58 protein-coding genes, 6 tRNA genes, 1 other RNA gene and 1 riboswitch (2 of these 66 cut by a window edge) are annotated in these 57,671 nt (G+C 40.8%); of the genes, 29 read left to right on the plus strand and 36 right to left on the minus strand.

Annotated features, from left to right (window positions below; translation table 11 throughout):
- The 7 genes from lpdA to sdhC all read right to left on the minus strand — a co-directional run.
- A protein-coding gene (lpdA, locus tag DCO44_RS05385; protein ID WP_116759808.1) for a dihydrolipoyl dehydrogenase crosses the window boundary here: on the minus strand, positions 1-216 show its start. Its footprint begins 1,218 nt before the window's first position; the window shows 216 of its 1,434 coding nt (coding positions 1-216); its start codon is at positions 214-216; its stop codon lies beyond the left edge, outside the window.
- A 60-nt stretch (positions 217-276) separates the two neighbouring features.
- A complete protein-coding gene (gene odhB / locus DCO44_RS05390; RefSeq protein WP_116759810.1) occupies positions 277-1,494 on the minus strand; it encodes a 2-oxoglutarate dehydrogenase complex dihydrolipoyllysine-residue succinyltransferase in 1,218 nt (405 codons plus the stop codon).
- A gap of 16 nt (positions 1,495-1,510) precedes the next feature.
- Complete coding sequence (locus DCO44_RS05395; RefSeq protein WP_116759928.1) at positions 1,511-4,333, minus strand: 2-oxoglutarate dehydrogenase E1 component; 2,823 nt, start codon at positions 4,331-4,333, stop codon at positions 1,511-1,513.
- A 752-nt stretch (positions 4,334-5,085) separates the two neighbouring features.
- Complete coding sequence (locus DCO44_RS05400) at positions 5,086-5,796, minus strand: succinate dehydrogenase iron-sulfur subunit (protein WP_116759813.1); 711 nt, start codon at positions 5,794-5,796, stop codon at positions 5,086-5,088.
- A gap of 14 nt (positions 5,797-5,810) precedes the next feature.
- Complete coding sequence (locus DCO44_RS05405; RefSeq protein ID WP_116759815.1) at positions 5,811-7,709, minus strand: FAD-binding protein; 1,899 nt, start codon at positions 7,707-7,709, stop codon at positions 5,811-5,813.
- Between the two features lie 12 nt (positions 7,710-7,721).
- Positions 7,722-8,087 carry a succinate dehydrogenase, hydrophobic membrane anchor protein gene (gene sdhD / locus DCO44_RS05410; RefSeq protein WP_004695554.1) on the minus strand — a complete coding sequence of 122 codons (366 nt, stop codon included), beginning with the start codon at positions 8,085-8,087 and terminating at the stop codon, positions 7,722-7,724.
- Entirely contained in the window at positions 8,087-8,485 is a 399-nt protein-coding gene (sdhC, locus tag DCO44_RS05415) for a succinate dehydrogenase, cytochrome b556 subunit (protein WP_026441307.1), read from the minus strand. Before sdhC ends, sdhD begins: the two co-directional genes overlap by 1 nt.
- Before the next feature lie 995 nt (positions 8,486-9,480).
- On the opposite strand from sdhC, the gene gltA reads away from it, so the two are divergent.
- The gene (gene gltA / locus DCO44_RS05420; RefSeq protein ID WP_116759817.1) at positions 9,481-10,758 is read left to right on the plus strand and encodes a citrate synthase; all 1,278 of its coding nucleotides are present in this window, start codon (positions 9,481-9,483) and stop codon (positions 10,756-10,758) included.
- Between the two features lie 105 nt (positions 10,759-10,863).
- On the opposite strand, the gene DCO44_RS05425 is transcribed toward gltA, so the two are convergent.
- The 4 genes from DCO44_RS05425 to DCO44_RS05440 all read right to left on the minus strand — a co-directional run bounded on the left by DCO44_RS05425 (position 10,864) and on the right by DCO44_RS05440 (position 14,980).
- Positions 10,864-12,459 carry a flavin-containing monooxygenase gene (locus DCO44_RS05425; protein ID WP_116759819.1) on the minus strand — a complete coding sequence of 532 codons (1,596 nt, stop codon included), beginning with the start codon at positions 12,457-12,459 and terminating at the stop codon, positions 10,864-10,866.
- Between the two features lie 19 nt (positions 12,460-12,478).
- The gene (locus DCO44_RS05430; RefSeq protein WP_116759821.1) at positions 12,479-13,324 is read right to left on the minus strand and encodes an SDR family NAD(P)-dependent oxidoreductase; all 846 of its coding nucleotides are present in this window, start codon (positions 13,322-13,324) and stop codon (positions 12,479-12,481) included.
- Between the two features lie 18 nt (positions 13,325-13,342).
- Positions 13,343-14,299, minus strand: a complete 957-nt coding sequence (locus DCO44_RS05435) for a metal-dependent hydrolase (protein ID WP_116759823.1) — start codon at positions 14,297-14,299, stop codon at positions 13,343-13,345.
- Between the two features lie 195 nt (positions 14,300-14,494).
- Positions 14,495-14,980: a type IV secretion protein Rhs gene (locus DCO44_RS05440; RefSeq protein ID WP_116759825.1), complete on the minus strand. Its 486-nt coding sequence runs from the start codon at positions 14,978-14,980 to the stop codon at positions 14,495-14,497.
- 239 nt (positions 14,981-15,219) lie between these two features.
- Here DCO44_RS05440 and DCO44_RS05445 point away from each other — a divergent pair, with 239 nt between their 5' ends.
- Positions 15,220-16,845 carry an NAD+ synthase gene (locus DCO44_RS05445; protein ID WP_116759827.1) on the plus strand — a complete coding sequence of 542 codons (1,626 nt, stop codon included), beginning with the start codon at positions 15,220-15,222 and terminating at the stop codon, positions 16,843-16,845.
- A 116-nt stretch (positions 16,846-16,961) separates the two neighbouring features.
- Here the strand turns inward: DCO44_RS05445 and DCO44_RS05450 are convergent.
- From DCO44_RS05450 to coaD, 5 genes are all read right to left on the minus strand, one after another.
- Positions 16,962-17,038, minus strand: a tRNA-Met gene (locus DCO44_RS05450).
- 462 nt (positions 17,039-17,500) lie between these two features.
- Positions 17,501-17,577: transfer RNA gene (locus DCO44_RS05455), tRNA-Met, on the minus strand.
- A 73-nt stretch (positions 17,578-17,650) separates the two neighbouring features.
- Positions 17,651-18,027, minus strand: an RNA gene (gene rnpB / locus DCO44_RS05460) — RNase P RNA component class A.
- A 26-nt stretch (positions 18,028-18,053) separates the two neighbouring features.
- Positions 18,054-18,317 carry a YfhL family 4Fe-4S dicluster ferredoxin gene (locus DCO44_RS05465; RefSeq protein ID WP_116759829.1) on the minus strand — a complete coding sequence of 88 codons (264 nt, stop codon included), beginning with the start codon at positions 18,315-18,317 and terminating at the stop codon, positions 18,054-18,056.
- A gap of 1 nt (position 18,318) precedes the next feature.
- Complete coding sequence (gene coaD, locus DCO44_RS05470; protein ID WP_116759831.1) at positions 18,319-18,810, minus strand: pantetheine-phosphate adenylyltransferase; 492 nt, start codon at positions 18,808-18,810, stop codon at positions 18,319-18,321.
- 251 nt (positions 18,811-19,061) lie between these two features.
- Between coaD and smpB the strand changes: the two genes are divergently transcribed.
- Positions 19,062-19,538 (plus strand): SsrA-binding protein SmpB, encoded by a 477-nt coding sequence (gene smpB / locus DCO44_RS05475; protein ID WP_116759833.1) that lies wholly within the window; start codon positions 19,062-19,064, stop codon positions 19,536-19,538.
- Positions 19,539-19,579: 41 nt separating this feature from the next.
- On the opposite strand, the gene DCO44_RS05480 is transcribed toward smpB, so the two are convergent.
- The 3 genes from DCO44_RS05480 to rluD form a co-directional block, all read right to left on the minus strand.
- On the minus strand, positions 19,580-20,146 hold the full coding sequence (locus DCO44_RS05480) for a flavodoxin family protein (protein ID WP_116759835.1): 567 nt from the start codon (positions 20,144-20,146) through the stop codon (positions 19,580-19,582).
- A gap of 108 nt (positions 20,147-20,254) precedes the next feature.
- Positions 20,255-20,995: a peptidoglycan editing factor PgeF gene (gene pgeF / locus DCO44_RS05485; protein ID WP_116759837.1), complete on the minus strand. Its 741-nt coding sequence runs from the start codon at positions 20,993-20,995 to the stop codon at positions 20,255-20,257.
- An 86-nt stretch (positions 20,996-21,081) separates the two neighbouring features.
- Entirely contained in the window at positions 21,082-22,134 is a 1,053-nt protein-coding gene (gene rluD / locus DCO44_RS05490) for a 23S rRNA pseudouridine(1911/1915/1917) synthase RluD (protein WP_116759839.1), read from the minus strand.
- Positions 22,135-22,205: 71 nt separating this feature from the next.
- On the opposite strand from rluD, the gene DCO44_RS05495 reads away from it, so the two are divergent.
- Together DCO44_RS05495 and DCO44_RS05500 are read left to right on the plus strand one after the other, a co-directional pair.
- On the plus strand, positions 22,206-23,195 hold the full coding sequence (locus DCO44_RS05495) for an outer membrane protein assembly factor BamD (protein ID WP_116759841.1): 990 nt from the start codon (positions 22,206-22,208) through the stop codon (positions 23,193-23,195).
- A gap of 186 nt (positions 23,196-23,381) precedes the next feature.
- The gene (locus tag DCO44_RS05500; protein ID WP_116759843.1) at positions 23,382-25,262 is read left to right on the plus strand and encodes a DNA primase; all 1,881 of its coding nucleotides are present in this window, start codon (positions 23,382-23,384) and stop codon (positions 25,260-25,262) included.
- A gap of 16 nt (positions 25,263-25,278) precedes the next feature.
- On the opposite strand, the gene hemA is transcribed toward DCO44_RS05500, so the two are convergent.
- On the minus strand, positions 25,279-26,562 hold the full coding sequence (hemA, locus tag DCO44_RS05505) for a glutamyl-tRNA reductase (protein ID WP_116759845.1): 1,284 nt from the start codon (positions 26,560-26,562) through the stop codon (positions 25,279-25,281).
- A gap of 79 nt (positions 26,563-26,641) precedes the next feature.
- On the opposite strand from hemA, the gene DCO44_RS05510 reads away from it, so the two are divergent.
- The 12 genes from DCO44_RS05510 to ribB all read left to right on the plus strand — a co-directional run bounded on the left by DCO44_RS05510 (position 26,642) and on the right by ribB (position 33,830).
- Complete coding sequence (locus tag DCO44_RS05510; RefSeq protein WP_213066310.1) at positions 26,642-28,354, plus strand: tetratricopeptide repeat protein; 1,713 nt, start codon at positions 26,642-26,644, stop codon at positions 28,352-28,354.
- 9 nt (positions 28,355-28,363) lie between these two features.
- Positions 28,364-28,945, plus strand: coding sequence for a lipoprotein insertase outer membrane protein LolB (lolB, locus tag DCO44_RS05515; protein ID WP_116759849.1), 582 nt, complete (start codon positions 28,364-28,366; stop codon positions 28,943-28,945).
- A 12-nt stretch (positions 28,946-28,957) separates the two neighbouring features.
- A complete protein-coding gene (gene ispE, locus DCO44_RS05520; protein WP_116759851.1) occupies positions 28,958-29,788 on the plus strand; it encodes a 4-(cytidine 5'-diphospho)-2-C-methyl-D-erythritol kinase in 831 nt (276 codons plus the stop codon).
- Positions 29,787-29,861, plus strand: a tRNA-Gln gene (locus tag DCO44_RS05525). The genes ispE and DCO44_RS05525 overlap by 2 nt, the downstream gene beginning before the upstream one ends.
- A 24-nt stretch (positions 29,862-29,885) precedes the next feature.
- Positions 29,886-29,960 (plus strand) — tRNA-Gln (locus tag DCO44_RS05530).
- Between the two features lie 18 nt (positions 29,961-29,978).
- A tRNA-Gln gene (locus tag DCO44_RS05535) sits at positions 29,979-30,053 on the plus strand.
- Positions 30,054-30,145: 92 nt separating this feature from the next.
- Positions 30,146-30,220, plus strand: a tRNA-Gln gene (locus DCO44_RS05540).
- A 36-nt stretch (positions 30,221-30,256) separates the two neighbouring features.
- A complete protein-coding gene (locus DCO44_RS05545; RefSeq protein ID WP_116759853.1) occupies positions 30,257-31,210 on the plus strand; it encodes a ribose-phosphate pyrophosphokinase in 954 nt (317 codons plus the stop codon).
- A 103-nt stretch (positions 31,211-31,313) separates the two neighbouring features.
- On the plus strand, positions 31,314-31,610 hold the full coding sequence (rplY, locus tag DCO44_RS05550) for a 50S ribosomal protein L25 (RefSeq protein ID WP_116759855.1): 297 nt from the start codon (positions 31,314-31,316) through the stop codon (positions 31,608-31,610).
- A gap of 19 nt (positions 31,611-31,629) precedes the next feature.
- Entirely contained in the window at positions 31,630-32,211 is a 582-nt protein-coding gene (gene pth, locus DCO44_RS05555) for an aminoacyl-tRNA hydrolase (protein WP_116759857.1), read from the plus strand.
- A 144-nt stretch (positions 32,212-32,355) separates the two neighbouring features.
- A complete protein-coding gene (gene panD, locus DCO44_RS05560) occupies positions 32,356-32,736 on the plus strand; it encodes an aspartate 1-decarboxylase (RefSeq protein WP_016165796.1) in 381 nt (126 codons plus the stop codon).
- Between the two features lie 176 nt (positions 32,737-32,912).
- A riboswitch (FMN riboswitch) is annotated at positions 32,913-33,065 on the plus strand.
- A 105-nt stretch (positions 33,066-33,170) separates the two neighbouring features.
- Positions 33,171-33,830, plus strand: coding sequence for a 3,4-dihydroxy-2-butanone-4-phosphate synthase (gene ribB, locus DCO44_RS05565; RefSeq protein ID WP_116759859.1), 660 nt, complete (start codon positions 33,171-33,173; stop codon positions 33,828-33,830).
- A 56-nt stretch (positions 33,831-33,886) separates the two neighbouring features.
- Here the strand turns inward: ribB and DCO44_RS05570 are convergent, their stop codons facing one another.
- Both DCO44_RS05570 and DCO44_RS05575 read right to left on the minus strand, forming a co-directional pair.
- Complete coding sequence (locus DCO44_RS05570) at positions 33,887-34,498, minus strand: LysE family translocator (RefSeq protein ID WP_116759861.1); 612 nt, start codon at positions 34,496-34,498, stop codon at positions 33,887-33,889.
- Positions 34,499-34,542: 44 nt separating this feature from the next.
- Entirely contained in the window at positions 34,543-35,028 is a 486-nt protein-coding gene (locus DCO44_RS05575) for a DUF1289 domain-containing protein (protein WP_116759863.1), read from the minus strand.
- 204 nt (positions 35,029-35,232) lie between these two features.
- On the opposite strand from DCO44_RS05575, the gene DCO44_RS05580 reads away from it, so the two are divergent.
- From DCO44_RS05580 to DCO44_RS05590, 3 genes are all read left to right on the plus strand, one after another.
- Positions 35,233-36,165, plus strand: coding sequence for a rhodanese-related sulfurtransferase (locus tag DCO44_RS05580; protein ID WP_116759865.1), 933 nt, complete (start codon positions 35,233-35,235; stop codon positions 36,163-36,165).
- A gap of 138 nt (positions 36,166-36,303) precedes the next feature.
- On the plus strand, positions 36,304-36,927 hold the full coding sequence (locus DCO44_RS05585) for a DedA family protein (protein WP_116759867.1): 624 nt from the start codon (positions 36,304-36,306) through the stop codon (positions 36,925-36,927).
- A 23-nt stretch (positions 36,928-36,950) separates the two neighbouring features.
- The gene (locus DCO44_RS05590) at positions 36,951-37,370 is read left to right on the plus strand and encodes an ABZJ_00895 family protein (RefSeq protein WP_116759869.1); all 420 of its coding nucleotides are present in this window, start codon (positions 36,951-36,953) and stop codon (positions 37,368-37,370) included.
- Between the two features lie 154 nt (positions 37,371-37,524).
- Here DCO44_RS05590 and DCO44_RS05595 read toward each other — a convergent pair whose 3' ends face one another.
- Together DCO44_RS05595 and DCO44_RS05600 are read right to left on the minus strand one after the other, a co-directional pair.
- On the minus strand, positions 37,525-38,049 hold the full coding sequence (locus tag DCO44_RS05595; RefSeq protein WP_116759871.1) for a YecA family protein: 525 nt from the start codon (positions 38,047-38,049) through the stop codon (positions 37,525-37,527).
- A 68-nt stretch (positions 38,050-38,117) separates the two neighbouring features.
- Positions 38,118-38,327 (minus strand): PA3496 family putative envelope integrity protein, encoded by a 210-nt coding sequence (locus DCO44_RS05600; RefSeq protein ID WP_116759873.1) that lies wholly within the window; start codon positions 38,325-38,327, stop codon positions 38,118-38,120.
- A 425-nt stretch (positions 38,328-38,752) separates the two neighbouring features.
- Here DCO44_RS05600 and rpoD point away from each other — a divergent pair, with 425 nt between their 5' ends.
- The 6 genes from rpoD (at position 38,753) to DCO44_RS05630 (ending at position 45,292) form a co-directional block, all read left to right on the plus strand.
- Complete coding sequence (rpoD, locus tag DCO44_RS05605) at positions 38,753-40,642, plus strand: RNA polymerase sigma factor RpoD (protein WP_116759875.1); 1,890 nt, start codon at positions 38,753-38,755, stop codon at positions 40,640-40,642.
- A 122-nt stretch (positions 40,643-40,764) separates the two neighbouring features.
- A complete protein-coding gene (locus DCO44_RS05610; RefSeq protein ID WP_116759877.1) occupies positions 40,765-41,052 on the plus strand; it encodes a YbeD family protein in 288 nt (95 codons plus the stop codon).
- 135 nt (positions 41,053-41,187) lie between these two features.
- Positions 41,188-41,850, plus strand: coding sequence for a lipoyl(octanoyl) transferase LipB (gene lipB / locus DCO44_RS05615; RefSeq protein WP_116759879.1), 663 nt, complete (start codon positions 41,188-41,190; stop codon positions 41,848-41,850).
- Positions 41,851-41,931: 81 nt separating this feature from the next.
- A complete protein-coding gene (locus DCO44_RS05620; RefSeq protein WP_116759881.1) occupies positions 41,932-42,465 on the plus strand; it encodes a hypothetical protein in 534 nt (177 codons plus the stop codon).
- A 1-nt stretch (position 42,466) separates the two neighbouring features.
- The gene (locus tag DCO44_RS05625; RefSeq protein ID WP_116759883.1) at positions 42,467-43,651 is read left to right on the plus strand and encodes an iron-containing alcohol dehydrogenase; all 1,185 of its coding nucleotides are present in this window, start codon (positions 42,467-42,469) and stop codon (positions 43,649-43,651) included.
- Positions 43,652-43,894: 243 nt separating this feature from the next.
- Positions 43,895-45,292 (plus strand): APC family permease, encoded by a 1,398-nt coding sequence (locus DCO44_RS05630; protein ID WP_116759885.1) that lies wholly within the window; start codon positions 43,895-43,897, stop codon positions 45,290-45,292.
- A gap of 44 nt (positions 45,293-45,336) precedes the next feature.
- Here the strand turns inward: DCO44_RS05630 and DCO44_RS05635 are convergent, their stop codons facing one another.
- The 3 genes from DCO44_RS05635 to DCO44_RS16810 form a co-directional block, all read right to left on the minus strand.
- On the minus strand, positions 45,337-45,891 hold the full coding sequence (locus DCO44_RS05635) for a flavodoxin family protein (protein WP_116759887.1): 555 nt from the start codon (positions 45,889-45,891) through the stop codon (positions 45,337-45,339).
- Between the two features lie 20 nt (positions 45,892-45,911).
- Positions 45,912-46,169, minus strand: coding sequence for a hypothetical protein (locus tag DCO44_RS16805; RefSeq protein ID WP_228157512.1), 258 nt, complete (start codon positions 46,167-46,169; stop codon positions 45,912-45,914).
- Positions 46,170-46,506: 337 nt separating this feature from the next.
- Positions 46,507-46,719, minus strand: coding sequence for a hypothetical protein (locus DCO44_RS16810; RefSeq protein ID WP_228157513.1), 213 nt, complete (start codon positions 46,717-46,719; stop codon positions 46,507-46,509).
- Positions 46,720-46,847: 128 nt separating this feature from the next.
- On the opposite strand from DCO44_RS16810, the gene DCO44_RS05645 reads away from it, so the two are divergent.
- Positions 46,848-47,234, plus strand: a complete 387-nt coding sequence (locus DCO44_RS05645; protein ID WP_116759889.1) for a winged helix-turn-helix transcriptional regulator — start codon at positions 46,848-46,850, stop codon at positions 47,232-47,234.
- A 23-nt stretch (positions 47,235-47,257) separates the two neighbouring features.
- Here the strand turns inward: DCO44_RS05645 and DCO44_RS05650 are convergent, their stop codons facing one another.
- The 9 genes from DCO44_RS05650 to rplU form a co-directional block, all read right to left on the minus strand.
- Positions 47,258-47,743, minus strand: coding sequence for a tRNA (cytidine(34)-2'-O)-methyltransferase (locus tag DCO44_RS05650; protein WP_116759891.1), 486 nt, complete (start codon positions 47,741-47,743; stop codon positions 47,258-47,260).
- Positions 47,744-47,770: 27 nt separating this feature from the next.
- Positions 47,771-48,484: a hypothetical protein gene (locus DCO44_RS05655; protein WP_228157514.1), complete on the minus strand. Its 714-nt coding sequence runs from the start codon at positions 48,482-48,484 to the stop codon at positions 47,771-47,773.
- Entirely contained in the window at positions 48,472-49,848 is a 1,377-nt protein-coding gene (gene cysG, locus DCO44_RS05660) for a siroheme synthase CysG (protein ID WP_116759893.1), read from the minus strand. Before cysG ends, DCO44_RS05655 begins: the two co-directional genes overlap by 13 nt.
- A gap of 76 nt (positions 49,849-49,924) precedes the next feature.
- On the minus strand, positions 49,925-51,196 hold the full coding sequence (gene serS / locus DCO44_RS05665) for a serine--tRNA ligase (protein ID WP_116759895.1): 1,272 nt from the start codon (positions 51,194-51,196) through the stop codon (positions 49,925-49,927).
- 129 nt (positions 51,197-51,325) lie between these two features.
- Entirely contained in the window at positions 51,326-52,123 is a 798-nt protein-coding gene (locus DCO44_RS05670; RefSeq protein ID WP_116759897.1) for an RsiV family protein, read from the minus strand.
- Between the two features lie 210 nt (positions 52,124-52,333).
- The gene (gene lolA / locus DCO44_RS05675) at positions 52,334-53,032 is read right to left on the minus strand and encodes an outer membrane lipoprotein chaperone LolA (RefSeq protein ID WP_116759899.1); all 699 of its coding nucleotides are present in this window, start codon (positions 53,030-53,032) and stop codon (positions 52,334-52,336) included.
- 221 nt (positions 53,033-53,253) lie between these two features.
- Positions 53,254-55,068: a YadA-like family protein gene (locus DCO44_RS16815; RefSeq protein WP_165815687.1), complete on the minus strand. Its 1,815-nt coding sequence runs from the start codon at positions 55,066-55,068 to the stop codon at positions 53,254-53,256.
- A gap of 231 nt (positions 55,069-55,299) precedes the next feature.
- Positions 55,300-55,557 (minus strand): 50S ribosomal protein L27, encoded by a 258-nt coding sequence (gene rpmA / locus DCO44_RS05685; protein ID WP_016165771.1) that lies wholly within the window; start codon positions 55,555-55,557, stop codon positions 55,300-55,302.
- Positions 55,558-55,576: 19 nt separating this feature from the next.
- On the minus strand, positions 55,577-55,888 hold the full coding sequence (gene rplU / locus DCO44_RS05690; protein ID WP_010113102.1) for a 50S ribosomal protein L21: 312 nt from the start codon (positions 55,886-55,888) through the stop codon (positions 55,577-55,579).
- A 437-nt stretch (positions 55,889-56,325) separates the two neighbouring features.
- On the opposite strand from rplU, the gene sdsA reads away from it, so the two are divergent.
- On the plus strand, positions 56,326-57,303 hold the full coding sequence (gene sdsA / locus DCO44_RS05695; RefSeq protein WP_116759901.1) for an All-trans-nonaprenyl-diphosphate synthase: 978 nt from the start codon (positions 56,326-56,328) through the stop codon (positions 57,301-57,303).
- Between the two features lie 21 nt (positions 57,304-57,324).
- Positions 57,325-57,671: the start of a site-specific recombinase gene (locus tag DCO44_RS05700; protein ID WP_116759903.1), read on the plus strand. 1,705 nt of this gene lie beyond the right edge of the window; 347 of the gene's 2,052 nt are visible here — the first part of the coding sequence; its start codon is at positions 57,325-57,327; the stop codon falls past the right edge of the window.

The following is a 57,671-nucleotide window of genomic DNA, read 5'->3' on the forward strand; positions in this document are numbered from 1 at the left end:
GTGATGCACTGTATCTTCATAACGATGTGAAGAGTCAAGTAATGCTTTAGAAGGAATACAACCCACGTTTAAGCAAGTACCACCCAAAGATGGTTTGCCTTTGTGAATACGTTTTTCGATACACGCAACTTTAAAACCTAATTGTGCTGCACGAATCGCTGCTTCATAGCCACCTGGGCCACCGCCAATTACAACAAGATCAAATTGTTGAGACATGTTTATCTCCAAATACAGGCTTAAAGGATCGCTCTAAGCCTGTTATTTTTATTCTATCGATTAAAGGTCAAGGATCAATTTAGCTGGTTCTTCTAACAATTCTTTGATTGTTACCAAGAAACCTACAGCTTCTTTACCATCAATTAAACGATGGTCATAAGAAAGCGCTAAATACATCATTGGCAAGATTTCTACTTGACCATTTACAGCCATTGGACGCTCTTGGATTTTGTGCATACCCAAAATCGCAGTTTGTGGTGTATTCAAGATCGGAGTCGATAACAATGAACCGAAAGTACCACCGTTCGTGATTGTGAACGTACCGCCAGTCATGTCTTCGATGCCTAATTTGCCATCACGTGCTTTGTAAGCAAAATCACGAATACCATTTTCAACTTCAGCATAGTTCATACGATCTGTGTTACGAAGCACAGGCACAACTAGACCACGCTCAGAAGAGACCGCTACACCGATGTCGTAGTAACCGTGGTAAACAATGTCATCACCATCAATTGAAGCATTAACCGCTGGGTAGCGTTTAAGCGCTTCAGTTGCAGCTTTAACAAAGAAAGACATAAAGCCAAGACGCGCACCATGACGCTTCTCAAATGCGTCTTTATATTGTGCACGCATTTCCATGATCGGCTTCATGTTTACTTCGTTAAACGTCGTCAACATTGCTGTTTCTTGAGTTGCCGCAAGCAGACGTTCAGCTACACGCTTACGAAGACGTGTCATCGGAACACGTTTTTCAATACGCTCACCAACCGCTACGCTTAAAGGTGCAGCAGCAGGAATGGCTGGTTTAGTTTGGTGATTTGAAACATCTTCTTTAGTAATACGGCCACCACGACCTGTACCTGCAACGTCAGCCGCAGCAATACCAGTTTCTGTTAATGCTTTACGCACAGCAGGAGCTTGATCTTGAACTTGTTGAGCACGTTCAACTACTGGTGCAGCACCCGCTTGAGTATTTGCAGCAGCTTGTTCAACTTTCGCTTCACCTTGAACTGCTTCTGTTGCAGCAGCACCAGAAACTACACCTTCTTCAAACTGAGCAATTACTTCAGCAGAAAGAACTGTGTCGCCTTCACCTTTAATGATTGTAACGATTGTACCGTCAGCAGGAGCAACGACTTCTAAAACAACTTTGTCTGTTTCAATATCACAGATCACTTCATCACGTGATACTGCTTCACCTGGTTGTTTGTGCCAAGTTGCAATCGTACCGTCTGCAACTGACTCTGGGAATACCGGTGCTTTAATTTCGGTTGCCATTACTTAGAATCTCCTGTTATTCAGCTACGATCGCTAAAGCGTCATTTACGAGCTGAGCTTGTTGTTTTGCATGCAAATATGGTGAACCACAAGCCGGTGCAGCAGAAGCTTCACGACCTGCATAACTGATACGTACTGGTTTAGCCGACTTCATTACATCATCATATAAACGAGGAGCAATAAATAACCAAGCGCCTTGGTTCTTCGGCTCTTCTTGCGTCCAAACAATGTCTTTCACATTTGGATATTGAGCAAGAACTTCAGCAATACGTTGTTCAGGGTATGGATACAATTGTTCAATACGAACGATTGCAGTGTTATTCAACTCTTGCTCACGACGTTTCTCAAGCAAGTCGTAGTAAACCTTACCACCACAAAGCACTAAACGTGTTACGTCTGCTTTGTTGATGTTATCGATCTCATCAATCACTGTTTGGAATGTACCGTTTGCAAGTTCACTTAAAGTAGACGTTGCAAGTTTGTGGCGAAGTAAAGACTTCGGCGACATGATGATCATTGGCTTACGAATTGGGCGAATCGCTTGACGACGTAAAGCATGGAAAATCTGCGCTGGTGTAGTCGGTGTCATCACTTGCATGTTGTCTTCAGCACATAGCTGTAAGAAACGCTCTAAACGTGCAGATGAGTGCTCTGGACCTTGACCTTCAAAACCGTGCGGAAGAAGTAAGGTTAAACCACACACACGCTCCCACTTAGTTTCACCTGATGCGATGAACTGATCGATCACAACCTGTGCACAGTTTGCGAAGTCACCAAATTGTGCTTCCCAAATGACCAAGCTCTTAGGAAGTGTGGTTGCATAACCATACTCAAAACCTAACACCGCCATTTCCGACAATAATGAGTCGTAAATTGCAGTACGTGGTTGGTTTTCTTTGATATGGCACAGTGGAATATAAGTTGAACCATCCACTTGGTTATGCAGTTTTGCATGACGGTGCGAGAAAGTACCACGACCTACGTCTTCACCTGTTAAACGAACCAAATAACCATCATCTAAAATAGATGCATAAGCCAAAGTTTCAGCTGCACCCCAGTTTAATGGCATTTCACCAGTTTGCATTTTCAAGCGATCATCAATCACTTTTGCAACCTGACGCTGCATTACAAAGCCTTCTGGAAGCTCACGCATTTTGCGACCGAGTTCTTTTAAACGATCTTCAGAGAAGGTTGTATCCCAAATGTCTGTGTATTCATGACCTAAGTATGGCGTCCAATCTACAAACATTTTTGTATTTGGCTCTAATACCAAGGCATTTGCAACGTGCTTACCTGCTTCTAAATCAGAACGATAATCTTCTACCATTTGGTCGGCAGCAGCACGATCTAACACATTTTGCTGAACCAATTGGTCTGCATACAATGCACGAGTCGTGGTTTTTTTGTTGATGACTTGATACATCATTGGCTGTGTTGCAGCTGGCTCATCCGCTTCGTTATGACCACGACGACGGTAACAGAACATGTCAATTACAACATCTTTACGGAATGTATGACGGAAATCATGCGCCAATTGAGCAACAAACAATACTGACTCAGGATCATCACCGTTCACATGGAAAATCGGTGCTTGGATCATTTTCGCGATGTCCGTACAGTATTCTGTAGAACGCGCATCACGTGGATCAGAAGTTGTGAAACCTACTTGGTTATTCACAACAATGTGAACCGTACCACCAACTGTATAGCCACGAGTTTGTGACATTTGGAAGGTTTCTTGGTTAACACCTTGACCTGCAAATGCAGCATCACCATGCACAATCACTGGCAATACATCGTCACCGCCGATGTCTTTACGACGTACTTGACGTGCACGTACCGAACCTTCTACGACTGGTCCAACGATTTCTAAGTGCGATGGGTTAAATGCCAATGCCAAGTGAACTTCACCACCTTGAGTCATGACATTCGAAGAGAAACCTTGGTGGTATTTAACGTCACCAGAACCTTTTTTATGTAAGCTCTTACCTTCGAACTCACCAAATAGGTCTGCTGGGTTTTTACCCATGATGTTCACAAGAAGGTTCAAACGACCACGGTGTGGCATACCAATGACCACTTCTTTACAACCTACAGAACCTGCACGTTGAATCAAAGCATCAACCATTGGAATGAAAGATTCACCACCTTCAACACCAAAACGTTTTGCACCGACGTATTTATTACCTAAGAATTTTTCTAGGCCTTCAGCCGCAGTTAAACGCTCTAATACGTGTTTTTTCTGGTCTGCTGTGAAGTTAAATTGCCCACGTGCACCTTCAAGGCGTTGTTGAATCCAACGTTTTTCTTTGGTATCAACAATGTGCATGTATTCTGCACCAATCGAAGCACAGTAGGTTGCTTCCATGGCTTGAACCATTTCACCTAAAGTCGCTTCGTCTTTACCAATCAAAAGATTACCTGTATTGAATACAGTATCTAAATCCGATTGAGTTAAGCCATGTGCAGCAAGATCAAGATCTGGCACGATTTCACGTTTTGCCAAACCTAGTGGATCAAGCTTCGCTTTCTGATGACCTCGGTTACGATACGCTGCAATAAGTTGTAATACGCCAATTTGACGACGCTCATGTTCAGTACTAACTGTGCTTTGAACCACTGCCTGAACACGGCTTGAATTGCGGCCTAATAAGAGGAATTGCTCACGTACATTGCTGTGTGGTTGATCACCTTTCGGGAATTTATCGAAGTATACACGCCAATCAGCACCAACTGATTCAGGTGACGTCAAATACTGCTCATAAAGTTCTTCAATATACGCTGCACTATCAGCGGAAAGTTCAGTGTCAAGACGCAGAGCGTCAGCAACTTCTTGCATTTGTGGACCCATTTCCTATTGCAAAAATATTTCAGGTGCCTTTTAAGCAACCCCATGATTGATAATGTCAAATTGGTAACATGACATTAGTCCCTAGCAGACATCAGCCTTAGGGCGTTATCACCACATTAGGAGTAACCTGATGTGAAAAATGAACAACAACACCCTCAATGGCATCATCACTCATCCATATATACTCGACCGAAACCGAGCAATTTTTTGCAAAATCGTTTTAGAAAAGATAAATTCTTGATTTAGCTTTTCTAAAACCACTTAGAAAGTATGTAAGCACCCAATTTATATCAAAAAATGTGCATTAATTAACCACAGTTTTTTTCAATATAACGATGTATCAAATCGTAACATGTTCCTCTTTCACCAATTGATTTTTTTGACACATACCATTCATAAATCAGCGAAATACACATAATACTTTATGCTGTAAACTACGGTGATTTATCATCAATTGACAATAAATCTAGACCAAAGTCCTATTTAAATTTAGCAAATAATAAAAAAGAGCATCTTCTTACAAACTGCCCTTTTCTAACGTTATATAATAGCATTTATTCTACGCGACAAACGCTTTTTCAGCATAAATAATCCATCTGTTTTTACATGAATTGCACAAATTATATTTATGTTCTCATTCCTTTCCAGCAAAACAGTATTACGCACGATAATTTTCAGGTTTCATAAAAAAAGCACACTCTTAAGTGTGCTTTTTTTAATCATTTTTTAATCTCTAAAGATTAGCCTGCCATATCTAAAAGCATGTTGCGGATATGACCGATTGCTTTAGTTGGGTTCAAACCTTTAGGACATACTGATACACAGTTCATGATGCCTTTACAACGGAACAATGAGAATGGATCGTCAAGACGAGCCAAACGCTCTTGAGTTGCTGTATCACGTGAATCGATGATGAAACGGTACGCATTCAATAACGCTGAAGGACCCAAGAATTTATCAGGGTTCCACCAGAACGATGGGCATGAAGTTGAACAACATGCACAAAGAATACATTCGTATAAACCATCTAAGTGTTCACGCTCTTCAGGAGCCTGTAAACGCTCTTTTGGTGGCGCAGGTTGATTATTGATCAAGAATGGATGAATTTTGTTGTACTGATCGTAGAACTGATTCATATCCACAACTAAATCTTTAACCACTGGCAAACCTGGTAAAGGACGAACAGTAATCACTTCTGGCAAGTCGTTTAGGTTCCAAAGACACGCTAAACCATTTTTACCATTAATGTTCACACCATCTGAACCACAAATACCTTCACGACATGAACGACGGAACGTTAAAGTTTCATCTTGTACTTTCAATGCAAGAAGCGCATCAAGCAACATACGGTGCTTATCAGTCAACTCAAGCTTAAAAGTTTGCATGTACGGTGCTGCATCCTTATCAGGATCGTAGCGGTAGATATTAAATGTACGAGTACCTCTACTCATCTTACTTCTCCCAATTAGAATGTACGTGGTTTAGGTGGAATTGCAGCTACAGATAGTGGCTTGTAACGTACCGGCTTGTATTCAAGATGGTTATCGCTAGAGAACCATAATGTGTGCTTCATCCACTCATCATCACGACGACCGTAAGGGTATTCTGGATGATCAGGAGATTCTTCAAAATCTACAACTGTATGTGCACCACGGCATTCTTTACGTGCAGCAGCAGAAATCAAGGTCGCTTTAGCAACTTCATACAAGTTTTCAACCTCTAGAGCTTCAATACGTGCCGTGTTGAATACCTTAGATTTGTCTTTCAAATGAATGTTACGAACACGTGATTCAATCGCAAGAATTTCTTTCACGCCTTTGTCAAGCAACGCTTCTGTACGGAATACACCAGCATGGTCTTGTACGATGTCTCGAATTGCATCGGCAACTTCTTGCGCATTTTCACCTGTTGTTGACTCATCCAATTTACGGATACGCGCAACAGTTTGCTCAAGTACAGTTGTAGGAAGTGGTTGGTATTCATCACCGTGGTGTTTAGTCACGTAATCGATGATGTGTTCACCCGCAGCCTTACCAAATACAACCAAGTCAAGAAGCGAGTTCGTACCTAAACGGTTTGCACCATGTACAGATACACAAGAACACTCACCAATTGCATAGAAGCCTTTAACAGGTTTCGTAAAGTTACGCTCACCCGCATTGGTAGAATAAACATCAGTTTCTTTGTTGTAGTTCGCTTCAAGCGGTGAAGTTTCACGGCTTTCTGGCACAACAACTTGACCATGAATGTTTGTAGGAATACCACCCATTTGGTAATGGATTGTCGGCACTACAGGAATTGGTTCTTTAGTGATGTCAACGTTCGCGAATTTCTTACCAATCTCAAATACAGATGGAAGACGCTTCATGATTGTTTCAGCACCCAAGTGCGTCATATCAAGCAAGATGTAGTCTTTCTTCGGACCACAACCACGACCTTCTTTAATTTCTTGGTCCATAGAACGTGATACGAAGTCACGTGGCGCCAAGTCTTTTAAAGTTGGTGCATAACGTTCCATGAACGGCTCACCCGCATCGTTACGAAGGATCGCACCTTCACCACGACAGCCTTCGGTCAACAATACGCCTGCGCCCGCAACACCCGTAGGGTGGAATTGCCAGAATTCCATATCTTGTAATGGAATACCTGCACGAGCCGCCATACCAAGACCGTCACCAGTGTTGATATATGCATTAGTAGATGCACGGTAAACACGACCCGCACCACCTGTAGCAAACAATGTCGCTTTAGCTTGGAATACCGCAATTTTACCCGTTTCTTGGTCGTATGCAGTTACACCGAGTACATCACCCGCTTCATTACGGATAAGATCAAGTGCAATCCATTCAACAAAGAATTGAGTACCCATTTTCACGTTGCTTTGATAAAGCGTGTGAAGAAGCGCGTGACCTGTACGGTCAGCAGCAGCACAAGCACGTGGAACAGCTTTTTCACCGTAGTTTGCAGAGTGACCACCGAATGGACGCTGGTAAATTGTACCATCAGCATTACGGTCAAATGGCATACCCAAGTGTTCTAATTCATAAACAACTTGTGGTGCTTCACGCGTCATAAATTCGATCGCGTCTTGGTCGCCCAACCAGTCTGAACCTTTTACAGTGTCATAGAAGTGGTAGTGCCAGTTATCTTCTTGCATGTTACCAAGAGATGCACCAATACCACCCTGCGCTGCAACTGTATGTGAACGTGTTGGGAATACTTTAGTCAGAACCGCAACTTTTAAACCAGCTTGAGCAAGTTGGTAAGATGCGCGCATACCTGAACCACCACCACCAACGATGACAGCATCGAAAGTTTCGTGTGGAATATTTGTGTAATCTTCTTTAGGGGTTATAGCGCCCATGATCTCTTCCTATCAATTCGCCCAAAAAATCTGGATTGCCCAGATCGCATATGCAAATACAGCAATAATTACTGCTGAAGTTAGTACAAGGCGTAAACCTGAAGCTGAAGGCCCCATTTGACGAGTAGTCACATAATCCGTGAATACTTGCCACATACCAATCCATGCATGTGCAACAAGAGATAAGACTGCTAATAAAGATAAGATCTTCATTGGAGCTGTCATCATAAAGCCGTACCACTGTTCGTAGCTAAAACCGCCATTGCATAGGATCCAACCTAAAACAACAACAGTATAAACTGCTAATACGACAGCACTTACGCGTTGGATAAACCAATCACGAGAACCTGAACCCGTTAAACCAGTAGCACTTTTCATTAGATAACAATCCATACAAATGCCGCAATGATACCTATTGCAGACAAGATCAATGAAATAGTAGCTGCGACACGACCACTTTGCAGTTCTTCAGCAATACCTAGATCCGCAAGTAAATGCTTAACCCCCGCAATAAAGTGGAAAATTAAGCCGGCTACAAATACCCATACGATAAAACGCACGATGAAGCTATTAAAAATAGCTTGCACTTGCGCAAAACCTTCAGGAGAAGACAATGATTTGTCTAAAATCCATAAAAGTACCGGTACGAGTAAAAATACGATAACACCAGATAGACGGTGTAAAATTGATGCAATAGCCACAGGGGATTTTAAGTTTACTTCTAAAACTTGACCCATGGACAAATTGACAGGTCTGTTGCTTTTCACAGCGGGCATCCTGTAAGTAAAAACTCCATCCGGAGTTTGTTGGAATTAATTCGAAGGAAAGCTGGCATTGTCAGGCAAGTAAATGCCTAAACTTAAAACGACACTGAATTATAAAACGCGAAAAGTCAAAATACAAACAATCAAAGACTGGTTTTTTAACAAAAAACTCTTAAATAAGAATCATTAACAAAAACAACATTCTATAAAAACCAATAATTTAGCTCAAACTTATTGCTATGCTATTGGTTTTTATCACTTATCCATCAAATCCCTCCCTTTTTAAGCGTCTTCTGTGATTTTGCATTTTTAGACTAAAGATAAGGAAGATATTTTCCTTATCTGAGAATCTCTTCCTTTATATGGAGAGACTTGCATTTCCTATCAAAATGTTCACTATTTATTTAGAGCAATAATTTTATGATATAACGTGATTAAATAACGACTTAGCCAAAACAACATACAGATCACGTATAAATATTAAGACTTTAATTTGCCCCAAAATTGCAAAAAATTACGTAAAAAGATTAATTTCCAACCAAAAATCAAAATTCAATTAGTCATTTTTTGATCAATCAAACCAGTCCTTATGATTAGAATTTAATGTCAAGTTTGACTCAAAAATGAAATCAAATATAAACAAAAATGAATGTAAGTTATGAAAATTAGATGAATTTCGATTCAGTTTGTTCGCACTATTTGTTTAAAAACACCCTCTCTATAATTTTTATAAATATTTACAATTAAGATGGAGTGCTATTTTTTTTCTGCACCTCAAGAATATTTTGACATATTATAGCGCGGCGGTGCTGTGATTTTATTCATTCCTCTAAGGAAGGATTTGACTAAACCTCTGTGAGGACGTCATTTTTTTATCCATAAGTATAATTGACAAAATTTCAGTACGCTCTAATCTAACTAGCAAATTTTTGATCCGTCTGATTCGCGCATTAGAAGATTAGTACTACGAGTCAGATTAAACATTCACCAGGACAGGAGATCTTTGAATGTCTGAAGCAACTGGCAAAAAAGCCGTATTACAGCTTGATGGCAAAGAAATTGAATTACCAATTTACAGCGGCACATTGGGCCCAGATGTAATCGACGTTAAGGATGTGTTGGCCGCGGGTCACTTTACTTTTGATCCTGGTTTTATGGCAACAGCAGCTTGCGAATCAAAAATTACCTTCATTGACGGTAACAAAGGTGTACTTTTACACCGCGGTTACCCAATTGACCAACTTGCTACTAAAGCAGACTACTTAGAAACTTGCTACTTATTATTAAATGGCGAGCTTCCAACTGCTGAGCAAAAAGCTGAATTTGACGCTAAAGTACGTAACCACACTATGGTTCACGACCAAGTTAGCCGTTTCTTTAATGGTTTCCGTCGTGACGCTCACCCTATGGCAATCATGGTGGGTGTAGTTGGTGCACTTTCTGCGTTCTATCACAACGGTTTAGACATTGAAGATGTTAACCACCGTGAAATCACGGCTATTCGCTTAATTGCAAAAGTACCTACACTTGCAGCTTGGAGCTACAAGTACACTGTAGGTCAACCATTTGTTTACCCACGTAATGACTTAAACTATGCAGAAAACTTCTTGCATATGATGTTTGCTACTCCAGCAGACCGTGATTACAAAGTAAACCCTATTCTTGCAAAAGCAATGGATCGTATTTTCACGCTTCATGCTGACCACGAACAAAACGCGTCTACATCTACTGTACGTTTGGCTGGTTCTACTGGTGCTAACCCGTATGCATGTATTGCTGCTGGTATCTCTGCACTTTGGGGACCTGCTCACGGTGGCGCGAACGAAGCTGTTCTTAAGATGCTTGATGAAATCGGCACTGTAGAAAACGTTGCTGGCTTCATGGAAAAAGTGAAAACTAAAGAAGTTAAACTTATGGGCTTCGGTCACCGAGTTTATAAAAACTTCGATCCACGTGCGAAAGTAATGAAAGAAACTTGTGACGAAGTTCTTGGTGCTTTAGGCATCAACGATCCACAGCTTGCTCTTGCTATGGAACTTGAACGTATCGCGCTTTCTGACGAATACTTCATTAAACGTAACCTATACCCTAACGTAGACTTCTACTCAGGTATCATCCTTAAAGCGATTGGTATCCCGACTGAAATGTTTACTGTAATCTTCGCGCTTGCACGTACTGTTGGTTGGATCAGCCACTGGTTAGAAATGCACAGCGGACCTTACAAAATTGGTCGTCCACGTCAGCTTTACACTGGTGAAGTTCAACGTGACATCCAAGGTCGTTAATTCGAAAGAATTGATGATTAAAAAAACCACCCTTCGGGTGGTTTTTTTATTTCAGCTTAAATACAGATACAGCCATAAGAATATTTTTAAGATAAAAACTAAAATTTAACCAACATTGTAATCAGCCAAGTCTAATTTTTTCAGTTTTTGCTTCAATTGCTTGAGTGACCATGGCCAAGCTGCAAAATTTCGTCCATTTTGATCTAGATAATAAGATTTACAGCCACCACGATTAAAAACCGTCTTCTGCAAATGTTTTTGTACCGCAACATTATGTTCATGAAGTGCTTTTGGCTTAATTTCTATGCGCTTAATGTTCTGATCTCGCATTTGCAGTAAACCGCTCATAATGTAATCCAGTTGCGCTTCCGCAATCCCAATAAATGAGTCATAGACCAGAATATTCGGACCCAGTACTAAAAAAGCATTCGGAACATGTTCCAAACTGGCACCTAAAAATGCCTCTGGAGAACTATCTTTCCAACGCTCGGCCAAGAGTTGCCCATTCGCATCATAGACTCGCTTGCCTATAGGTGGATGTGAAACTTCAAAGCCTGTCCCCCAGATAATCACATCAACTTGATACTGTTCACCATTGGCGGCAATCAATTGATTCCCCTGAATTTCAATCAAACCCTGTGGCACAAGCTGTACATTTTCTTGTTGTAAGGCAGGATAATAATCATTGGCGAATAACAGCCGTTTACAACCAATTGTGAAATTCGGGGTCACATTTTTACGTAATGTTTGATCTTGAATTTGCAGTTTTAATAGCTGTTTGCTCAGCAGATTAATCGGCTCTAATATTTGAGGATGGCGCAATCCAAAGTTAATCCCATTTAAAATTTGCGCAACACTGTTACGCCACAACTGTTGAATCACAGGATATTTGGCAATGACGCCTTTAGCCGCATCATTCAATGCGAGATCTGCTTTGGGTAATACCCACGGTGCAGTACGTTGAAAAACAATCAACTCTTTGACATCAGGTTGAATTTGAGGAATAAACTGAATTGCAGATGCACCTGTACCAATCACAGCAACCCGTTTACCTGTTAAATCGCAGTCATGTTTCCAGCGCGCCGAATGAAACATTTCACCGCTAAAGGTATCAATTCCTTTAATCTGTGGCACAGAGGGTTCTGTAATGGGTCCAGTAGAGAAAACCACTGTTTTAGCGAGAAATTTACCTTGTGAAGTTTCTAAAATCCATTGTTGCTGTGCTTCATTCCATTGAGCGGATATAAGTTCATGCTTAAATTTAATTTTGTCATACAAATTGAATTGCTTTGTGACCTGCTCCAGATAGGCCAAAATTTCCGTTTGCTTAGCAAATAGATGACTCCATGCATGGCTTGGTGCAAACGAAAAAGAATATAACGCGGATGGCACGTCACAACCACAGCCAGGATAAGTGTTGTCACGCCAAGTTCCACCGACGCGATCTGCTTTTTCAAACACTAAAAAGTCAGTATAGCCCGCTTGTATCATCTTATAGGCAGCAGCAATACCAGATATTCCCGCACCAATTACAATACAATCATATACATGAGTTGACTGCACTTGTTTCGCTTTCGTTCGTATTTTGTTTTTTTGTTGAGTCACGGAAGTTGAGTTTTCCTGTAACCCAATAGATTCAGCACCTTCTTCTAAGGCGGATTCAATTTTTTGATCTGAATTTTCCACTAAAATATTCTCCATAATGTTCAGTATCTTATTTTTATTTCACATATTTTTGGAACAATGGATACCCCATTCCAAGTAACTTTGCATACAGACTTGGTGCAGCACGTTTTAACCACCAAAACAACTTGGCATCTGGCTGCGGAATGGTATACAGCTTATTCGCATCAAGCCGATCTAAGGTTTTAACCGCCACTTGGTCGCTATTAATAAAAGCATGATTCATCAGTAAATGATTGGCTAAACCAGAGTAACGTTGTGGCAAACGGCTATTTTTCATAATATTGGTTGGCACCAAAGTTGGGCAAAGGACATTGACGCGGATATTGGTACTTCGGAGTTCTGCGGACAGCGTTTCAGACAATGTCAAAACGCTCGATTTGGTGACGTTATATGCCGTCATTTCAGGAGCCGCAGTAAAACCCGCAGCCGATGCCACATTAATAATCGCACCAAAGCCTTGCTGTTTGAATTGTGGGACAAAATAATGACATCCATGAATCACACCCCATAAATTGACATGCATACACCATTGCCAATCGTCTAGGCTGACTTCATCAAACTTTCCACCCAAACCAACTCCCGCATTGTTAATAATTAAGGTGGTCACATGCCCCATTAGTTGTTCAGCTTGCTCTGCCAATGCTTTCACTTGCGCCGCACATCCCACATCACATTGCACAGCAAAAGCATCCGTTTGATATTGATTTTGAATCAAGCTCACGGTTTCTTCAGCAGCACTGAGATGAATATCTGCACAAACCACCACCCCGCCGCGCCGAGCAAGCTCTAGTGCAAAACTCCGCCCAATACCACTCCCCGCACCGGTCACCACGGCATAAGCTTGTTTGCTTGGATTACTTTTTTTATTAAAAATTGTCATTTTAAAATCCCCGCTTTGTTATGAACGTAAACTAGGGGTAAATTCACGCGTAAAATAAGGCGTTAAAATGCCATGTTCAGGGTTTAACAGCTTTTCTTTGTAATAGCTTAAATAGGCTGAAATATCATGATCATTGGGATGAAAATCAGGACGTAAATAATCAAAAATATGCTGCATGGTGCTGCCATAGACACCATCCTTTAAGCCAAAAATTAGGCTTAAACTGTAAGGCAGTTCTTTCCAGTAGCTCCAACGAATCAGATTTTTCGGTTCTCGGTAAAATGGCACCATGAGTGAGGCGACTGAAATTAAAATAAGAATCGTGATAAGCGCAGGGAAAAAGCCTGCAATACGCAGCGCATAATTATTGGATAAAGCTTGAAATACATCATAGGCAATGTCTTTATGCTCAGACTCTTCGAGCATATGCCACATCCAAATGGCGCGCTGCTTTTCATCTCGAGAATGGAAGAAAATTTCCTCATGCTTCATCATATATTCTGCCAATACAGCAGTGAAATGCTCAATACCTGCCATGAGCGACAGTTTCATGGGTTGGGGTAAACGGTTAAATCCATAATCAAATGCCCAACCAGCCCATGTGCGAAACAACTGCACTGGATAATCTACTTCTAGGAATGCATCGTTTAACTCATTATGCATTTTAGAATGAATCGCCTCTTGACCAATCAAAGCCGTCACGCGCTGTTTCAGCAGTGGATCTTTAAGCAATTCACGATGATAACGCGCTGTATCTATCACCAAGTCCTCTCCAAACGTTAAAAAAATGGAAAGTGATGCGAAATAGGCACTCGCCAATTCTGCATTGAGATAAAATTTGGGATCAATTTCTTTGGGGTCAAAGTCAAACCGCATGTGCCGAATCGGAATCATCGGGGACTGTTTCAAAGTATTAAAACGAGGCCCAGAAAATACATGATTTAATGTATTTTTAAGTGGTGTAATGAATTGCATGACCATTCCTTATTTTTCTACTGTAAGTGCAACTTTGTGGTATTGCACATGCTGCTTAAGCATGCACCTACAGTAAAAAACTAAGTGAGCCTATGTGGCTTGCCACTAGCAATTCAGGTCATTTGATTTGCAATTTCTGCCTTTCCTCAGACTTGTCCGACAGTTTTCTGACAAAATTATCTACATGGGACAAAATCACGCTTTGGGTGCCAAAAAAGGAATGCATTGTTCATAAGCATTGCAGTCCTGTCCTTGTGTTTTTTTAATAAAATAATCTTGCACCATTTGCGCCTGCTGCTCTATTCCATAATTTAAAAACAATTTTCCTTGCTGGATTACATAGTGATAACGGCGATCAAATAATGCCTTACGTACCACAGCAATGCCTTGCTGGTACTGCCACACATGCGTCATCTCATGGATAAACCAAGATTGCAAACTGAGTGAACACTTTGAAAAGTCATGACAGTAATTTTGCGCATGAAAATAAATATATCCATTCGGGCTAATCGCATGATTTTTAAGTACTGCTTTATGCGCAATAATTTGAACCCGATCCAACTGAATTGTATCTGCAAAAATCCATCGAACCAATGATTTTTCACCATCGGTCAAAGGGCGTCGAGACAAAACACCTACGCTTCGAATAGTATGGAGCAGAGTTGATAAATATCGCGACATATCTTTAACCTTTTCAGTGAAATATAAGTAACTTCCCATCTACAATTATGAATTGTTTTTCTAAATGCAAATAAGAATTTTTTTTGAATTTATACACTACATTTGTCGCAATTCGTATATAGTATCAACGCAAATTATTTATTCATTATTTTGTCGTTGATTACACAGTACTGAACCGATAACGATAAGAAACTCAGTCATCTGCGTACACATCCCTATAGCTTTAGGATTAAGTTGGAATGAAAAGTTTTAAAATTGCCCTAGCACAATTCTCTCCGCATATTGGTAATATCGAAGCAAATGCTGAAAAAATGCAACAATTGGCAAATGAAGCCAAAGCGCAAAAATCAGATTTAATTATCTTCCCTGAATTAGCAACGATTGGTTACCCAGCCGAAGATTTACTGTTGCGTCCAAGCCTGTCTAAACGCACACAACTAGCGTTTGAACAACTGAGCCAAGTGAAAGACATTGTCATAGTCTTTGGTTTTGTCAATCAAACTGAAGATGGCCAACGCTATAACTCTGCCGCAGTAATGAAAGACGGTAAGATTCTCGGTATTTATAACAAGCAAAACTTGCCAAATTATGGCGTGTTTGATGAAAAACGTTATTTTAACGAAGGACATCAGCACTTGGTATTTGAATACCTCGGACATAAATTCGGTGTACTAATTTGTGAAGATATCTGGTCACTGGATACCGTTCAACAACTTGCCCAACTCAATGTAGAAACTGCTTTAGTCCTAAATGCTTCACCATATGAAGTGGGTAAACCACAGCATCGTGTTGAAACCATGTCTGCTCTTGCGAAACAAATGAACCTTAATTTGGTTTATGCCAACCAAGTTGGTGGTCAAGACGATTTAATCTTTGACGGCACCAGTTTTGTCATTAACAAAGACGGCGCTGTTGCAGTACAAGCACCAAGTTTTAAAGAAACATTGCTCTATTCGGACTATATTGGCGAACAACAAAGCTATCAAGTTACTGAAAGCAGTCCAACTCTCGAAACCATGGCAGAAATTTATCAAGCTTTGGTGATGGCAACGCGTGACTATGTTCACCGTTCAGGCTTCCCAGGCGTGATTTTAGGTCTTTCAGGTGGAATTGACTCAGCATTGACCCTTGCGATTGCTGTAGATGCGATTGGTGCTGACAAAGTACAAGCGGTCATGATGCCTTATACTTATACGTCGCAAATCAGTGTAGAAGATGCAGCGGCACAAGCGAAGAATATGGGCATTACCTTTGGTATCGCGGAAATTAATCCAATTGTAAACAGCTTTATGCAAACGCTTTATCCATTCTTTGGTAATGCACCTGCTGATGCCACTGAAGAAAATTTACAAGCACGTACACGCGGTACGCTATTGATGGGCTTATCGAATAAATTTGGTAACCTTGTCCTTTCTACAGGCAATAAATCAGAACTTTCTGTCGGCTATTGCACACTGTACGGCGATATGGTCGGCGGTTTTGCTGTTCTGAAAGATGTGTATAAGACCATTGTATTTGAATTGGCGAAATACCGTAACAGTATCTCTGAAACACCTGTAATTCCAGAACGTGTGATTACTCGTCCGCCTTCAGCAGAACTACGTCCAGACCAAACCGACCAAGACTCATTACCTGCTTATGATGTCCTCGATGCGATTCTGTATGCCTACATCGAAGAAGACATGAGCCAAGATGACATTATTGCCAAAGGCTTTGATGCAGACGTTGTGAAAAAAGTAATTCGCCTCGTCGACTTTAATGAATATAAACGTCGCCAAGGTTCTATTGGTCCGCGTATTAGCTCACGTGCCTTTAGCCGCGAACGTCGTTACCCAATCATCAATGGTTGGAAAGCTGGTCTATAACAGCAAATAGAAACATAAAAGCCCAAACTAAAGTTTGGGCTTTTTTATACACAATATTTTTTCTCTTTTTTCACGCACAAAAAAAGAGACCAAGCTGAGAGCTTGGTCTATAAAAATGGTGGCTATGACGAGACTTGAACTTGTGACCCCCGCATTATGAGTGCGGTGCTCTAACCAACTGAGCTACATAGCCGTAAACTGTGTGCGCATTATCTAAATTTCATGTCTATGCGTCAAGCCTTTTTATTCATGAATGTTCAGAGTTTAAACAGTTGATCTATTTAGTCCGTAAGTTCATCCATATTTGTATAATTTTCATCAGATTAGTATCAAAGCGACAAACTCAGGGTTCCGTTTTTAATGATCTTCTATACGCTCAACTAACATCGTCTATCCGGAAAATATATACACAGAGCAAGGATAAGCTATATCGAGTTCATTAAATGGATAGAGGATGAAACAACAAGCAACTTAATACAGGTTGGTAAATGAACTATCTCAGTAACGCTCTTCTAATCCTCATCCTGAAATCACATTTTTACTGAAAAATTAAATGGCTTAAAGAGCGAAGCCCCGCTTATTATTGTACCGATACGACGTCTAATCATAAATTTTAGACAAAAAAAATCACGTTATAGGAACGTGATTTATAAAATGGTGGCTATGACGAGACTTGAACTTGTGACCCCCGCATTATGAGTGCGGTGCTCTAACCAACTGAGCTACATAGCCGTAAACTGTGCGCGCATTATGTGATTTTATCTTTAATACGTCAAGTACCTAATGCGCTTAATTGATCAAAATTTGGTGAAGTGAGCCGATAAGCCGGGTTCTGTCGTGAACGATCATTCCTCTAGGCGTACAATCACTCATACGCTCCAGCGACCTACCCGGATCCAGCATGGGCATGCCTAAAGGATCCCTATTTGGTCTTGCTTCCGGTGGGGTTTACCATGCCATGAACTGTTACCAGTCATGCGGTGCGCTCTTACCGCACCCTTTCACCCTTACCTCCGATTTCGATTGCTCGAAACCATAATGAAGGCGGTCTACTCTCTGCTGCACTTTCCGTCGGCTCACGCCGCCCAGGCGTTACCTGGCACCTTGCCCTATGAAGCCCGGACTTTCCTCCCCTGCTTCAATCACGGAGATCTCCACAGCAGCGATCGTCTGGCTCACTTCGAAGCGCATAGTATCAAATCTTAGACTTAATTGCTTGCGCTTTTTTGAGCAATCAGCTTTTTATATTTATCCATCAGCTCATCCTCAGTTTCAGCATGATGGGGATCAAGTGGGATACAATCTACAGGACAAAAGAGCTGACACTGCGGTTGATCATGATGCCCCACACATTCAGTACATAAGTCTGGGTTAATTTCATAAATCAATTCACCCATAAAAATTGCTTCATTGGGGCAAACAGGTTCACAAACATCACAATTGATGCATTCATCAGTTATATATAAAGACACTCTACCAACCTTGTTGATGCTTTTGCTCAAAGGCTTTCACCACCGCTTCAGGAACGAATTTGGTGACATCGCCTTTCAGACGAGCAATTTCACGAATTAACGTGGAAGAAATAAATGAATATTGTTCCGATGGCGTTAAAAACACCGCCTCAAAGCGTGAATCGAGTTGACGGTTCATATTCGCCAATTGAAACTCATATTCAAAATCAGACACTGCACGTAACCCACGCAGCACAGCCGTTGCCTTTTGTTCACGGAAAAAGTTTACCAATAAACCATCAAATCCTACAAATTCTACATTAGGTAAATGACTCAGAGAAGCCTGTGCCAATGCCACGCGTTCTTCCAACTTGAACAACGGATTCTTATGATGCCCAATCGCAATTGCCACCACCACTTCATCAAACATTTTTGATGCACGCGTCACAAGGTCGACATGCCCATTGGTAATTGGATCAAATGTTCCTGGATAGATTACGCGAGTTTTAGACATCCATTTGTACTCTAATTCATTTTATTGGGATGTATTTTAACAAAATCTTGTTTTTTTGGTGAAGAAACTGCATAAATTTGAAAAATCTTCACTATTCGTGCAAAAACTATTGGGCTGTTTCATTTAAGTAAAATAGCAGTGTGCCATTTGATGGTGTATTTGATTTACTTTAAACCTTTTCAATCCGATTTAAGAATTGTCAGTAGGTTCATGTTGGGGCACAATAGTCATAACTTTGGAAGTAATTGATTATGGCGAAAGCAACTGTAGTTAAAAAACATAATGGCGGTACGATTGCCCAAAATAAGCGTGCCCGTCATGATTATTTTATTGAAGAAAAATTTGAAGCAGGACTCTCCTTACAAGGTTGGGAAGTTAAATCATTACGCGCAGGTCGCATGACCCTGTCAGAGAGCTATATCACCTTTAAAAATGGTGAGGCTTTCCTCTTCGGTGCACAAATTCAACCGTTACTCAGTGCGTCTACGCATATTGTTGCTGAATCAACCCGTACACGTAAGCTACTACTGAACCGTCGTGAACTGGATAAGTTACTCGGTGCAGTCAATCAAAAAGGTTATTCATGCGTTCCGCTTGCCGCTTACTGGAAAGGTCCACGCGCGAAGTTGGAAATTGCTTTAGTAAAAGGTAAACAACTCCATGACAAACGTGCTACGGAAAAAGATCGTGACTGGCAACGCGATAAAGCACGCATCATGCATAAGTAATAAAAAACCTCCAATTTGGAGGTTTTTTATTACTAGAAGTGTTAATAGTCAGCTTTTAGCTCAACTAAATACTTCCCAAACTTTCGTGCGGTTTCCAAGTCACCTTCTGGTGGGGTAACTTCAACACTGGCATTATCTGACTGCGTCATTAACCCCAAGAAGCTCGACATACGGTTAATATCTTGCTGGCTACGTCCAGTTGGCATAAATGGCAAACCCGCCCACAACATACCATGCTGCATGGCAAATAAATTAATCTGTTGCAAGACAGCCAATTTATCACCACTTAAACCACCACCATTGGTAAAACCAGCAGCAAGTTTTCCTTGCCAAGCACGAGCTAACCAGCGCTTAGAGGAATCTTCCATAAATTGTTTCAGTGCAGAAGTCAGGCTTCCCATATATGTTGGGCAGCCCATAATAATAATATCAGCCTGATCTAAAAGCTCCCACTGGACTGCTGCCACAGAAATCAAATGGACCTCTGCACCTGCCTGCTCTGCACCTTGCGCAATATATTGGGCTACCTTGGCCGTATGACCATAAGGACTATGATAAACCACACATACATGTACAGGAGCAGAAGAAACGAGATCAGTGACAGACATGGAAACTTTTAAAACCAAATAATTAAGTCAAGTTTAACACTTTTCGTTCGCCTGAGGCGAGTGCATAGCACAATGTAAAAATCGTTGCACCAATCAAACTTGCCATGCTCATTTTAAAAATACAAAGGTCGCCATTCTTCCAGTTTTAGCATTACGGCGATAAGAATAATATTCTTCAGTTTGTCTATAGGTACACTGGTCTCCACCTAAGATCTTGGTGACACCATGCTGCTGCAAAATATAGCGCGCAATCGCATATAAATCAGCAAAGTATTTCCCCTGCTCTTTCGATGGCTCAAAGGTCGAGGCTAAGGCAGGATACTTGCTACAGAAGATTTGTTTGACTTCTGCCCCTACTTCAAAGCACGGTTGACTAATGGCTGCCCCTAACCATGCCCAAGTAGGAGGATGCTGCATGGCTGCAATGGTGTTTTCCACAATTCCATTGGCCAGTCCACGCCAGCCTGCATGTAGGTTGGCCACCTCAATCGCTTCAGCATCGCCAAGTACAATAGGTAAACAATCCGCCGTCATCATCATTAAGGCATGCTGCTTCTGTTGAGTTACTAAACCATCGCCTTCGAGTGCCTCGAAGTAGATCTGTTCATTCACAGTGTGACAAATCGTGCTATGGGTTTGCGTCATCCACGTTATTTTTTCTACGCCAAAAGCAGAGAATTCCTCAAGTAACTGCATTCGGTGTTGTTGTACTCGATGAGCATTATCCTGAACATGCAATGCCAAATTAAAACCATCAAGTTCAGGTTTATCCGATGCCTGAGTATGCTCATGTTGCACACGCGTTTGCCCGACAAAAACACCTTCTGGAAAGCCTTGAACAAATTGCATGTTAAATTCCTTATTCAACTTAAATCATCTTTGCGTTATTCCTTTTACCATCAGGAACTTCGCAAAGATCACCTCTTCAATTGCTTTTAATAAGCTTTATTCTCGCTACGCAATACATCAACCAATGCTGCAAAATCTTCTGACCACGGTGCTTCAAACATCATGTCCTTACCCGTACGTGGATGAACTAAACCCAATTGCACAGCATGTAATGCCTGACGTCTAAAGCCACGCAAAGTATCATTTAACAATTCAGATGCCCCAGCAGGAACACGTACACGAGGCATATAGACTGGATCACCGACCAAACCATAACCAATGTAAGCAAAATGCACACGAATTTGGTGCGTACGTCCAGTTTCCAAACGTGCCTGTACACGGGTGAAATGCTGAAAACGCTCTTTTACATTGTAGTGGGTCACGGCATCTTTCCCACCCGGCAAAACAGTCATTTTAACGCGATCAACTGGATGGCGTTTAATCGGCTCATCAATGGTACCGCCTGCAATCATGCTGCCATAAACGATCAAATCATAGACACGATAAACCGATTTATCTGCCAGTTGTTTGCTTAATGCAAACTGAGCTTCCAAAGTTTTCGCAACCACCAACAAGCCGCTCGTGTCTTTATCAATGCGATGTACTAGACCTGCACGTGAGAGTTCAGCCGACTTTGGGTAATGATAAAGCAGCGCATTAACCAACGTCCCTGTGCTATTTCCAGCACCAGGATGCACCACCATTCCAACAGGTTTGTTAATCACAATGATGTCATCATCTTCATAAACAATATTGAGCGGAATGTTTTCAGGCTGACTCGTTGTTTGTGCTTCTAGCTCGACATCAAGAGTAAGCTGCTCATATCCTTCACATTTGTACTTTGGTTTAACAATGTTACCATTTACCAACAAATGCCCATCCTTCAGCCACTGCTTGAGTTTTTCGCGTGAGAAATCACTCCAAACATTCGCCGCAACCTGATCAATACGTTGCCCGATATAGCTTTCATCCAATTGAAATTGCAACGATAAACGTGTTGCAGTTGCATCAGAAGTATGGTTATCTGCTTCGTCTATTTCTTCAAGTAAATTGAAATCAGTTTCTGCAGAATTTGTATTAGTAGATTGTGCTTGGGTCATTTGATCATTCAAACAAAAGTGGTTTAATAGCGCAATTGTAGCTCATTGCCCGTATTAACAGAGGAATTTTTATGTCGCTACCACGTTATAAAATTACAATGCTCGCTCTTTCTTTAGGCATTGCGTCTGCAATGGTGGGCTGTAGCAGTAATCCAAAAAAAGAAGTGGTGGATACAGGCCCACAATTAAGTGAGCAAGTGTATATACAAAAAGCCGAGAAAGCGCTAGATAATGGTCAATATACTGATGCAGCCAAGTACCTAGAAGCAATTGATACTTACTACCCAACGGGTGATTATGCGCAGCAAGCCCAGCTTGAGTTGTTGTACACTAAATTTCAGCAAAAAGATTATGAAGGCACGATCAGCCTTGCAGAGCGTTTTATTCGCTTAAATCCGCAGCATCCAAATGTAGATTATGCTTACTATGTACGCGGTGTAGCGAACATGGAACAAAACTATGATGGTTTAATGCGTTATACCTCATTAAAGCAATCACATCGTGATACCAGCTATTTAAAACTCGCTTACCAAAACTTTGTCGATTTCATTCGCCGCTATCCATCGAGCACTTATGCGGTAGATGCAGCACAACGTATGAAATATATTGGCAATGAGCTGGCAGAAAGTGAAATGAATGTCGCGCGTTTTAACATTAAGCGTAAAGCTTGGTTAGCCGCTGTTGAACGTTCGCAATGGGTGATTGAACATTACCCACAAACACCACAAATTCCAGAAGCATTAGCAACAGTTGCCTATGGTTACGAACAACTGGGTGATAAAACCACTGCGCAACAATATATCGATGTTCTAAAACTGAACTATCCGAATTTAGTGAAATCTGATGGTAGCGTGAATTTACGTGCTGTACGTAAAGAAGGCAGTTGGATCAACCGCGCAACTTTAGGGGTCTTTGGTCGTGAAGAACAAAGTGCTATCGAAACACCGAAAACGACAGCACCAACGGCACAACGCAGCCTAACCAACCGCATGACTTTTGGTTTGCTAGGTCGTCCAGATGTTTCAAGTGAAGGTCCTGCTTCGAGTACATCTGGCGAATAAAACTCGCAAGTTTTGATGCAATTTCATGAAGGGCAAGTTATCATACTTGCCCTTTTATATTTTGCATTTGGCTTGATCTGACTGATTAAACCCTATACAAATAAATAGTTTTCTTTTGCAAAAGTTAGATTCAAGCAAATCTCGCTTTGCATTTTCATTTTTGCTAGATGTATCACGATAACGACTATGGCCATTCCTCAGCACACGATAGATCAAATTCTCGATCGAACTGATATTGTCGATTTAATTGGCCAACGCGTGAAACTTAAAAAAACGGGACGCACATACTCAGGTTGCTGCCCGTTTCATCAGGAAAAGTCGCCCTCTTTCCATGTCTATCGTGATAAACAGTATTATCACTGCTTTGGCTGTCAGGCGAATGGTAATGCCATTCGCTTTCTCATGGACATCGACAATCGGAATTTTGTCGATGTGATGAAAGATCTGTCTAGCCAAGCGGGTATTGAATTGCCCAAAGACAATCAAGATTCCAAACGTCTCTCCTACAAACGAGAAACTAAACCTGTAGCAGCAGATCCAGTTATTCCCACAAATCCTGTTCAGATTCCAATACCTCACAACCCGCAAATCGATCATGATCCATTTGAAGAATTTGGTAATATCGAGGATCCTTTTGCCCAGTTTGAACAATTTCAAGCATTCAATGAAGCCCCCACTCAAGAGGGTAATCTTTATGATTTGCTGGAGAATGTCGCGCAGTTCTATGAACGACAACTCCCCCAAAGCCAAAGTGCACAACAGTACTTTAAACACCGCGGCTTAGGTGCAGAGACGCTTCAATTCTGGCGTTTAGGCTATGCACCTGAAGATTGGCAACATTTGGAAAAAGCCTTCCCTCATGATGTTCAGGGCTTAAAATTATTGGGTCTAATCCGTACCAGTGACAAAGGACGAGATTTTGACTTGCTGCGTGATCGGGTGATTTTCCCGATTCGTGATGCCAAAGGTCGTGTGGTCGGCTTTGGTGGTCGTGCCCTGAATGACCAAATTAAACCCAAATATATCAACTCGCCAGATTCCGAAGTTTTCCATAAGAACCAGTTACTGTATGGACTTTATGAGGGACGCAAACAAAAAGCCCAAGACTGGCTCATGGTTGAAGGTTACATGGATGTCATCGCGCTACAACAAAATGGCATTTATGGTGCAGTTGCAACGCTAGGAACTGCCAGTAATACAGAGCATTTAAATATTCTGTTCAAACAGAATAATCGTATCACCATTGCCTTTGATGGTGATGCCGCAGGTCAAAAAGCAGCACGACGGACTTTAGACATTGCCTTACCCTTATTAAATGATGGTCGTGAACTGAAGTTTTTTGTACTCCCCAATGATCATGACCCTGACTCACTGATTCGACGCGAAGGTTTAGAAAATTTCCAGCGCTTATTACAGCAAGCCCCATTACTCTCCGACTTTGTATTTGCACATTTAACCCAAAATCAAGATATCAGTAGTCCTGAAGGTAAAAGTTTGGTCATGGCTGAACTGCGTCAACTGACTGAACTGTTGCCAAAAACGGGTTCTTTTCGTTATCTTTTAAATCAATCCTTTAAAGAAAAATTAGGGTTTGGCAAACGTTGGACACCACAACTCAGTAATGATGCGTCTTTATCTTTTAACATTCGCACCAAAGATGAAGACTTTGCCATCGCTATCCTGATGAATCATCCATTTTTATATATTCATTTTGAAACTTTACGTGCCTTTGTTCCAAGTCAGGAACTACTCTCGCATGTCCTTAATATTCTCAATCGGATTTTTGATAACTTGCCTGATGACCAAGAGCTAGCAACCTATTACGTATTGGGTGCTTGCAGCGCTTACAGTTTAGAAATTGCTGATATTATGCGACGTACCAATATTGAAGTGCTGACCCATGCACCAGAAATGGCGGATAAACTGGCGACTGAATACGCCTTAGGCTTACAAGAAAAATTTTTACGTCAGAAATTAAAAGACCCGAATTCATTACTTGAGTCACGTAATTTACGTCAACAATTGAACGAACTGACCAAGAAAATTGGACTGCGCCTGTTATCTTAAGCCAATAAAATCATATTTATTTTTTAGCTTTACGTCGATGCGCTGCAACATTAGCTAGGCTTTGCTGTAACTGTTCAAAATAAGCAGGATCTTCTGCCTTGGCTGCATCACGTAACACAATAGAGGTTGGGTGTAGCAATTTCTGCGTTAAACGATGGGCAAAATCTTGCATAATTTGTGCAGCATTTCCCCCTTTTTCTAAGCGAGACAAAGCCAATTGCAATTCTTCTTGTTGTAATTCATGCCCATGTTGGCGATATTGATGAATAGTTTCGCCCGCTTCATTGACTCGTTCATGGGTAATCAGCTCAATGGCTAATTGATTCACCATCACTTCCGCTTCAACAGCCGCCTGACGACGCTGCGCAAGATTTTCATCAATAACCGACTGTAAATCATCCACACCGTAGAGATAAACACCATCTAAAGATTCAACTTTAGGTTCTATATCACGCGGTACGGCAAGATCAACCAAGAGCATTTGCTGATAACGGCGTTTCTTTAAAGCACGCTTTACATCTTGATAGGAAATAACTTGATGCAAACTTCCCGTACAGCTTGAAATCACATCTGCACGGTATAAGTTTTCAGCCAGCGCTGCAAAATCAATAATCTCAACATCAACCTGATGGGCAATTTCTTGAGCTAACAATTCGGCACGTTCACGGGTGCGGTTACAAATCAGTACTTTGCCAACCCCCATTTCCGCCAAATGTTTAGCTACCAAGCTATTCATTTCACCTGCCGCGACAATCAGCACGGTCATTTTTTCAGGTTGGCTAAAAACTTGTAAGGCTAACTGCGCAACGGCATACCCCATTGAAACAGCATGACTTCCCACCGCTGTTTCTGAACGAACGCGTTTTGCAGCATAGAAAGCATATTCGAAAATTCGATTTAAATTACCTGAAACTGTATGTGCATCTTTGGCTAAAGACAGTGCAGATTTTACCTGCCCTAAAATTTGCGGTTCACCGAGCATTAGAGAGTCTAGCCCGCTAGCCACCCGCATTAAATGCGTCACCGCTTGCGCATCTTCATAACGATAGACATGATTGACTAATTGCTTAACATCTAAATGATTTGCTTGGGCGAGCCAACTGAGTACCATATCCGCATTCTCAGATATGGCATAAACCTCGGTGCGGTTACACGTCGACACAACCACCAAATCATTTAATTCAGAGTTGTGACTTTGCTGAGCAAGCAATACACTAAGCTTTTCAGCATTAAATGCAATTTGCTCACGCAACGCTACTGACGCGGTTTGATGGTTGACCCCCAATGCAAAGAAAGACATATCAAATCATCAATTCACTAAATTTATGCTATTGTGCAACATCGGTGTCATAAAAAGCATTACTTGGATCAAGAAAAAATTGCGTCAAACAAACAGCCGTATAAACGGCACGACGATAAAGCAGTATTCTACCACATTCTTACTGCTTGGTAGCATGGCTTCTGGTACTCATGTAAGAGCATCAGAGGTTGTTTATCATGCAAATTCAAATAATAATGCCATAAAACAAAGCATGATTGCCGAATTTGCTTTGGCTTATCACGATATTCCAACCGCTTTGCACAACTACACCGTTCTGGCCATTCGCAGCAATTCTACTCTAGTGAAACAACGCGCACTCAATATTGCTTTGGAACAAGATGATCTAAAAGCGGCGCTTGATATTGCAACACATTGGGTTGTACAAGAACCTGAAGATGTGCCCGCCCTATTTTATTTATCGCATATCGCCCTAAAAGCACATGAATACGAGTTGGCAGCAGAAACACTCGATAAAATATTAATGATTGATCCTAATGCGGATTTAGAGCAAATTTTGGCGGGTATTTCACCTGAATCACAAGCAGACCGTGAAGTTCTGCTCAAGACCTTGTCTGCCAGTAAAGAAAAGGACAATCCATCCATTTTGGTGCTGATCGCTGGTTTAGAAGCGCAAAATGGTCAATTTGATCAAGCATTAATTACCATTAACCGTGCCTTACGCAAGCGCCCGAAAGTCACAGGCTTTATTCTCATGAAAGCCAACTTGCTGACTGTCTTGGGTGACGAACAAGAAACCTTGAAATGGTATGATAAATCTAGCCGCAAACATCGTGAAAATTTAGAAATTCGACTCGCAGAAGCTAAATATTTAATTAAATTAAATCAGTCCGAGACTGCGCTTAAAAAGCTCGAAAGCATCTTAAAAAAGTGGCCCAAGCAAGAAGAGGCTCTCTTTTTAGCAGGCCTGACCAGTATTGACTTAAAACAATATGAAGATGCGGAAAAATTTTTGGTCGAACTACGCTATTCAGCTCAATATCAAAATGATGCCTACTACTATTTGGCCATCAATGCTGAACGCAAGCAGCACTTTGAAACAGCCAAAGCCTACTACCGCTTGGTCGATGGCAACCTCTATCCTGTCTCTAGACGCAGCATGATTAATATTTTTGCACAGCAAAACAAGTTACAAGATGCCTTACGTTTTTTGACTCAGGAACGGGTCAATTACCCACAACACGCCAGTTTCCTCTATCAGGCGCAAGCCGATATTTTAAAACGCATGAACAATATCAAGGCGGCCCGTCGTTTATTGGATGAAGCCATTAAAAATCTACCAGACGATCCTGACTTGATTTATGCAGAGGTGTTATTGCTCGATCCCTTTCAAGACCGTGTTAAGTTAGAACAACTCCTCAATCGCTTATTGGAAATTGAACCGAATAGCCCAACCTATTTAAATGCTTATGCCTATACACTTGCTTTACAAAATCGGCGTTTAGATGATGCGCGGCATTATGTTGAACTCGCATTAGAATACACCCCCGATCAAGCATCAATTTTGGATACGCTAGGCTATATCACCTATCTACAAAATGACTTTGAAACTTCCGCACAAGTGCTTGGCAGGGCTTACACCTTAAGCAATAGCATTTCAATAGGAGTTCGATATGCTAAAGCATTATATATGCAAGGAAAAATTACTGAATTTAGTACTGTGTTACAACAATTAAAACAAAAACATCCAAATGATCCTCAATTGGAACAACTGAGTTCGTTACTGTTACCTCAACATATGAAAAAGAGCTAATTGATTTTGATGCGTGTATTTTCAAAAGTCGGTCTGACCGTATTCACCAGTAGTGTTTTATTCCTAACCGGTTGTCAGCAATTTACCAAACCGCAAATTCCTGCGGAAAGCCCAAATGCTGCTGAACAGAATCATTTTAATTTACAAGGTAAAATTGGCGTGCGTACACCGCAGCAATCGGGTAGTGCCTTTTTTACATGGCAGCAACAACAGCAACAATTTGACATCGAACTCAGTGGTATTCTTGGGGTCGGTAAAACTCAAATTACTGGACAGCCCGGTGCTGTAAGCCTCAATAGTGCGAAAACAGGTTTAATCCAAGCCGCTACGCCAGAAGAACTGCTAGAACAGGCCACAGGTTGGCAAGCGCCCATTACGCATTTAATTGACTGGGTACAGGCTCGACCAGCAACACTACAAGCACAAATTAATAAGGATGCAGCGAATCGCCCGCAACAAATTATTGAAGATGGCTGGCAAGTCGACCTTAGTTATAACGATACTGCTCAACTACCCAATAAATTAGTTCTGAAACAAGAACTTGAATCTGGTAAAGAAAATCGTATTACAATGCTGATTCAAAACCGTTAATTCTGGCTAGCTATGATTCGAGTACCCTCTCCTGCAAAACTCAATCTGTTTTTACACATCACTGGACGTCGTGAAAATGGATATCACGAGCTGCAAAGTATTTTTCAACTGATAGACTTATGCGATTGGTTGGAATTTGAACCTACTCAGCAAAATGACATTCAGATCGAAGGCTTAAATGCCGTCGATCTGGAGCAGAATTTAATTTACAAAGCCACACAGATGTTAAAACCGTTGGCAAAGCATCTCACTGGCTTAAACATCAAAATTGAAAAAAATATTCCGATGGGTGCAGGACTCGGTGGTGGATCATCTAATGCTGCGACCACCCTTATTGTTGTGAACCAACTCTGGCAGTGTGGCTTAACAATTGAACAATTGGCTGAACTGGGGGTAAAACTTGGTGCTGATGTGCCTATTTTTATACATGGGCAAAATGCATGGGCAGAAGGCATCGGTGAACACTTAACATTCATCAACTTAGATCAAAAACAGTACATAGTGCTAAAACCTGATTGTTTTATCAGCACTCAACTGCTTTTTTCACAAAAAACGTTGACAAGAAACTCGAAGCCATCTAAATTTTGCGCCTATCAGATAAAGCCATCTGACTTTGGAAATAACTTTGAACCTTTGGCAAGAAGTCTATATCCTGAAGTCAATGAAGCGATGCAATATTTAGATCAGTTCGGTATTGCAAAACTTACAGGTACAGGTGCTTGTGTTTTTACTGAAGTAACTGCTGAAATGCACGTAAATGAAATTCTTGAACATGCACCATGTAAAGCTTACTTGGTAAACAGTTTAAATGAATCTCCATTACGTCATTTTAAAGTTCAATAGGGGCGTCGCCAAGTGGTAAGGCAGCGGGTTTTGATCTCGCCATCCGTTGGTTCGAATCCAGCCGCCCCTGCCAATTTCACCTGTAGATGTATGTATTAGGGGCGTCGCCAAGTGGTAAGGCAGCGGGTTTTGATCTCGCCATCCGTTGGTTCGAATCCAGCCGCCCCTGCCATATACACACATCAAATTTAGGGGCGTCGCCAAGTGGTAAGGCAGCGGGTTTTGATCTCGCCATCCGTTGGTTCGAATCCAGCCGCCCCTGCCAATTTCAAGCTTAAAAGACAGAACAACACTTTGCATCTTCTTGTTAATTTACCTTGACATGAACGCGCAAAAATATTAAAGTTCTGCCGCATTAGGGGCGTCGCCAAGTGGTAAGGCAGCGGGTTTTGATCTCGCCATCCGTTGGTTCGAATCCAGCCGCCCCTGCCATCTAATTTCAAACACACCAACCGCCAAGGGTGCTTCATGCCCAATCTTGTCGTTTTTAGTGGAACTGCTCATCCACAATTCGCTCAAAAAGTCGTAAGCCATTTGCACATTCCTTTAGGTGCTGCTTCAGTTTCAACCTTCTCTGATGGTGAGATTGCTGTAGAAATCACTGAAAATGTTCGTGGTAAAGACGTATTTGTCGTACAACCTACTTGTGCGCCTACTAATGATAACCTTATGGAAATCTTAGTGATGGCAGACGCCTTACGTCGTGCAAGTGCTGGTCGTATAACTGCTGTCATTCCTTACTTCGGTTATGCACGTCAAGACCGTCGTCCTCGTTCATCTCGTGTTCCAATCACTGCAAAAGTTGTCGCAGACATGCTGACTACTGTAGGTATTGACCGCGTTGTGATGATCGACCTACATGCAGACCAAATCCAAGGTTTCTTCGATATCCCTGTAGACAACATTTATGGCACTCCAGCATTACTTGCTGACTTACGCCAACAGTCTCATGACAACCTCATGGTTGTTTCTCCAGACGTTGGTGGTGTAGTTCGTGCTCGTGCTGTTGCTAAACAAATGGGTGATATTGACCTTGCGATTATCGATAAACGTCGTCAAAAAGCGAATGAATCACAAGTGATGCATTTGATTGGTGATGTGAAAGGTCGTGATTGTGTCATTGTTGATGACATGGTAGATACAGCGGGTACTTTATGTAAAGCTGCTGATGCACTGAAAACTTTTGGTGCTCGCCGTGTTGTTGCCTATGCAACTCACCCTGTACTTTCAGGCAAAGCCATTGAGAATTTGAAAAACTCTGTCATCGACGAACTCGTAGTTACAGATACAATTCCACTTTCTGAAGAAGCACAACAGCTTGGTAAGATTCGCCAAGTTTCGGTTGCCAGTATGGTTGCTGAAACAATTCGTCGTATTAACAACGAAGAATCTATTAGCGCAATGTTCGATAGTTATCTATAATATAGCGCTAGAATTCCAAAGCCCTGCCCAGTGCAGGGCTTTGTCTCACTAGGTCGGTCGCAGATCTAGTTTATTTAATAAACTTAAATTAAGGATGTCTATCATGGCAAACTTCGTATTAAACGCACAAGCACGTGAAGCAGCTAACCAAGGGAAAGGTGCGAGCCGCCGCCTTCGTCATGCTGCACAAGTTCCAGCAATCATCTACGGTGGTAACGCTGAACCTGTAGCCGTTACTTTAGAACTTCGTGAGCTTGTTAAAGCTTTAGAAAACAACGCTTTCTTTGAAGAAGTTGTTGAAATCAAAGTTGGTGACAAAGTTGAAAACGTTAAAATCCAAGCGTTACAACGTCACCCAGCTAAAAATACACCTATGCACGCTGACTTCAAACGCGCATAAGTGTTGAATGGTGTAATTAGTGGCTAATATATCGCTAATTGTTGGTTTGGGTAATCCTGGAAAGGAATATGCCCAAACCCGCCATAATGCAGGCTTCTGGTTTGTAGAACGCATTGCAGAAAAATATGGCATTACATTAAAAGCCGATCCCAAATTCCATGGAATAAGTGGTCGTGGTAATATCGAAGGTCAAGACGTTCGTCTGCTTTTACCAACAACCTTTATGAACCTTTCGGGCAAAAGTGTTGTTCCCTTCTGCAAATTTTATCAAGTTGCTCCTGAAGCAATGTTAATTGCCCATGATGAGCTTGATATGAACCCGGGTGTCATTCGCCTCAAAACTGGCGGTGGTCATGGTGGTCATAATGGATTGCGTGACATTGTTCCACACCTCGGTCCAAATTTTCATCGTCTACGTATTGGTATTGGTCATCCTGGTTCTAAAGAACGTGTCTCTGGACATGTGCTTAGCAAAGCGCCAAGCAGTGAACAAGGTTTAATGGATGATGCAATCGATCATGCACTATCACGACTCAAGTTACTCGTGAATGGTGATATTCAGCAAGCAATGAATCAAATCAATGCTTATAAACCCAACTGAATTTATTTGAATTGTTAAACAATCGTTCTTGCCATGTTGTTCATTTCAGAGCAGAATGCGTTTTTTGCCGATTACTAATCTTGTAAGACGCGATTGATTCAAACAAAAGATAAAGGTCTTAGGTCCACTCAGGAGACGCTCGCTATGCTATCTCGTTTACTAAAATGCAAAATTCACCGCGCTGTAGTTACCCATGCTGAACTTCATTATGAAGGTTCATGTGCAATTGATGGTGTGTTAATGGATTTAGCTGGTATTCGTGAATACGAAGAAATCCATGTTTGGAACGTGACCAACGGTAAACGTTTCGCAACTTATGCAATTCGCGGTGAAGACAATTCTGGCATTATTTCTGTGAACGGCGGTGCTGCTCACCAAGCGGATGTTGGTGATCTTGTAATCATTGCAACTTTTGGTGCATTTACCGAAGCAGAAGCCAATGCGCACAAACCTCGTTTGGTCTATGCCAACCCAGACAATACAGTCAATCACACTGCAAACTGTATTCCAGTTCAAGTGGCATAAGATAAATAAGAAGCTCGCAAATCGCGAGCTTTTTTATTGCGATCAGGTTCTTTCCACTCACCACATCCCTTCTCAATATGCTTAGCGAATTTATTGCAATCATTGTCAGAAATAATGATGATGCTAACGTTAGATGAAATATCACATTTTCTGTAAAAAAGTTTATACTAGCAACACATCGCTTCAGGGCGGGGTGCAATTCCCCACCGGTGGTAAGTTCTAGTATTGAACACTGAGAACAAGCCCACGAGCGTGTAGCCTTTAAAGCCACATGCAGATTTGGTTCAAAGCCAAAGCCGACGGTATAGTCCGGATGAAAGAAGACGACGTGACCAATAAAGTCTCAGGCGTAAGTCTGTGATCATTTATTGCTACGCCAATTTTTCAAAGTCCTGAAATGTTCAACCGTATCTTCAACTTACGCGAGCGTTTCAATGTCTAGTTTAATTCAACCCGAACTCTTTTTTTCAGCACTTCCCCCAGCAGAACAGCGTATTCAACAAGCATTAGCTGACATTCGCCAAGGTAAACCTGTTTTGGTGATGGATGATTTTGATCGTGAAAATGAAGCTGATTTAATCATTGCAGCAGAAACATTAACGGTCGAAACCATGGCGCGTATGATTCGTGACGGTTCAGGCATTGTTTGTTTATGCCTCACCAACGAGCTCGCAGATCATTTAGACTTACCTCCCATGGTCAGTGACAATTCAAGCCAATTTAAAACTGCATTTACAGTCACCATAGAAGCCGCTCAAGGAGTGACTACAGGTGTATCTGCACATGATCGTGTGACTACAGTTCAAACGGCAACACGTACTGGTGCAGTAGCCAGTGACTTAAACCGTCCTGGTCATGTATTCCCATTACGTGCGCGTGATGGCGGTGTACTCACTCGTCGTGGGCATACTGAAGGGACAATAGACCTTGCCCGTTTGGCGGGACTGAAACCTTCTGGAGTTTTATGTGAATTGACTAATCCAGATGGCAGCATGGCTTCTGGTATTCAAGTTCTGGCTTATGCAGAAACGCATCAACTTACGGTCATTACCATTGAAGAACTGGTACAATATCGCTTAGCTCATCACGTATAAATGACACCGTCCCAGTCTTCAAACTGGGACTTTTTTAATTTGATCAAGAATCATATTTAAAACAATGTGGCATAAATACCATAAAGTGCGACAACAATTAAAATCACACCGCAACAAGCCAATAGATGCTGATACATATTGGAACGTGAAAAGCGATTAAACATTAAATATACAAATGATAGTGTCGCAAAATCGAGTGCAATCCAACTTACAGTCAGGATACTTAAACTCAAATTTAAATTTGGTGTAATCTGTACAAATTGTGGAAAAAAAGACGCAAAGAAAATAATATCTTTAGGATTTGAAATGGCAACAAGGAAACCTTGCTTAAATCCACCATTTGCAACTGTACTCGAGGTATTTCCAGCACCTACATCGCCCTGCCAAACTTCTCTTAAAATTTGTATACCCAAATAAACAATATACAGACAACCCAAAATCTTAACGACATTAAACCATTGCTCGCTAATGGTTAAGAAGCCTTTAAGAATGGCAATGGAAGCAGCAATTAAAATTAGAGAAGCCAGATTCGTACCGAAAATGGTTTGTAAGGCACGACGATAGCCCCCTTTTAAACCCGCACTTGCCACCAATAGCATGACGGGCCCAGGTGTAGCGATCATAATTACAACAGCAAAACAATATAAAAAGTATTCAATATAATTCACAAGTCATTACTTTCTTTTATACACATTAAAATAAAGCGAGCGTTTTAATCTTCTTCATCATCACGTAATAAGCTATGACTAATTCCATCAGCACGGAGAAATGCCAGATCATAACTTGCAGTTGCCAATGCCAACACGCGACGCTCAAACTCTTGCCACAAAGCTTTCACTTGCTGTTCAGTAATACCCAAACCACTTTCTTGAGTAAAATTTTTGTTTTTTTCACAAATTTTCAGGGCATGATATAACTTACGTCCTTTAGAGGCTTCTGGTCGCAACCGTACTCGCTTCGACAAGACAAAACCTTCGACATGTCGTAAATCTGCAAAGGGTAGCATGGGAACTAGAATCTGATCCAATTGAGCATCTAAACGGATCCAAACTGCATTTTGCTGCACTGTTGAATAAGTATTCCACTGAATGACTTCATGATTAAAACGACGACATCCCCGACAAACTGCATCACCAAAGACCGTAGAACAACGCCCTGCACATGGCGTGAGTGAAGCGATTCGACGATCATTACTCAAAATAAACTCCTAAAATCATATAGATAACCACTATAAAACAAAATTTAATTCCATCAATTTTCAATTAAAGTTGCTTAAGCATCATACCGTTTATCACCTAATTTAAAAACCATAATTCTTGACGGGTTTTCTCGCTTATTACAGTAATTCGCGCTAAAATATGCGCCTTAAATTTTGTCCTATCGTTTATATTTGGAGTACTCCATGAACGCTACTGTAGAACAGCTTGCACCTGTAGAACAGCAAGCGACCGCTGATTGGGTTGTTGCCGCACTTTATCAATTCAAAGAAGTTCAAGATTCTGCTGATTTACAACAGCGTCTTTTAGACTTGGTAAACTCTATCAACCTATGTGGTACTCTAATTGTTGCAGATGAAGGAATTAATGGTACCGTTGCGGGTGACCGTGTAGCAATTGATGCTATACATCAATTTCTATTAAATGAAGGCTTTAACGCAATGGAATATAAAGAGTCAACCAGCTCTGAAAAACCATTCCGTAAAATGAAAATCAAACTCAAAAAAGAAATTGTCACTCTAGGCGTAGAAGTTAAGCCACGTGATTTAGTTGGTCACTACTTAGACCCAAAAGAATGGAACGACCTAATTGCACGTGATGACGTGATTCTGATTGATACGCGTAATGATTACGAATATAAAGCAGGTACTTTTAAAGGTGCAATCGACCCGCAAACTGAAACTTTCCGTGAATTTCCAGATTACGTAAAGAAAAACCTTGAACAGCATAAAGATAAGAAAATTGCGATGTTCTGTACGGGTGGTATTCGTTGTGAAAAATCGACTTCTTTGCTTTTACAAGAAGGCTTTGAAGAGGTTTACCACCTGAAAGGCGGTATTTTAAAATATTTAGAAGAAACCCCAGCTGAAGAAAGCATGTGGGAAGGCGAATGTTTTGTATTTGACGGTCGTACAGCGGTAACTCACGGTGTTGAAGAAGGTCAAAATATTAAATGTCACGCATGTGGTTGGCCATTACTTCCAACTGAAGTGGAAGAGCCAAGTTATGAACATGGCGTGTCTTGTAAATATTGCGTAGACAAAACCACTGAAAAGCAAAAAGATGGTTTCCGTATGCGCCAATCTCAAATTGCGGCGGCAAAACGTAAACGTCTGTAATCATTCCTCGATATTTTTAAAAGCCTCCTCTCGCGGAGGCTTTTTTACACTTAGACCAAGGCAAACAAATACAAAACAAAGCTTTACCACTGTTTCAAATCCTACTAGGATAAATTGTCTTCACTTTCATAAACGTATATGAACCTGACAGAATGGATTATCTCCATCATGGAACAACTCGGTTATCTAGGTATCGCACTTCTAATGTTCCTCGATAATGTTTTTCCTCCTATACCTTCTGAAATTATTATGCCTTCCGCAGGCTATACTGCCTCACAGGGTGAACTACTGCTCATTGGTGTGATTATTGCGGGTTGTATCGGCTCTCTAGTTGCCGCAGCAGTTCTATATTGGATTGGTTATAAATTTAATCATGCAACCATCTTTCGTTTCGTTGACCGATATGGAAAATATTTCTTTATTCAATCAACCGATGTTAAAACTGCCCTAGACTGGTTTGAACATTACGGGCACCGTATCGTCTTTTTTGGTCGTATGGTTCCTGCTGTCCGTTCTTTGATTAGTATTCCTGCTGGCATGAGTCGGATGCCATTTTGGAAATTCATGTTCTACAGCAGCTTAGGCACCATTATTTGGACCAGTTTCTTAGCTTGCGTAGGTTTCTATTTCGGTGAAAATCAAGCACTCATGCATCAAATTTTTAGCCAAGTGGGCTATGTGATGCTTGGTATTGCCCTGCTCATTATTTTATGGATTTTCTATCGAAGATATCAGAGAAAAAAACAACATTTTAAAGACTAAATTGATTTAATTTAAGGATTTACATGAAGCATTATTTAAAACATTTTGCTGCAATTTACAGTATCGCTTTAGTGATTCTTGTGGCTATTCTGATTTTTGGTTTACAGTTAGGCGGAATTACTCTAATTCCTGCTTTGATTGCTTGCGCTTTACTAAGCGCAAGTCATTTTGTCAAAAAAGAACAACGCCTACCTAGCAGTGATGAAAAAATTCAATTGGTTTGGGGCTGTAGTGCCATTGCCATTATCATCGCGAGTTTCTTTGTGTTCTTCTTGGTACTGATGAACCCCAATGCAGAGCAAATTTTAAAAGCTGCTGATGAAGCAGGTCTAGGTATTTCAGCACTTATCATGCTGTGCTTAATAGCAGTACATGGCATCATTTTTCATTTTGCCTATGGTTGGTATGCAAGCTTTATCGCAAGAAAACAGCACCCAATGTAACACTCCCGTCACGTTAAGCTCAAAATGAATTAGATGACTTCCAGTACATTGTTAACATAAAAAAAAGCACCTGACGGTGCTTTTTTTTTAATACTATAGGGTTAGTTTGGTGTGTGATACATGAGCTGCGATTGTAGCAGCGCAAGATGCAACATCACGCTGGCGTGTGGTACATTAAATAAATTTCATTTAAATTGTCTGGAATTTCTTCCGCCAATTCATCCATTAATTGACCATTGCGACGGAAAGATTCCATTTGTGGATCTTCGTCATCAATGCCACTGAACACCATGATTGGTAAAGTTAAATCAACCAATTGTTCTTCGTATTCTGGCGCAAACCATGCTTCTTCATTTAAGAACATCGCATCGACAAAGCCAACACTCCAGTCACCTAAACTTGATTCCACATCAGCTTCTTCAATTTCAAAAGGAAATTCAATTCCTTCTTCATTCGCCAAATTCTGACGAATACTATCTAGCCAAGATTTGACTTGTGCAATAATCTCAGCAGGAACTTTTTTCTGATTACTTTCAAAAAGCTCATCTAACCAGCGATCAAATTGCGGACCAACAGCAATTGCACATAAAAAACCATGAGTCGCTGCGAAATCTAGACCATGCTCATTTTGGTCACCATCTAGATATTCACTCAATAGGTCTAAATCTAAAGCACTCATTTTATATCCAAGCTTAAAATTGTAAGACGTATCATAACATTTTCAACACACGATTCTCATCGTGAGTTTTAATCATCCTCATCATCGAAATCGTCGTCATCGTCTATATCGTAATCAAAATCTTTTAACTCGCGCTCTAAACGGCGTTGTGCGAGTAAGTCATCAATTAATCGACGTTTTTCCAGCGACTCTTTTGCGCTAATCTTGCTTGATGCTTCGTCAAAATTGACGTCATCATCACCGTAGTTATCATCTAATTCAAAATCTGTTGAAGACACTCAAACTACCTCATAATAAAAATATAATGGGTCTAGGCGCTATTTATCGTTCTTCCGAAATCTTGTCAAGCTTTATTTAAATTTATTGCATTTTATTTGAATTTTGGTCTTTATTTTTAACCAATTTCATGGCATGATATAATCCACCCTGCGTCTTTTAGTTTTGTGGTATTTTTAATATCAAATCCAAAATGTTTTTGATTCCAAATGTTGGATTTTGAACTGACGAACGCAAGGGATGAACTTGAAAATAACAAATTCACCCCCATCTTTATCCTTAAATTTACATTAAATATTTTATCAGGCGGCTTATTTGCTGATTATTCCTGATGAGATACATTGCATTTACAGATAAGTTTATGAAGCAAACTGAGCTATCCAGCACGGTTTTTCACAGTCACAGATTCAACAAAGAGTAAGCAAAGATGAGCGATATGACTTCCCCTACTTCGCAAGTAGCGGCTCTGATTAGCCGAGGCAAAGAGCAAGGTTACTTAACTTATGCTGAGGTTAACGATCATCTCCCAGACTCGATTACTGAAAGCGAACAGATTGAAGACATTATTCAGATGCTTCAAGACGTTGGTATTCCTGTACACGAACGTGCACCTGAATCTGACGATACAATGTTCGAAGACAATGCAGAAGCTGCCGATGAGGTTGCAGAAGAAGAAGCTGCTGCCGTTCTTGCCTCTGTAGAAAACGAACCTGGTCGTACCACAGACCCTGTACGTATGTACATGCGTGAAATGGGTACTGTTGAGCTTTTAACCCGTGAGGGTGAAATTAGCATTGCGAAACGTATTGAAGAAGGTATTCGCGATGTTCTGCATTCTATTGCCTACTGGCCAAATGCAGTTGAAGTCGTTTTACAAGAATATAATGATTTTCTAGAAGGCGAACGTCGTCTTGCAGATATTTTATCAGGCTATTTAGACCCTGAAACTGATGAAGAGATTCCAGAAGTCTTGGAAGAAGAAGCTGAAGAAATTGAAGAAATTGCAGACTCTTCAAGCAAGTCAACCAAAGATGTCAAACTTGATGATGAAGATGAAGATGAAGAGTCTGAAAGTGATGATGATTCTGAAGGTGATTCTGGCCCAGACCCTGAAGTTGCGAAAGTACGTTTTTCAGAACTTTCAAATGCGTGGGAACAAACCAAAACCGTAATTGCGAAACATGGTCGTAATAGCGACGAGGCTAAAGCTGCGCTTGAAGCCCTTGCAACTGTGTTTATGATGTTCAAATTTACTCCGCGTCTATTTGATATCATTTCAGAAATGATTCGTGGCACTCACGACCAAATTCGTACGTCTGAACGCGAAGTAATGCGCTACGCAGTTCGTCGTGGCCGTATGGATCGTACTCAATTCCGTACATCTTTCCCAGGTCAAGAATCAAACTTTGCTTGGTTAGATGAACAAATTGCTAAAGCGCCAACTGAACATAAAGCGCATTTAGAAAAAGTGCGTCCTGATGTGCTTGCTTTCCAACAGAAAATTGCCGACATCGAAAAAGAATTGGACTTAAATGTAAAAGACATTAAAGACATTTCTAAACGTATGGCTGTGGGTGAAGCAAAAGCGCGTCGTGCGAAAAAGGAAATGGTTGAAGCCAACCTGCGTTTGGTAATTTCGATTGCGAAAAAATATACCAACCGTGGCTTACAATTCTTGGACTTAATTCAAGAAGGTAACATCGGCTTGATGAAAGCCGTAGACAAGTTTGAATACCGTCGTGGTTATAAGTTCTCAACTTATGCAACGTGGTGGATTCGTCAGGCGATTACTCGTTCAATTGCGGACCAAGCACGTACCATTCGTATTCCAGTACACATGATTGAAACTATTAACAAGATCAACCGTGTATCCCGTCAACTTCTTCAAGAAATGGGTCGTGAACCTACACCTGAAGAATTAGGCGAACGTCTGGAAATGGACGAAGTTAAAGTACGTAAAGTCCTCAAAATTGCCAAAGAACCGATTTCTATGGAAACGCCAATTGGTGATGATGAAGATTCGCATTTGGGTGACTTCATTGAAGACAGCAACATCACTTCACCAGTCGATGCTGCAACTTCAGAAGGTCTTAAAGAAGCGACTCGTGAAGTACTTGAAAACTTGACTGAACGTGAAGCGAAAGTCTTGAAAATGCGTTTTGGTATTGATATGCCAACCGACCATACTTTGGAAGAAGTCGGCAAACAGTTTGATGTAACACGTGAACGTATTCGTCAGATTGAAGCTAAAGCACTTCGTAAGTTACGTCATCCTTCTCGTTCTGAACATTTACGTTCATTCCTAGAAAACGACTAATTTGTAAAGATACGATGGAGGCTTGAAATTTTATCGCTTGTCTCCATTATGTATTTAAGAGCAACACCTAACGCCTGCAGTTTCGCAGGCGTTTGAAATAAGGGGGACTGACGCTCATGACTATGTTAGACCGCACACCATCTCGTGAATTACAAGAACATCTTTGGGTGTTCCCAATGGACTACCCTATTAAACTCATTGGTCTTGCTGGCACTGAGTTACATATAGCAGTCGTTGAAATTTTAGTGAAACATTTCCCTGAATTTGATGGTGATTCGATCCAAGTACAACCATCACGGACAGGTAAATATCACTCTCTCACTGCGCAATTACGCTTTGAAGAGCTAGAGCAAGTGCATCAGTTATATGCAGATCTTGCGGCTTGCCCGTTAATTAAAACTGCACTATAAGCACTCAAAAAAAACACGCGGACTGCGTGTTTTTTTTATATCAATTTTCATTCCATTTCAGATATATCTCCCTATCCGGCTCTGCTCAGCTTATAATTTAGCTCACATTCAAATCTTGTTAAGGATGCTGTCGACGTGACTGATGCTGTACTCAAACCCACTTTAATCATTCGTCAATTTAATCAGCTTACACCTTATGCCGATCGCTTTCAGGACATGAAACAATTGACCGAACAGCGCGAGGCTGAAACGCCTGACGAACTGTGGCTATTACAACATCCCGATGTACTCACTCAAGGTCAAGCAGGCAAACCAGAACACATTTTAATTCCTTCAAACATTCCTGTGGTACAGACAGATCGAGGGGGACAAGTGACATGGCATGGCCCAGGTCAATTGGTGGCTTACTTCATGTTTGATTTAAATCGTCTTGGTTGGAATGTGCGAACCCTAGTGTCTTATGCAGAAAACTTAATGATTGAGTTACTGAAAAAATACGGGATTGAAGCCTATGCCAAACCCGATGCACCAGGCGTGTATGTAAATGGGCGCAAAATAGGATCTTTGGGGTTTAAAATTCGTCGTGGGCGCAGTTATCACGGACTAGCACTCAATATTAATTGTGATTTAGCTGGTTTTCACACCATCAATCCATGTGGCTATTCAGGTCTAGAAATGGTGCGCATTCATGACTTGATTGAACAAAACCCACCAAGTTTTGAAAACTTATGCGTCGATATCATTGAAACTTTACAAAACAGCGGGTACTTTAATAAAGTTCAAATTGTTCAACAATAAGCACTTTACTTTATATAGTGAAATAAATTAGAGTATTTACTCTAAATAAAATAAAAGACTCTTAAACTAAGGGATAAGTAAGTGATTTTAAACAAATCAGTAAAACCTGCTTTACAGCTCGCCTATGTCAAACTCATGATGGATGTGATTGGCAGAGGATTGGTTATGGCAAGTCAGGTGGATGATGAAGTTAAGCAGGAAGTCGCAAAATTTCCTGCAAATTTCGTATTGTCCATGAAGGTATTCCCGCATGGTCCTGCTTTTATTGCCAAAGTCACCGATAATCATCAATTGTTATTATTAAACGACACTGAGCAAAAACCAGACCTCACCATTACCTTCAAACATCTCAGTCATGCCTTTTTAGTCTTTTCATTTCAGGAAAGTACCGCTCAAGCATTTGCCAATGACCGCATGATTGCCGATGGCGATTTATCTTATGCCATTCGTTTGGTTCGTTGCTTGAATAAAATGGAAGCATTGATTTTACCTAAATTACTGGCTGAACTCGCAGTCAAACAATACCCACACGAACTTAGCCTAAAAGAAAAGCTTACAGGCGCAGCCAATATTTATCTTAAAGTGGCTCAATCATATTTCAAACGGAGTGCATAACATGGCAAAGCCTTATTACGAATTTTTTTGCCCAGTTAAAGTGATTGCGGGTAATGCCGCGTTAGAGCACATTCCTTTTGAACTTTCTACATTGGGTGCCAAACGCCCCATGATCATCACCGACAAAGGCGTGCGTGGTAACCAATTATTGGCCCCCATTGAGGCGGCTTTTGAATCGACCGATGCAGTGATCGGCTATATTTTTGATGATGTTCCACCTGATTCAAGCTTAGATACAGTACGTCGTGCCGCTGCTTTATATCGTGAAAACCAATGTGATGCGATTATTGCCGTTGGTGGTGGTTCTGTGATTGATACATCGAAAGCCACTAATATTTTAGTCAGTGAAGGCGGTGATGATTTACTGCAATATTCAGGCGCACACAACTTACCTAAGCCGTTAAAACCGTTCTTTGTGATTCCAACCACATCGGGTACAGGTTCTGAAGTGACTATGGTTGCGGTTGTATCCGACACAGCCAAGAATGTAAAAATGGCATTTGCTTCATACTACCTGATGCCGCATGCTGCAATTCTTGATCCACGCATGACGCTTACCCTGCCACCGCATTTAACTGCGATGACTGCAATGGATGCACTTACTCATGCAATTGAAGCCTACACGTGCATGGCAGCCAATCCTATCAGTGATGCTTATGCAACGGCTGCGATTAAGAAAATTAGCGCTAATCTATTTAATGTTTTAGATAACCTTAATGATTCACAAGGTCGTTTAGAACTGGCGCAAGCATCTACTATGGCAGGCATTGCCTTCTCTAATTCTATGGTCGGTCTAGTTCATTCTTTAGGCCATGCGCTCGGTGCCGTGGCTCACCTACCCCACGGCCTATGCATGAATCTATTCTTGCCTTATGTACTCGAATACAACAAAGAAGTGAATGGCGACAAAATCGCAGATTTATTGCTTCCACTTGCAGGAGCCGATATTTATGCACAAACCCCAGCACATTTACGTGCAGATAAAGCCATCACGACCATTCAAGCCATGCGTGATCGTTTGTTCAGTCTGACCAAACTACCAAGAACGCTACAAGAAACAGGCAAAGTCACCGAAGTTCAACTGGATGAAGTGGCCGAAAAAGCCTTAAATGATGGTTCCATCATCTATAATCCTAAAGAAGCGTCCTTTGAAGATTTAAGATCTATTCTTCAAAAAGCATGGTAAAAATGCAATAAATAATGAAGCCTGATGTTCTAACATCAGGCTTTTTCATAAATGACACATTGGTCATTTATTTTTTACCTATTTGGCAGAGAATTTGCTAAAAGTTCTACAAAAATACTGACAAGTGACATCAATTTAGGATAGATTGGCGCACTTTATTTTATTCGTAGGGGGGATCGTTCGTCTCAAACGATCCTTATAAACATGACTGATCCTTGATCAACGATTAAGAGGATAACGCCGTTGACAAATAACTCTGGGACTCAATCGGCAGCTAAACTGCAAAAAACGCTTGGATTTTGGCACATCGTCATTATTGGCCTAGCATATATTCAGCCAATGACCTTGTTTGATACTTTCGGGTTAGTATCTGAAGAAAGCCATTATCATGTTCCAACCTCTTATATTATTGCCTTGGTTGCGATTCTATTTACCTCTATTAGTTACGGACACATGATCCGTCGCTACCCTTCTTCTGGTTCTGCCTATACCTACGCCCAAAAATCCATTCATCCCAATGTCGGTTTTATGGTGGGTTGGTCATCTTGGTTAGACTATTTATTATCGCCAATGGTGAATATCGTTCTGGCGGTGATTTATTTAGAAGCGTTATTCCCAGATGTGAATCATTGGGTTTGGGTTGTGGGTCTTACTGCACTGATGACAGGGGTAAACTTACGTGGTGCGCGTTTTGTTGCCAACTTTAACAGTCTGATTGTTTTCGTTCAGTTGGGTGTAATTGCATACTTTACATGGATGGTGTATCAATTACTGGCTGGTGGCGTGAATGCAGATGGCACTCTGGTCAATGCTAAATATCAACTTTGGAGTCTTGAACCATTTTGGAACGAGATGACCACTGTTGGTGCATTAATTACAGGTGCAACTTTACTCTGCTTCTCTTTCACCGGATTTGACTCTTTAAGTTCTTTAGCAGAAGAAACCAAAGACACTGAAAAAACGCTACCTAAAGCTATTTTCATGACGGCATTATTTGCAGGTGTGATTTTTATCATCAGCACTTATTTCATGCAAATTTACTTCCCGAATGATCCTAAAACTTACTTTGAAGATGTCGCAGCAACTCAGCCAGATATCTTACAAGCTGTGGGTGGTGTCGCCTTCAAAACAGCCGTATTGTATTTTGCAATTGTGACGGTTATGGCATCAGGTATTTCTGCACATGCGGGCGTATCACGCTTGATGTATGTGATGGGTCGTGATGGCGTCATCAATAAAAAAGTATTTGGTCATATCAGCCCAAGAACATATACACCGTCTTACAATATTTTTATTGTCGGTTTAGTTGCTTTAACAGCAGGCTTTATGGACCTTGATATTGTAATTTCAATGATTAGTTTTGGCGCTTTAACTGCATTTACTTTTGTGAATTTATCGGTGATTTCACGTTATGCACTACGTGATGGCCGTACAAAATCTGCCAAAGAAATTATTAATTTTGTGGTTATTCCAATGCTAGGTTTCCTAAGTATTTTTGCCATGTGGCTTGAAATTGAAGAAACTGCTTTGAAATATGGTTTGTGGTGGGCAATGTTTGGGATCTTATACTTAGGGTATAAAACCAAAGGGTTCAAACAACCAGCTCCGCAACATAATGAATTTGATGATCATCATCATTAATTCGCATAAAAAAAAGACGCTTAATGCGTCTTTTTTATATTGGCTTATGCCAAAAACTTATTAGTAATCTTAGCAATACGCTGTGCATAAACCTTAGCCGTTTCGAGATCACCACTAGGAATTTCATCAACACTGGCGTCTGAAGGTGTTTGGACCAATAAGCCTACCGAGCCACCTAAATTATTCACATCTTCACGGGTCGCTGATTTACTATTTGCAGGCAATAAACCTAAGCTCACCCAAATCCCGCCATGTTGAGACGCAAGAGTTTGTAACTGAATCAAGGTCAGTTGTTTATCACCATTTAAACTGGCACTATTGGTAAATCCACCAAAAATTTTGTCTTGCCATGCGCGAGTAAACCATTTTTTTGACGTTGCATCAGCAAACTTTTTAAATTGCCAAGGTGCAGTCCCCATATAAGTTGGAGCACCAAATACAATCGCATCAGATTGATCGAGTGTCGCCCAATCCTGTTCTTGAATATCACCATTTGCATCAATTTCAATTAAATTTGCTGAAATTTCCTGAGCAAAGGTTTGTGCAATTACTTTGGTATGACCGTAGCCAGAAAAATAAACCACAGAAATATTAGACATCTTGTTTTCCTCTATTTAAATCAAACATTTTGAAACTTCAATACAATCATGCAATCACATGATTTTTCTCTAAGATCGGGTTTGAGTTTGACGTAACTTGCCACGACGTCACTCAAGCCTTGTTTTAAACTTTGGGTTCTCTCCCCTACCAGCACTTCATAAGCATTTTGTTGAATCCCTGCAAAAATCTGTTCCGCATCAAACTCAGGGCTAAACTTAGCAATAGGTAAACCTCGTGTTAAATCTGTGTCAATAAATCCAACATGAACTCCCATCACCTGAATATGAAACTGGGATAACCATTAGTGACTGGAGTTACTATAAGACCACGCAGCCGCTTTAGAAATTGCATAACCTGTTAATGAAGTACTAGATTCCCAAGAGACATTCGACAAAATATTCACCACATAACCCTGTTGGTTTTGCTACAAAATGGGTGAAAATATTTGTATGCCCGCATCATGCCAAACAAATTGGTTTCTAAAATTTTATGGGTTGTTTCAATAATATTGGCATCTACTGGCTGCGTATTTAACAGTGCAATGCCTGCATTATTGACCAATATATTTGTATCAGCACACGTTTACACTGCACGCTAGATAGACTGTTTATCATTCACATCAAGTTGAACAGGAATTCAACTTCCGTCTTGAAACCCAACGATCTGGCGCATTGCGACATATATTTTTTTGTGCCTTGTTTACGTGCTTCACGTGCAATTGCCAAACCTAGCCCGCGATTAGCACCTGTAACAAAACAACAAATCTGTAACTTTATTGCATAACCCATCCCAAAATGATTGGTGATCGCAATACAGCGTCTACTCATAACAGTAGCGCAATTCTCATTCACTCATGATACACTTATGAAACCTAGTATCAATTAGTTACCACATGGTAACTGGTATAGAAATTGATATTTAAGCGGCAAAATGCAATCAATGAGGTCTGAAATTTATGAATAAACCACTGAAATTTAATATTTTTCATCCTGATTGTCCTGCGCGACTTTTTTTTGAAAAATTTGCAGATAAATGGATCTTATTAATTGTATATACGCTGGATCAGGAATCTCAGCATTTCAATGAATTGAAAAAGAATATCCTAGGAATTTCACCTAAAGTACTCTCGCAGAAATTGAAAATATTAGAACGTGATGGATTTTTAACGCGTACTATTCATGGAGACAATGTCATTCGCGTTGAATATGCACTGACTGAAATAGGCAAAGATTTTGCGCAAAATGCGTATCAAATGAAAGATTGGGTCGAAGCCAATATGGGGAAAGTCTTAAAATCAAGACAGGGTTTTGATCAGCGCCAAGAACAAGCAGAGTCGGTTTAAATCGACTCTGCCATTTTATTACTTTATTCTTCTACTAATTGTTTAAAGCCTTGCTGACGCCATGCTTCATAGACGATCACCGCAGTGGCATTAGATAAATTCAAACTGCGAGAATTGGCTGCCATCGGTAAACGAATCCAATGTTGCTGTGGAAACATTAAACGCACATGTTCAGGTAAACCACGTGTTTCTGGTCCCATTAATAATGCAACTGGTCGATTTAAATCAGAAGTATGTGGCGTTTCAGTTCCTTTAGTGGTTAAAGGATAAACGGCATCTTTATCCACACCTTGTGTTGCCAAAAATTCAAGACATTGTTCAATATTGTCCCAAATTTGCATGCGTGCCCACTCATGATAATCCAAACCAGCACGTTTGAGTTTTTTATCATCCAACTCAAAGCCTAAAGGTTTGACCAAATGTAGCTGCGCTCCAGTATTGGCACATAAACGAATGATATTTCCTGTATTGGCAGGAATTTCAGGCTCGTATAAAACAACATGAATCACAAAATATCTCGACTTTTTATAAAATAGTTAAACTTGACATCTATCATTTTTTACCAATTTTACTTTAGCAGTACCCCATGGTACTGCCTCGCAACCTGTTAGAGCATCATTTAGAAATTTTTCAACTTGCACTTGATTCCGAGTGTCTTCAAATAACCCACTTCCATTTAAATCTAGTCCAAATTTTTCAACGAGTTCATATGCGAGCTGATGACAATGAAAACTATGAAATTCTCCATCGACTTCTATTCCTATATAATCATAACCCAGTAAATGTTCACCTGAATCTTGGACCTCTAATATTGATTTTTCTAAACATTGATAAATACCAGTTTTACCAGCTTGCTTAGAGGAAGGTTTTAAAAATTCAAGAAGGTCATTTCTAAAATCATGACCAATATATAGTGCTAATAAAAAAACATTTTCAGTTCTTTGAAAAAATCTTTTTTTATAGTCTAGGGCTTCTTCAATATTTAGAAAAACATTCGCCCATCCTATAGAACCATTAACAAATTTCTCATCAGCCCAAGATTGTAAATTTTGAAATTGTGTTCGAGATAAATTAAACCGTTTTTGAGCTTCATCAATTTCATTCTGAGTAGTTGAACACCAAGAATATGACCATACGCCTAGCAAATGCTTATTGATACAAGAACTGCATGTAAAAATTTTGGGTAAATTTTTATCCATTTGAACTAAATAATAGCCAGCTAAGTAATAGCTCACAATTAACCTTGCCATTTTAATTGTTCACGTAAACTCACCACTTCACCAATGATGGTTAAAGTCGGTGCTTGAATATGATGTTCGCTCACTTTACTCGCAATATCTGCCAGAGTACCAACAACCACTTTTTGCTCTGGTGTCGTGCCTTTAGAAATTAAAGCTACGGGCATATTAGAACGCTGTCCATGTGCAATCAGTTGCTGACAGGTATTTTCCAAGCCAACCAAACCCATATACAACACCAAAGTTTGATTCTCATAGACCAACTCATCCCAAGGTAACTCAGGCGAACCCTCTTTGAGATGCCCTGTTAAAAACCGGACACTTTGTGCATAGTCACGATGCGTCAGCGGAATACCTGCATACGCTGAACAGCCTGATGCCGCAGTAATCCCAGGCACCACTTGGAAGGTAATGCCTGCATCAAACAACTCTTGAATTTCTTCACCACCACGACCAAAAATAAAAGGATCACCACCTTTTAGCCGACAAACACGCTTGCCTTGACTCGCATATTTGACCAATAACGCATTAATACCTTCTTGGGGTACTGAATGATTAGAGCGAGCTTTGCCTACATAAATTTTTTCTGCATCACGACGACATAAATCCATAATCGGCTGTGAGACTAGACGATCATAAATCACTACATCCGCTTGCTGCATTAAGCGTAATGCTTTTAAAGTCAATAATTCAGGATCGCCTGGTCCAGCACCGACCAAATAGACTTCCCCTTTCGGAGTTTTCCATTCTTGTAATGCCTGCTCAATCAGTTGATCGGCTTCAGCCTCATTGCCATTAAACACCTGCTCTTTGAGTGGACTTGCATACAAATCTTCCCAAAAAATGCGACGTTCGTCAGGATTGGTAATTTTTTGCTTTACTGTCGCACGCCATTTACCTGAAAACTGCGCCAGTTTACCCATTCCATGCGGAATTAGGGTTTCCAACTGCGTCCGAATTTGACGAGATAAAACGGGAGATGTGCCATTGCTCGCCACAGAAATAATCAGTGGTGAACGATCAATAATGGCAGGGACCATAAAGCGACAATGGGGTGGATCATCTACACTATTAACAAGAACCTTTTCTGCTTCACAGGCTTCAAACACCTGCTGATTGACAGCACGATCATTGGTCGCTGCAATCACGAGGCGATAATCACGTAGATTCACCTGTGTTTTAAAAGCAGCAGCAACATACTGACCTTGGGTTTGTTGTACCAAAGTCAGTAAATCTGGTTCAATTTCAGGCGCAATCACATGCAGAATTGCACCTGCTTTGGCCAATAAAACCGCTTTGCGGTAAGCGATACGCCCACCGCCGACAATCAGACAAGGTTGCTGTTGCAGCTTTAAAGAGATTGGAAATATTTCCACGGAATACCTCTAATATTTACATCTGATCGTCTTAAAGCAATTTTCGTGCACAAACGCACACCTATCGAAAAATTAATTAATCGATGTATTCAGCACCGCCCATATATGGACGTAATGCTACTGGAACTTCAATTGATCCATCAGCACGTTGATAGTTTTCCATCACTGCCAATAAAGTACGTCCTACCGCCAATCCAGAACCGTTCAAAGTATGTACGAATTCGGTCTTCTTCTGATCGGCACGGTAACGTGCTTTCATACGACGTGCTTGGAAATCCCACATATTTGAGCATGACGAAATTTCACGATAGGTATTTTGACTTGGTACCCAAACTTCAAGGTCGTAAGTTTTTGCTGCACCAAAGCCCATATCTCCACCACATAACGTGATTTTACGATAAGGTAAGCCCAATGCTTGCAAAATACCTTCTGCATGACCTGTTAATTCTTCTAAGGCTTGCATCGAATCTTCTGGTTTTACAATTTGCACCATTTCAACTTTGTCAAATTGATGTTGGCGAATTAAACCACGCGTATCACGACCATAAGAGCCTGCTTCACTACGGAAACATGGCGTGTGCGCTGCATATTTTAATGGCAAACGATCAGCATCAATAATTTCATCGCGTACAAAGTTAGTAACTGGCACTTCAGCCGTTGGAATTAAGTAGTATTCTTTTTCGCCCTGTAATTTGAATAAATCTTCTTCAAATTTAGGAAGTTGTCCAGTACCACGTAAAGAATCAGCATTGACCAAATACGGCACATAGGCTTCGGTATAGCCATTTTTTAAGGTATGCGTATCGAGCATAAATTGAGTTAAAGCACGCTGTAAACGTGCTAAAGGTCCTTTGAGGACGCTAAAACGAGAACCCGTTAATTTGGTTGCCGTTTCAAACTCCAAACCACCCATCCATTCGCCAAGGTCAGTGTGATCTTTAATCTCAAAGTCAAAGCTACGTGGTGTGCCCCATGTATATACTTCAACATTATCACTCTCGTCTTTACCTTCTGGCACAGACTCATGTGGCATATTCGGAATTGAAAGAAGTTTTGCTTCAAGTTCCGCCTGTAATTCTGCTAAAGCAACCTCAGCGGCTTTAATTTCATCACCAATAGCACCCATACGTGCCATGATTTCCGATGCATCGCCACCAGATTTTTTAATTTGACCAACTTGTTTTGCGCCCGCATTACGCTCAGCCTGTAACGCTTCAGTTTTGGATTGTAAATCTTTACGGCGAGCTTCTAATGATGCCCACTCAGCCACATCCAATTGAATACCACGTTTTGCCAAGGCTAAATTTACAGCCTCAATATTTGTTCTGATTAATTTCGGGTCGATCATAGCCAGTCTTTACTAAAGAAAAAAACTGGCTATAGTGTAAGCTGTTCATGCCAAAAAATACAGTCAGCAACGTTCCAGCATCACCACATTCAGGCAATAATCCATCAATTAGGCTTATTCATGCGTATTTTAATGCTCAGGATATTGCGGCAAACTTGGTAAATATTCAGGGCGTACAAATTTTTTCAATGTGTAGTATGGCAATGTCAACTCACTCATGCCTTCAGCATAAGAGGCTAGCTCATAAAGTGGATACACAAACACCAAACCATTTGCACCATAATAAAAATTATCACTAAGCTGTAATTTTGCCTTTTCTATATTGTGTTCTTGCAACCAATTTTGATTATTGTCATACAGCACATCTAAAACTTGTGCATCAACACCTTTAATTAAAACATCTTGCAGGGCTAAACGCTTTTTCTTGTTCAGATCAAAATTCACGAATTCTTGATGGTACATTCCATGTGCCGCGCCTGCTGAATAACTATAACTCTGCATGGCAAAGGTTGCGAAATTATCGTTTTGCCCTACATAACGTACGTAGGTTGAACTTTGATTTAAACCCGGCTGAGCACCTTCTTCGATACGTACTTTCTGGTTAGGTTGATTTGAAAATGCTATTGGGTCAGCTTTTTTAATCCGATCCATAAAATACTGATCAATCCATTTAAAATTGGTTTCAACCGTTTGAATATCGTATTGCGTGCATCCTTCCGTTTCGCATGCTTCAGGTTTAGCCAATTTAACAGGTACGACTTTTGCCTGAATTGCAGGAATGACTTGCGTAGCCGATGCTTCCGTGGCTGTAGTTTTGGCTTCCACAGATTTCTGTGAGGTATCCTTAGGCTGACAACCTACAAATAAAACCACTGAACACAACAGCGGTAAAACTAAATTTAGTTGTTTTAATTGGAAAGTATTCATAAATAAACCTTATATTCGGTATCTTCAAACAATATATTTCACTATACAAACTCTCACTTTAAGATGAAATTACAAAATGTAGCCCGATGTATTGACTGCATATTTAGATGAATATTTCAATCGAAATCGTTTATTGGATTATTAATGTAAAAAAATGCAGCACTTAGGCTGCATTTTTTATCACTCGTCATTTGATGGAGGTTTTCAGATTTATTGATCAATAATATCTGTACCCTTTGGTGGAGTAAAATTAAAAGTCGATGCAGGAATTGCCGCATTCACCTTAACATTATTAAATTTTACATAGGTGGTTTGACCCAATGAGTCTTGTAAAATCATTAAATTCGGAGCTTTGTTGCCACCAAAACTGATGGTTAAACTTTGGAAAGCACCATCATCACTCTTTGGATAAAGGGTGTAATAGGTTTTTCCTTTATTCGGTTGAGTAACACGGTAAGACTTCATAATCTGGTTGGTATTACCCGATAATAACAACGCTGGCGTATTTGCAACTTGCTCATCTAAACTTTGACGAACTGCCTGTTGTAAGTCTGGATCATAAATCCACACTGTTTTACCTGAAGTCACGATGGTTTGTTTTGCAGGTGTTATCGTTTCCCAATAGAATTTTCCTGGGCGTGCAACTTTCATTGTCCCTTTAAAGGTCTGATTCATGTGCTGCGCAGTTAAACCCTTTTTTTGTGTCTTGTTCGCACCACTTGAAGCTTTTGTTGTTTGCTCAAAATTAGCCGATAAACTTTGAATACCACTTAACTGCTTAACCAAATTTGCAGTTGCTTGTTGCTCCGATGCCGCTACAGGTGCTGCAAAAACAGTAGTACTCATCATTGGTGCGAGTGTCGCTGCACCCAATGCCATAGCACACATGGTTTTACGAAGCATATTCATGTCATCACCTTTTTTATTTGCTATTTCGCAATCTATTGAAAGCCACATATTAAACCAAATTCAGTGGCTAATAATTGAGAAAATAAGAAGATTTGTATAAATATTAATGTTTAATGTAGTAACACATCCATCATGATGAAGACCAATTTTTTAGCTCATATGCAAAAAAGCCCCTGAAGTTCAGGAGCTTTTCTGCTTGAGCTACTAAGATCAATTTATACTTACTTCCATTGATAACCTACAGAAGCACCACCACCAAAGTCACCTTGGCTATTACCCGTCAAAGCAACTTTATAGACATATTTATTATTTTCAGTCACACCACTTACACCGAAGGCATAACCTTGCTCACCTTCCCAGAACCCAATACCACCGCTTACCATACTCATACCTGCTTCAGTCGGTTGTGGTAAAGAAGCTATCGCAATGCTAGAAGCTACAGCAGCATATGTTCGATCTTCCAAATCTCGCATGTCTCGATTCAATGCATTCACTCGACTATCAGTATAAGCTTTCGCATCATTCAGAGTTTGCTGCCCAACTTGATTTATGTAAGTTTTGGCTTGGTTCAAGATAGTGGTATCGGCAGCAGCCATTTCCTCTGGAGTGATACCATTTGTACCATCTGCACCATTTATACCATTTGTACCTTTCAGACTCGCTAGCCATTGAGTAATAGTTCCAGCATAACCATTGTTTACAGCAACTTGATATGCACTCACACCATTAGCGCCTGTAGTACCATTTGCTCCTTTAAGGCTTGCCAACCACTCAACCACGGTACCATCAAAGCCATTTTCCACAGCTTGTTGATACGCATTTAAGCCTTGGGTACCTATTGCTCCTGTAGCACCTGTCGCACCATTTATACCTTGAAGGCCTTGTTCACCCTGCGCACCTGTAGCTCCTGTGGCACCCGTAGCGCCTGTCGCACCAGTTACACCCTGAATGCCTTGTAAACCTTGAATACCCTGTTCACCTTGAGCACCTGTAGCTCCTGTGGCGCCTGTCGCACCAGTTACACCTTGAATGCCTTGTAAACCTTGAATACCCTGTTCACCCTGCGCACCTGTAGCTCCTGTGGCGCCTGTCGCACCAGTTACACCTTGAATGCCTTGTAAACCTTGAATACCCTGTTCACCTTGAGCACCTGTAGCTCCTGTGGCACCCGTAGCGCCTGTCGCACCAGTTACACCCTGAATGCCTTGTAAACCTTGAATACCCTGTTCACCTTGAGCACCTGTGGCTCCAGTAGCACCAGTCACGCCTTGGATACCCTGTTCACCTTGGATACCCTGTTCACCTTGGATACCTTGTTCACCTTGGAGACCCTGTTCACCTTGAATACCCTGTTCACCTTGGATACCCTGTTCACCTTGGATACCCTGTTCACCTTGAATACCCTGTTCACCTTGAATACCTTGTTCACCTTGTATACCCTGTTCACCTTGGATACCCTGTTCACCTTGGATACCCTGTTCACCTTGAATACCTTGTTCACCTTGGAGACCCTGTTCACCTTGAATACCCTGCTCACCTTGTATACCATGTTCACCTTGGATACCCTGTTCACCTTGAATACCCTGCTCACCTTGGATACCTTGTTCACCTTGAATACCCTGTTCACCTTGGATACCTTGTTCACCTTGGATACCTTGTTCACCCTCAAGACTTTCTAGCCACTGTGTTTCAGTTCCTTGAAAACCATTATTCACTGCAACTTGATATGCACTATCTCCAGCAGGACCAGTTGGTCCTGGTATTCCACTCTCAGGACAACTACCTGTATCTTGATTAGAATTACACGAAGTTGCAAAAACGTTTGTATTCGCTGTCATTAAAATTGCACTTAATAAAAGTACTTTAGCAGCGAACTTTTGTTTACGAAGATAATGATTTGGCTCAAGTGTTTGTAGATTCATTGCAGTAGATACTGCAGTACTAATATGAGTTTGTTCTTTTTGTAACGTATTTTCTAAGGCTTTCGTCATTCGACTATTCGGAACACCCAAGACATTTTGATTTAATTTTTTCATGTCCTTCTTCCTTATCCTTCTCCTATTTCATCTATTACACGCCCAAATAAATGTGACGTACATCACTATTTTTTGGTATTTTGTGACTAGTAGTATTTTAATAAGAAAAAATATGGTGAAGAACAATGCGACGGTTCATCTTTTGACTTAAATCATTTTTAGAAAAATTCATCTTTAAAAAATATAAAAAAAACCCGCATAAAATGCGGGTTTTTTCTGAACTTTTAAAACTTATGCAGTTTCAACAGTTACATAGCGACGGCCAAATTGACCTTTCACTTCAAACTTAATTACGCCGTCAGCAGTAGCAAATAAAGTATGGTCACGGCCCATACCAACATTTGCACCAGCGTGGAATTCTGTACCACGTTGACGAACGATAATGTTACCAGCAGTCACAGCTTGACCACCGTACATTTTAACACCTAACATCTTAGGATTTGAGTCACGACCGTTCTTAGTCGAGCCACCGGCTTTTTTAGATGCCATGTCTATATACTCCTAGTGATTAGCCTGCGATCGCAGTAATTTTCAACTCGGTAAACCATTGACGGTGACCTTGTTGTTTACGGTAATGTTTACGACGACGCATTTTAACAATACGGATTTTGTCGTGACGACCATGACCAACCACTTCTGCAGTTACTTTTGCGCCAGCAACAACTGGAGCACCGATTTGAATGCTTTCGCCGTTAACAACCATTAATACGTCATCAAACGTAATAGTCGCGCCAGTTTCAGCTTTCAATAATTCAACTTTAAGGGTTTCACCCTCAACTACACGGTGCTGTTTACCACCGCTTTGGATTACTGCGTACATAATGTACTCCAACTTGCCCGTGTCGTCGTGTCGATAAAGGGATATATCGAGCTTAAAACGACCGCCACTGGGGTTATACAAGGGGACAGATTTTAAGTGATTATGGCAGAAACAACAAGCCATCTTCACAAAAAAAACCAAACTTAGCCCTAAGTTTAGTTTGAAGCCCTAACATGCTAAATTAAAATAGAATGAAACACATACGACTGTGTAATAAACAATAGATTTTTAAAATCAATTCGCTACTATAGTCAGCAGATACATTTTTGATGTCATCCAAAACGTCGTTTACGTGTCTATGATAATCAATAGTCCAAATTATCACACATCAGCAACCTTGTTTACTGTGTCATTTTTTGATTCTAATTTTTGGTTACACTACAAATAACGACGCTACCGTTGAAAACATCACTTAACCAATAGAGGTTTCTATTCCTATGGCCATCGATTTTAAGCAAGATATTCTCGCCCCTGTAGCTCAAGACTTTGCTGAGATGGACACATTTATTAATGAAGGAATTACATCTAAAGTTGCATTAGTGATGGCAGTCAGTAAACATGTGGTTGAAGCAGGCGGAAAACGTATGCGCCCAATTATGTGCTTACTTGCAGCCAAAGCCTGCGGTGCCGAAGATTTAGCACAACAACGAAAATTGGCTGCCATTATTGAAATGTTGCACACCGCAACGCTTGTGCATGATGATGTTGTAGATGAATCTGGTTTACGTCGTGGCCGCCCGACCGCAAATGCAACATGGAACAATCAGACTGCGGTTTTAGTTGGTGATTTTCTAATTTCACGTTCTTTCGACTTACTGGTCGATTTGAACAACATGACCTTATTAAAAGACTTTTCTACAGGAACGTGTGAAATTGCTGAAGGTGAAGTATTGCAACTACAAGCTCAACATCAACCTGATACCAATGAACAAACGTACTTAGATATTATTCATGGCAAAACTTCGCGTTTGTTTGAGTTGGCGACTGAAGGGGCTGCAATCCTGACAGGTACACCTGAATACCGTGAACCTCTTAGAAAATTTGCTGGTCATTTTGGCAATGCCTTCCAAATTATTGACGACATTTTAGATTACACATCTGATGCTGAAACGCTTGGTAAAAATATTGGCGATGATTTAATGGAAGGTAAACCTACTTTGCCACTCATCTCTGCACTACAACACACCACAGGCGAGCAACACCAAATTATACGTAAGAGTATTGCAACCGGTGGTACTGCACAACTCGAACAAGTCATCGAAATTGTGCAACAGTCTGGTGCATTAGATTATTGTCGTAAACGCGCTACTGAAGAAACTGAAGCTGCATTGGCAGCACTTATGGCTTTGCCTGATACACAATATCGTCAAGCATTATCAAACTTGGCACAATTGGCCTTACACCGAATTCAATAAAGTAGACTTGCTTATTTGCTTATGCATATACAATTTAATGATGTATTGCGGAACATGCAGCAACAGCTTGAGCTTCCTCAGGCTGTTGATGATCTTCTGCTGATTGAGCTGGTGAATCATATTCGACCCAGTGACAGTAAAAACATAGACGAAATAGAACAAAAGTTTCAGCAATTTATTCAAACCCTTTTACTTACGCCACATGCTGCAATTACTTTACAAAGTTTTCTTCTGCGCCTGATCAATCAATATAAACAAACCAGTTTATTTGCCGATACAGGGATTTTATCGCTTGATGGTTTTTGGAATCAGTTGGCCCAGCGCGTAGGCGCACACTTTTTACCCTTAATTTATGATGGAACCCAACT

Origin of the sequence: Acinetobacter sp. AM, from assembly GCF_003105055.1 — a bacterium.
In the GTDB taxonomy this organism is placed as follows: domain Bacteria; phylum Pseudomonadota; class Gammaproteobacteria; order Pseudomonadales; family Moraxellaceae; genus Acinetobacter; species Acinetobacter tibetensis.

Coding starts and splice junctions, on each gene's coding strand:
- DCO44_RS05645 (WP_116759889.1), top strand. CDS start 46,848: ATGAATAAACCACTGAAATTTAATATTTTTCATCCTGATTGTCCTGCG.
- rpoD (WP_116759875.1), top strand. CDS start 38,753: ATGAGCGATATGACTTCCCCTACTTCGCAAGTAGCGGCTCTGATTAGC.
- sdhD (WP_004695554.1), bottom strand. CDS start 8,087: ATGAAAAGTGCTACTGGTTTAACGGGTTCAGGTTCTCGTGATTGGTTT.
- sdhC (WP_026441307.1), bottom strand. CDS start 8,485: ATGCCCGCTGTGAAAAGCAACAGACCTGTCAATTTGTCCATGGGTCAA.
- panD (WP_016165796.1), top strand. CDS start 32,356: ATGCTATCTCGTTTACTAAAATGCAAAATTCACCGCGCTGTAGTTACC.
- serS (WP_116759895.1), bottom strand. CDS start 51,196: ATGATCGACCCGAAATTAATCAGAACAAATATTGAGGCTGTAAATTTA.
- DCO44_RS05545 (WP_116759853.1), top strand. CDS start 30,257: ATGCCCAATCTTGTCGTTTTTAGTGGAACTGCTCATCCACAATTCGCT.
- smpB (WP_116759833.1), top strand. CDS start 19,062: ATGGCGAAAGCAACTGTAGTTAAAAAACATAATGGCGGTACGATTGCC.
- DCO44_RS05585 (WP_116759867.1), top strand. CDS start 36,304: ATGAACCTGACAGAATGGATTATCTCCATCATGGAACAACTCGGTTAT.
- DCO44_RS05430 (WP_116759821.1), bottom strand. CDS start 13,324: ATGACAATTTTTAATAAAAAAAGTAATCCAAGCAAACAAGCTTATGCC.
- DCO44_RS05625 (WP_116759883.1), top strand. CDS start 42,467: ATGGCAAAGCCTTATTACGAATTTTTTTGCCCAGTTAAAGTGATTGCG.
- DCO44_RS05440 (WP_116759825.1), bottom strand. CDS start 14,980: ATGTCGCGATATTTATCAACTCTGCTCCATACTATTCGAAGCGTAGGT.
- coaD (WP_116759831.1), bottom strand. CDS start 18,810: ATGTCTAAAACTCGCGTAATCTATCCAGGAACATTTGATCCAATTACC.
- DCO44_RS05435 (WP_116759823.1), bottom strand. CDS start 14,299: ATGCAATTCATTACACCACTTAAAAATACATTAAATCATGTATTTTCT.
- DCO44_RS16815 (WP_165815687.1), bottom strand. CDS start 55,068: ATGAAAAAATTAAATCAAAATGTCTTGGGTGTTCCGAATAGTCGAATG.
- gltA (WP_116759817.1), top strand. CDS start 9,481: ATGTCTGAAGCAACTGGCAAAAAAGCCGTATTACAGCTTGATGGCAAA.
- ispE (WP_116759851.1), top strand. CDS start 28,958: ATGATTCGAGTACCCTCTCCTGCAAAACTCAATCTGTTTTTACACATC.
- odhB (WP_116759810.1), bottom strand. CDS start 1,494: ATGGCAACCGAAATTAAAGCACCGGTATTCCCAGAGTCAGTTGCAGAC.
- DCO44_RS05400 (WP_116759813.1), bottom strand. CDS start 5,796: ATGAGTAGAGGTACTCGTACATTTAATATCTACCGCTACGATCCTGAT.
- DCO44_RS05595 (WP_116759871.1), bottom strand. CDS start 38,049: ATGAGTGCTTTAGATTTAGACCTATTGAGTGAATATCTAGATGGTGAC.
- DCO44_RS05495 (WP_116759841.1), top strand. CDS start 22,206: ATGTCGCTACCACGTTATAAAATTACAATGCTCGCTCTTTCTTTAGGC.
- rpmA (WP_016165771.1), bottom strand. CDS start 55,557: ATGGCATCTAAAAAAGCCGGTGGCTCGACTAAGAACGGTCGTGACTCA.
- hemA (WP_116759845.1), bottom strand. CDS start 26,562: ATGTCTTTCTTTGCATTGGGGGTCAACCATCAAACCGCGTCAGTAGCG.
- ribB (WP_116759859.1), top strand. CDS start 33,171: ATGTCTAGTTTAATTCAACCCGAACTCTTTTTTTCAGCACTTCCCCCA.
- lolB (WP_116759849.1), top strand. CDS start 28,364: ATGCGTGTATTTTCAAAAGTCGGTCTGACCGTATTCACCAGTAGTGTT.
- DCO44_RS05445 (WP_116759827.1), top strand. CDS start 15,220: ATGAAAAGTTTTAAAATTGCCCTAGCACAATTCTCTCCGCATATTGGT.
- DCO44_RS05590 (WP_116759869.1), top strand. CDS start 36,951: ATGAAGCATTATTTAAAACATTTTGCTGCAATTTACAGTATCGCTTTA.
- DCO44_RS05500 (WP_116759843.1), top strand. CDS start 23,382: ATGGCCATTCCTCAGCACACGATAGATCAAATTCTCGATCGAACTGAT.
- pgeF (WP_116759837.1), bottom strand. CDS start 20,995: ATGCAATTTGTTCAAGGCTTTCCAGAAGGTGTTTTTGTCGGGCAAACG.
- sdsA (WP_116759901.1), top strand. CDS start 56,326: ATGGCCATCGATTTTAAGCAAGATATTCTCGCCCCTGTAGCTCAAGAC.
- rluD (WP_116759839.1), bottom strand. CDS start 22,134: ATGACCCAAGCACAATCTACTAATACAAATTCTGCAGAAACTGATTTC.
- rplY (WP_116759855.1), top strand. CDS start 31,314: ATGGCAAACTTCGTATTAAACGCACAAGCACGTGAAGCAGCTAACCAA.
- DCO44_RS05610 (WP_116759877.1), top strand. CDS start 40,765: ATGTTAGACCGCACACCATCTCGTGAATTACAAGAACATCTTTGGGTG.
- DCO44_RS05670 (WP_116759897.1), bottom strand. CDS start 52,123: ATGAATACTTTCCAATTAAAACAACTAAATTTAGTTTTACCGCTGTTG.
- DCO44_RS05635 (WP_116759887.1), bottom strand. CDS start 45,891: ATGTCTAATATTTCTGTGGTTTATTTTTCTGGCTACGGTCATACCAAA.
- DCO44_RS05480 (WP_116759835.1), bottom strand. CDS start 20,146: ATGTCTGTCACTGATCTCGTTTCTTCTGCTCCTGTACATGTATGTGTG.
- DCO44_RS05655 (WP_228157514.1), bottom strand. CDS start 48,484: ATGGCAAGGTTAATTGTGAGCTATTACTTAGCTGGCTATTATTTAGTT.
- DCO44_RS05580 (WP_116759865.1), top strand. CDS start 35,233: ATGAACGCTACTGTAGAACAGCTTGCACCTGTAGAACAGCAAGCGACC.
- DCO44_RS05405 (WP_116759815.1), bottom strand. CDS start 7,709: ATGGGCGCTATAACCCCTAAAGAAGATTACACAAATATTCCACACGAA.
- lolA (WP_116759899.1), bottom strand. CDS start 53,032: ATGAATATGCTTCGTAAAACCATGTGTGCTATGGCATTGGGTGCAGCG.
- rplU (WP_010113102.1), bottom strand. CDS start 55,888: ATGTACGCAGTAATCCAAAGCGGTGGTAAACAGCACCGTGTAGTTGAG.
- DCO44_RS05395 (WP_116759928.1), bottom strand. CDS start 4,333: ATGCAAGAAGTTGCTGACGCTCTGCGTCTTGACACTGAACTTTCCGCT.
- DCO44_RS16810 (WP_228157513.1), bottom strand. CDS start 46,719: ATGAGTAGACGCTGTATTGCGATCACCAATCATTTTGGGATGGGTTAT.
- DCO44_RS05425 (WP_116759819.1), bottom strand. CDS start 12,459: ATGGAGAATATTTTAGTGGAAAATTCAGATCAAAAAATTGAATCCGCC.